The sequence below is a fragment of the Streptomyces sp. NPDC086787 genome, from assembly GCF_044745865.1.
Classification (GTDB): domain Bacteria; phylum Actinomycetota; class Actinomycetes; order Streptomycetales; family Streptomycetaceae; genus Streptomyces.
The window spans coordinates 125,285-172,743 of the sequence record NZ_JBIVBC010000014.1 but is presented as its reverse complement, the minus strand read 5'-3'; the positions used below and the strand labels follow the sequence as shown (position 1 = coordinate 172,743).

Annotated in this window: 46 protein-coding genes; 22 read left to right on the top strand and 24 right to left on the bottom strand. The window is 69.2% G+C overall.

Going from position 1 to position 47,459, the window contains the following annotated elements; genetic code table 11:
• Window positions 1-565: 565 nt before the first annotated feature.
• On the bottom strand, window positions 566-2,179 hold the full coding sequence (locus ACIPK3_RS27545) for a protein kinase (protein WP_402573889.1): 1,614 nt from the start codon (window positions 2,177-2,179) through the stop codon (window positions 566-568).
• A gap of 154 nt (window positions 2,180-2,333) precedes the next feature.
• Entirely contained in the window at window positions 2,334-2,924 is a 591-nt protein-coding gene (locus ACIPK3_RS27540) for a TetR/AcrR family transcriptional regulator (protein ID WP_402573887.1), read from the bottom strand.
• A gap of 89 nt (window positions 2,925-3,013) precedes the next feature.
• Between ACIPK3_RS27540 and ACIPK3_RS27535 the strand changes: the two genes are divergently transcribed.
• Window positions 3,014-3,958, top strand: a complete 945-nt coding sequence (locus ACIPK3_RS27535) for an alpha/beta fold hydrolase (RefSeq protein WP_402573885.1) — start codon at window positions 3,014-3,016, stop codon at window positions 3,956-3,958.
• On the opposite strand, the gene ACIPK3_RS27530 is transcribed toward ACIPK3_RS27535, so the two are convergent.
• Complete coding sequence (locus ACIPK3_RS27530; RefSeq protein ID WP_402573884.1) at window positions 3,940-4,269, bottom strand: transposase; 330 nt, start codon at window positions 4,267-4,269, stop codon at window positions 3,940-3,942. The genes ACIPK3_RS27535 and ACIPK3_RS27530 overlap by 19 nt on opposite strands.
• 279 nt (window positions 4,270-4,548) lie before the next feature.
• Window positions 4,549-4,926 carry a winged helix-turn-helix transcriptional regulator gene (locus tag ACIPK3_RS27525; protein ID WP_402573882.1) on the bottom strand — a complete coding sequence of 126 codons (378 nt, stop codon included), beginning with the start codon at window positions 4,924-4,926 and terminating at the stop codon, window positions 4,549-4,551.
• A 141-nt stretch (window positions 4,927-5,067) separates the two neighbouring features.
• Here ACIPK3_RS27525 and ACIPK3_RS27520 point away from each other — a divergent pair, with 141 nt between their 5' ends.
• The 3 genes from ACIPK3_RS27520 (at window position 5,068) to ACIPK3_RS27510 (ending at window position 6,897) form a co-directional block, all read left to right on the top strand.
• Window positions 5,068-6,036 carry an NADP-dependent oxidoreductase gene (locus tag ACIPK3_RS27520; protein ID WP_402573881.1) on the top strand — a complete coding sequence of 323 codons (969 nt, stop codon included), beginning with the start codon at window positions 5,068-5,070 and terminating at the stop codon, window positions 6,034-6,036.
• A gap of 29 nt (window positions 6,037-6,065) precedes the next feature.
• Complete coding sequence (locus ACIPK3_RS27515) at window positions 6,066-6,386, top strand: NIPSNAP family protein (RefSeq protein ID WP_402573880.1); 321 nt, start codon at window positions 6,066-6,068, stop codon at window positions 6,384-6,386.
• A gap of 64 nt (window positions 6,387-6,450) precedes the next feature.
• Window positions 6,451-6,897 carry a heme-binding protein gene (locus ACIPK3_RS27510; protein WP_402573879.1) on the top strand — a complete coding sequence of 149 codons (447 nt, stop codon included), beginning with the start codon at window positions 6,451-6,453 and terminating at the stop codon, window positions 6,895-6,897.
• A 294-nt stretch (window positions 6,898-7,191) separates the two neighbouring features.
• Here the strand turns inward: ACIPK3_RS27510 and ACIPK3_RS27505 are convergent, their stop codons facing one another.
• A complete protein-coding gene (locus tag ACIPK3_RS27505) occupies window positions 7,192-7,872 on the bottom strand; it encodes a DUF6338 family protein (RefSeq protein WP_402573877.1) in 681 nt (226 codons plus the stop codon).
• 234 nt (window positions 7,873-8,106) lie between these two features.
• On the opposite strand from ACIPK3_RS27505, the gene ACIPK3_RS27500 reads away from it, so the two are divergent.
• Window positions 8,107-9,099, top strand: coding sequence for a caspase domain-containing protein (locus ACIPK3_RS27500; protein WP_402573876.1), 993 nt, complete (start codon window positions 8,107-8,109; stop codon window positions 9,097-9,099).
• On the top strand, window positions 9,100-9,390 hold the full coding sequence (locus tag ACIPK3_RS27495) for a hypothetical protein (RefSeq protein ID WP_402573874.1): 291 nt from the start codon (window positions 9,100-9,102) through the stop codon (window positions 9,388-9,390).
• On the opposite strand, the gene ACIPK3_RS27490 is transcribed toward ACIPK3_RS27495, so the two are convergent.
• A complete protein-coding gene (locus tag ACIPK3_RS27490; protein WP_402573872.1) occupies window positions 9,362-11,158 on the bottom strand; it encodes a hypothetical protein in 1,797 nt (598 codons plus the stop codon). The genes ACIPK3_RS27495 and ACIPK3_RS27490 overlap by 29 nt on opposite strands.
• A 1,055-nt stretch (window positions 11,159-12,213) precedes the next feature.
• Here ACIPK3_RS27490 and ACIPK3_RS27485 point away from each other — a divergent pair.
• Complete coding sequence (locus ACIPK3_RS27485; protein ID WP_402573870.1) at window positions 12,214-13,188, top strand: hypothetical protein; 975 nt, start codon at window positions 12,214-12,216, stop codon at window positions 13,186-13,188.
• Window positions 13,189-13,231: 43 nt separating this feature from the next.
• Here the strand turns inward: ACIPK3_RS27485 and ACIPK3_RS27480 are convergent, their stop codons facing one another.
• Window positions 13,232-13,783 carry a TetR/AcrR family transcriptional regulator gene (locus tag ACIPK3_RS27480; RefSeq protein ID WP_402573869.1) on the bottom strand — a complete coding sequence of 184 codons (552 nt, stop codon included), beginning with the start codon at window positions 13,781-13,783 and terminating at the stop codon, window positions 13,232-13,234.
• A gap of 116 nt (window positions 13,784-13,899) precedes the next feature.
• Between ACIPK3_RS27480 and ACIPK3_RS27475 the strand changes: the two genes are divergently transcribed.
• Window positions 13,900-14,910 carry an NADP-dependent oxidoreductase gene (locus ACIPK3_RS27475; RefSeq protein WP_402573867.1) on the top strand — a complete coding sequence of 337 codons (1,011 nt, stop codon included), beginning with the start codon at window positions 13,900-13,902 and terminating at the stop codon, window positions 14,908-14,910.
• Window positions 14,911-15,162: 252 nt separating this feature from the next.
• On the opposite strand, the gene ACIPK3_RS27470 is transcribed toward ACIPK3_RS27475, so the two are convergent.
• Together ACIPK3_RS27470 and ACIPK3_RS27465 are read right to left on the bottom strand one after the other, a co-directional pair.
• A complete protein-coding gene (locus ACIPK3_RS27470) occupies window positions 15,163-16,194 on the bottom strand; it encodes a helix-turn-helix domain-containing protein (RefSeq protein WP_402573865.1) in 1,032 nt (343 codons plus the stop codon).
• A 278-nt stretch (window positions 16,195-16,472) separates the two neighbouring features.
• Window positions 16,473-17,018 carry a hypothetical protein gene (locus ACIPK3_RS27465; RefSeq protein ID WP_402573863.1) on the bottom strand — a complete coding sequence of 182 codons (546 nt, stop codon included), beginning with the start codon at window positions 17,016-17,018 and terminating at the stop codon, window positions 16,473-16,475.
• Between ACIPK3_RS27465 and ACIPK3_RS27460 the strand changes: the two genes are divergently transcribed.
• Entirely contained in the window at window positions 17,001-17,321 is a 321-nt protein-coding gene (locus tag ACIPK3_RS27460; RefSeq protein ID WP_402573862.1) for a hypothetical protein, read from the top strand. The two genes, ACIPK3_RS27465 and ACIPK3_RS27460, sit on opposite strands and share 18 nt — an antisense overlap.
• 135 nt (window positions 17,322-17,456) lie before the next feature.
• On the opposite strand, the gene ACIPK3_RS27455 is transcribed toward ACIPK3_RS27460, so the two are convergent.
• The 4 genes from ACIPK3_RS27455 to ACIPK3_RS27440 all read right to left on the bottom strand — a co-directional run bounded on the left by ACIPK3_RS27455 (window position 17,457) and on the right by ACIPK3_RS27440 (window position 20,965).
• On the bottom strand, window positions 17,457-18,053 hold the full coding sequence (locus tag ACIPK3_RS27455) for an NADPH-dependent F420 reductase (RefSeq protein WP_402573861.1): 597 nt from the start codon (window positions 18,051-18,053) through the stop codon (window positions 17,457-17,459).
• 41 nt (window positions 18,054-18,094) lie between these two features.
• The gene (locus ACIPK3_RS27450) at window positions 18,095-18,913 is read right to left on the bottom strand and encodes an inositol monophosphatase family protein (RefSeq protein WP_402573859.1); all 819 of its coding nucleotides are present in this window, start codon (window positions 18,911-18,913) and stop codon (window positions 18,095-18,097) included.
• 139 nt (window positions 18,914-19,052) lie between these two features.
• Window positions 19,053-20,570: a GMC family oxidoreductase gene (locus ACIPK3_RS27445; protein ID WP_402573894.1), complete on the bottom strand. Its 1,518-nt coding sequence runs from the start codon at window positions 20,568-20,570 to the stop codon at window positions 19,053-19,055.
• A 203-nt stretch (window positions 20,571-20,773) separates the two neighbouring features.
• Window positions 20,774-20,965, bottom strand: coding sequence for a hypothetical protein (locus ACIPK3_RS27440; protein WP_402573857.1), 192 nt, complete (start codon window positions 20,963-20,965; stop codon window positions 20,774-20,776).
• A 519-nt stretch (window positions 20,966-21,484) separates the two neighbouring features.
• Between ACIPK3_RS27440 and ACIPK3_RS27435 the strand changes: the two genes are divergently transcribed.
• Window positions 21,485-21,970 carry a DUF6328 family protein gene (locus ACIPK3_RS27435; protein WP_402573855.1) on the top strand — a complete coding sequence of 162 codons (486 nt, stop codon included), beginning with the start codon at window positions 21,485-21,487 and terminating at the stop codon, window positions 21,968-21,970.
• 149 nt (window positions 21,971-22,119) lie between these two features.
• On the opposite strand, the gene ACIPK3_RS27430 is transcribed toward ACIPK3_RS27435, so the two are convergent.
• Entirely contained in the window at window positions 22,120-23,154 is a 1,035-nt protein-coding gene (locus ACIPK3_RS27430) for an NAD-dependent epimerase/dehydratase family protein (protein ID WP_402573853.1), read from the bottom strand.
• A 197-nt stretch (window positions 23,155-23,351) separates the two neighbouring features.
• Between ACIPK3_RS27430 and ACIPK3_RS27425 the strand changes: the two genes are divergently transcribed.
• Window positions 23,352-24,542, top strand: coding sequence for a zinc-dependent alcohol dehydrogenase (locus ACIPK3_RS27425; RefSeq protein WP_402573851.1), 1,191 nt, complete (start codon window positions 23,352-23,354; stop codon window positions 24,540-24,542).
• Window positions 24,543-24,558: 16 nt separating this feature from the next.
• On the opposite strand, the gene ACIPK3_RS27420 is transcribed toward ACIPK3_RS27425, so the two are convergent.
• From ACIPK3_RS27420 to ACIPK3_RS27400, 5 genes are all read right to left on the bottom strand, one after another.
• On the bottom strand, window positions 24,559-25,275 hold the full coding sequence (locus tag ACIPK3_RS27420) for a hypothetical protein (protein ID WP_402573850.1): 717 nt from the start codon (window positions 25,273-25,275) through the stop codon (window positions 24,559-24,561).
• 313 nt (window positions 25,276-25,588) lie between these two features.
• Window positions 25,589-27,352, bottom strand: coding sequence for a thiamine pyrophosphate-dependent enzyme (locus ACIPK3_RS27415; RefSeq protein WP_402573848.1), 1,764 nt, complete (start codon window positions 27,350-27,352; stop codon window positions 25,589-25,591).
• A gap of 13 nt (window positions 27,353-27,365) precedes the next feature.
• On the bottom strand, window positions 27,366-28,949 hold the full coding sequence (locus tag ACIPK3_RS27410) for an FMN-binding glutamate synthase family protein (protein ID WP_402573846.1): 1,584 nt from the start codon (window positions 28,947-28,949) through the stop codon (window positions 27,366-27,368).
• A gap of 18 nt (window positions 28,950-28,967) precedes the next feature.
• Window positions 28,968-29,966, bottom strand: coding sequence for a DUF6397 family protein (locus tag ACIPK3_RS27405; protein ID WP_402573844.1), 999 nt, complete (start codon window positions 29,964-29,966; stop codon window positions 28,968-28,970).
• 125 nt (window positions 29,967-30,091) lie between these two features.
• Complete coding sequence (locus tag ACIPK3_RS27400; RefSeq protein ID WP_402573842.1) at window positions 30,092-30,505, bottom strand: roadblock/LC7 domain-containing protein; 414 nt, start codon at window positions 30,503-30,505, stop codon at window positions 30,092-30,094.
• Window positions 30,506-30,598: 93 nt separating this feature from the next.
• Between ACIPK3_RS27400 and ACIPK3_RS27395 the strand changes: the two genes are divergently transcribed.
• Window positions 30,599-31,027: a PPOX class F420-dependent oxidoreductase gene (locus ACIPK3_RS27395; protein WP_402573840.1), complete on the top strand. Its 429-nt coding sequence runs from the start codon at window positions 30,599-30,601 to the stop codon at window positions 31,025-31,027.
• Window positions 31,028-31,141: 114 nt separating this feature from the next.
• A complete protein-coding gene (locus tag ACIPK3_RS27390) occupies window positions 31,142-31,741 on the top strand; it encodes a class I SAM-dependent methyltransferase (protein WP_402573838.1) in 600 nt (199 codons plus the stop codon).
• A gap of 26 nt (window positions 31,742-31,767) precedes the next feature.
• Here ACIPK3_RS27390 and ACIPK3_RS27385 read toward each other — a convergent pair whose 3' ends face one another.
• Window positions 31,768-32,523, bottom strand: coding sequence for an alpha/beta fold hydrolase (locus tag ACIPK3_RS27385; protein ID WP_402573892.1), 756 nt, complete (start codon window positions 32,521-32,523; stop codon window positions 31,768-31,770).
• A 161-nt stretch (window positions 32,524-32,684) separates the two neighbouring features.
• Between ACIPK3_RS27385 and ACIPK3_RS27380 the strand changes: the two genes are divergently transcribed.
• Both ACIPK3_RS27380 and ACIPK3_RS27375 read left to right on the top strand, forming a co-directional pair.
• Window positions 32,685-32,981 (top strand): hypothetical protein, encoded by a 297-nt coding sequence (locus ACIPK3_RS27380; protein ID WP_402573837.1) that lies wholly within the window; start codon window positions 32,685-32,687, stop codon window positions 32,979-32,981.
• Window positions 32,982-33,109: 128 nt separating this feature from the next.
• Window positions 33,110-33,979 (top strand): hypothetical protein, encoded by an 870-nt coding sequence (locus ACIPK3_RS27375; protein ID WP_402573835.1) that lies wholly within the window; start codon window positions 33,110-33,112, stop codon window positions 33,977-33,979.
• A 128-nt stretch (window positions 33,980-34,107) separates the two neighbouring features.
• Here ACIPK3_RS27375 and ACIPK3_RS27370 read toward each other — a convergent pair whose 3' ends face one another.
• Window positions 34,108-34,290 (bottom strand): hypothetical protein, encoded by a 183-nt coding sequence (locus tag ACIPK3_RS27370; RefSeq protein ID WP_402573833.1) that lies wholly within the window; start codon window positions 34,288-34,290, stop codon window positions 34,108-34,110.
• Between the two features lie 377 nt (window positions 34,291-34,667).
• Here ACIPK3_RS27370 and ACIPK3_RS27365 point away from each other — a divergent pair, with 377 nt between their 5' ends.
• Window positions 34,668-36,011 carry an esterase-like activity of phytase family protein gene (locus ACIPK3_RS27365; RefSeq protein ID WP_402573831.1) on the top strand — a complete coding sequence of 448 codons (1,344 nt, stop codon included), beginning with the start codon at window positions 34,668-34,670 and terminating at the stop codon, window positions 36,009-36,011.
• A 98-nt stretch (window positions 36,012-36,109) separates the two neighbouring features.
• Here ACIPK3_RS27365 and xylA read toward each other — a convergent pair whose 3' ends face one another.
• Complete coding sequence (gene xylA, locus ACIPK3_RS27360) at window positions 36,110-37,276, bottom strand: xylose isomerase (protein ID WP_402573829.1); 1,167 nt, start codon at window positions 37,274-37,276, stop codon at window positions 36,110-36,112.
• Between the two features lie 188 nt (window positions 37,277-37,464).
• On the opposite strand from xylA, the gene xylB reads away from it, so the two are divergent.
• From xylB to ACIPK3_RS27330, 6 genes are all read left to right on the top strand, one after another.
• Window positions 37,465-38,910 (top strand): xylulokinase, encoded by a 1,446-nt coding sequence (xylB, locus tag ACIPK3_RS27355; RefSeq protein ID WP_402573828.1) that lies wholly within the window; start codon window positions 37,465-37,467, stop codon window positions 38,908-38,910.
• Between the two features lie 54 nt (window positions 38,911-38,964).
• Window positions 38,965-40,173, top strand: a complete 1,209-nt coding sequence (locus ACIPK3_RS27350; protein WP_402573827.1) for an ROK family protein — start codon at window positions 38,965-38,967, stop codon at window positions 40,171-40,173.
• A gap of 395 nt (window positions 40,174-40,568) precedes the next feature.
• Window positions 40,569-41,168, top strand: a complete 600-nt coding sequence (locus tag ACIPK3_RS27345; protein WP_402573826.1) for an N-acetylmuramoyl-L-alanine amidase — start codon at window positions 40,569-40,571, stop codon at window positions 41,166-41,168.
• A 134-nt stretch (window positions 41,169-41,302) separates the two neighbouring features.
• Window positions 41,303-42,571: a GAF domain-containing protein gene (locus ACIPK3_RS27340; protein ID WP_402573824.1), complete on the top strand. Its 1,269-nt coding sequence runs from the start codon at window positions 41,303-41,305 to the stop codon at window positions 42,569-42,571.
• Window positions 42,572-42,665: 94 nt separating this feature from the next.
• Window positions 42,666-44,189: an aldehyde dehydrogenase family protein gene (locus tag ACIPK3_RS27335; protein WP_402573822.1), complete on the top strand. Its 1,524-nt coding sequence runs from the start codon at window positions 42,666-42,668 to the stop codon at window positions 44,187-44,189.
• A 614-nt stretch (window positions 44,190-44,803) separates the two neighbouring features.
• On the top strand, window positions 44,804-45,346 hold the full coding sequence (locus ACIPK3_RS27330) for a GNAT family N-acetyltransferase (RefSeq protein ID WP_402573820.1): 543 nt from the start codon (window positions 44,804-44,806) through the stop codon (window positions 45,344-45,346).
• 126 nt (window positions 45,347-45,472) lie between these two features.
• On the opposite strand, the gene ACIPK3_RS27325 is transcribed toward ACIPK3_RS27330, so the two are convergent.
• On the bottom strand, window positions 45,473-46,324 hold the full coding sequence (locus ACIPK3_RS27325; RefSeq protein ID WP_402573819.1) for an arylamine N-acetyltransferase: 852 nt from the start codon (window positions 46,322-46,324) through the stop codon (window positions 45,473-45,475).
• A 361-nt stretch (window positions 46,325-46,685) separates the two neighbouring features.
• The gene (locus ACIPK3_RS27320) at window positions 46,686-47,159 is read right to left on the bottom strand and encodes a hypothetical protein (protein ID WP_402573817.1); all 474 of its coding nucleotides are present in this window, start codon (window positions 47,157-47,159) and stop codon (window positions 46,686-46,688) included.
• Window positions 47,160-47,459: the final 300 nt, after the last annotated feature.

Here is a 47,459-nt window from a genome sequence, read left to right as displayed (position 1 = left end):
GTGCGGTGTGTTCCTAGACAGCTCCACCACATCGGAGGTCTTCGCCATGTTCAAGACCCACCAGTGTCAACAACGCTCGTGATCAATACACCTAGTCCCTGCGTCCGCCGAAATACCGATGATCGGTTTCCCTGGACAGGCGTGGTCCGTCCGCCCCGCAACGATTCTGCCGTCGCCGACGGCTACGCATCGGCTAAGGCCTGCGTTTGGATCAGGCCGCAGACGCGGGGCCCGGCACGCAGCGAAGCCGACTCCGACGCCGTCCAGTGGACGATCGCTGCCTACGAGACACCCGTCGGGGCCCCGTCGGCCTCCAGTTCGACGCCTTCGCTGCGCAGGCCCGCCGCAGCTCCCTGCCCACGTGGCCTTCGAGATGACGAACGGCCTGGCGCACGACTCGATCAGGACCCGCAACCGGCACCCCCACGCCGCAAGCAGGGCCGCCACACACACGCCACTCGCACCACGCCCCAGCTCGGTAAGGCGTTGACTGTTCAGGGGCGGTCAACCGGGCGCCCCTGAACGTCGGGCCGCCCGTATGGCCGCATGGCGATCGTCACCGGTGTCAGGGGGGCACTCGGCGAGTGAAGGTCGTCGGTGCGCCGAGTCCCAGTGAGTTGGGGGCGAGTCGGAGTGTCCCGTCGATCATGCTCATCGCGTAGGAGTTGCTGGACGAGCAGACCACTGTGCTGGCCGGGTCTGTGGAGTGCGGGGACTTCGCGGCGAAGTCCACGCTCCCCGCGTTCACCGCCTTCAGCTCCAGTGACTCCGTGCAGCCGTCGTTCTTGCCGTCGTCCTGGTCATGGATGTCGCTCACCTGCTGTCCCACCAACTGACCGAGCCGCCCCGCGTGCAGCGTGAGGGTGACCTTGTAGCTGTCGGTGTGCAGCCCGAACGAGTAGTTGCCGTTCGGATTTCCCGGGCCGGTGCCGACCCAGGTGCCCACCCATGAGGCCGGCAGCGCATTCGGGTCGAGGCTCGATCCGCTGACCGGCGGCGGGGTGGTCGACGCCCTGCTGCCGCCGGTCGAACCTGTGTGGTCGGAGCCGGAGTCGAGCAGGGTGTGCACCGTCAGTCCGGCCAGCGCCAGAACGGCCAGGGTGCCCGCTGTGGCAACCAGCAGGGTCCGGCGCCGTGCGCCCGCAACCGTCGGCGGCTCCGGATCCGGTGCGGGCGTCGGGTTCGGTCCGTTGCGGTGGGCCGGGTGGTCGTGCGCGGTGCGTGTCGCGGTGTGTGGGGACGGGTCCGGCGCGATGCCGGTGGCGTCTGTGTGCGGGTCGGGCGGTGCGGTGGCGGCGTCGGTGGCAGTGCCGACGGCATGGGTCAGGGAACGTGTGGCGGCCGGGTCGCCCAGCGCCGCGCGCGTGTCCGACTCTCGTGCCGCCAGTTCCGCCGGGAGGGCCGGCGGCTGCCGTAGCGCCCAGGACCCGGCCGAGCGGTCTGGTTCCGGTAGCAACTCGGCGGCCGCCCGGGCCGTCGGGCGGTCTGCGGGCTGCTTCGCCAGGCAGGCCCGTACCAGCGGCAGCAGCGCCTCGGGCAACCCCTCCAGATCGGGTTCCTCGTGGACCACACGGTAAAGCAGCGCCTGCGCGTAGGGCTCCTGGCCGGGCCGGTCGAAGGGACCACGACCGGTGGCCGCGTACACCAGTACCGCGCCCAGGGCGAAGACGTCGCCGGGCTCTGCCGAGATGCCGACGGTGGCCTGTTCGGGCGCCATGTAGCCCGGTGAGCCGATGACCCCGCCAGTCCGGGTGTGCCGGGAGTCCTCGGCGGCGCGGGCGATACCGAAGTCGATCAGCAGCGGCCGGGCCCCCGCCAGCAGCACGTTGGACGGCTTGACGTCCCGATGGGCCAGGCCCGCCTGGTGCACCGCGTGCAGGGCCTCGCACAGCTCGGCGGCCAGCGCGGTCAGACTGCCCACCGGCAGCGGACCGTACCCAGCCACCCATTCGGCCAGCGACGGCGCGGCCACGTACTCGGTGGCGAGCCACTGCGGGCGGGATCCCTCCGGCGAGAAGTCGACCACCGTGACCGTCCACGGCGAGCGCACCCGGTCGGCATGCCGGATCTCACGGGCGAAGCGCTCCCCGAAAGCGGGATCGAGCCCGAACTCCGACCGCACGGTCTTCAGCGCGAGCGGCCGTCCGGCCGGGGTCCGCGCCAAGTACACCTGGCCCATGCCCCCCCGCGCCCAGCCGCGCGAACAGCGGATACCCCCCGACCGACACCGGGTCGGACTCCCCCAGACACTCCATGCCCGAAGCCTATGATCCCCATCCCCGACTGCTCCCAGTTGGGACCCTGCCCGAGGCGACGAGGGCGCGACGGCGAGGTCAGCTCCGGGCATGCAAGGCGTGCGAGAGTGCCCTCACGCTGATGTCGATGACCGTGCGGAGCTGCTTCTGGCTCGCCCCGGTCCTGCTCATCAAGGCCAGCGACTGGTTGACCGCCGTCAGGTGAACCGCGAAGTCGTCGGCATCGCCTTCGGCCAACTGCGCGGCGTTCAAGGCGGTCCGCAGCCGCGCATGCTGAAAGTCCAGGGCTTCGGTCGCGCGTGCGGCGATGGTGGGGCTGAGCGCCGATGCCGCCATCGCGGTCTGGGCGATCAGGCATCCATCAGGTACGTCAGGGTCGCTGATGCGCTGCAGGGTGACCTCGAAGAACGCCCGTACCGCCTGGAGCGGCTCCTCGGATGCACACGAAAGCGCCTGGTCGTACCTGCTTCCGTACCGCGTGGCGTAGCGGTCCAGGCAGCGCAGGTAGAGCGAGTCCTTGTCGCCGAACGAGGAGTAGATGGAACTGCGGTTCAGTCCGGTCGTCCTGGAGAGGTCGTCGAGAGACGTGTCGGCGTATCCGGCCCGCCAGAACTGGACCATCGCCGCGTCGAGCGCGATGCCCACGTCGAACTGCTTCTTCCCGGCCATCACGCATGCACCTCGTCCTTGTACCAGCCGTTGTGGCCCCACCCATCTTATCTTGAACTGATCAGTCCAAGATGCAGTAGGCTCACAGCATGACCGACGACGCCACAGCCCCGAACCGCGCCTGCGACCAGAACCCGGTCCCCGGACTGCCGCTGCACGACCTTGCGGGTTTCACCCATCGCTGGGTCGACGCGGAAGGAATCCGGCTTCACGCCGCGGAAGGCGGCCGGCCGGCCGGACCCACCGTCGTCCTGCTCGCCGGATTCCCGCAGACCTGGTGGGCTTGGCGAAAGGTGATGCCAGGTCTTGCCGAGCGATTCCACGTGATCGCGATCGACCTGCCGGGGCAGGGCCACTCCGACCGCCCTCAAGGGAGCTACGACACGCACACCGTCGCTTCGCGCGTCCATGCCGCGCTGATCGCGCTCAACGTGCCGAAGTACTGGCTCGCCGCCCACGACATCGGGGCCTGGGTCGCCTTCTCGCTGGCCCTGAAGTACGAGGAGCGCCTGCACGGTGTCGCTCTGCTTGACGCCGGCATCCCCGGAATCACCCTCCCGGACTCCATCCCGACGGACCCCGACCGCGCCTGGAAGACCTGGCACTTCGCCTTCCACTCGGTGCCCGAACTGCCCGAGACCCTGCTCACCGGCCGCGAGCGTGACTACGTCGGCTGGTTCCTGAAGGTCAAAGCTCTGTCCCCGAACACCTTCGACGGCGCCGAGATCGACCATTACGCCGCCGCCATCGCGGCCGAGGGAGGGCTTTCGGCGTCTCTCGCCTACTACCGCGACGCCGCGGAATCAGCGCGTAAGAACCATGACGCTCTCGAACAGGGACACTTGACCGTCCCGGCCCTGGGAATCTCCAGCTCCCATGGCTCGATCCCCGACATGGCCGCCTCCATCAGCCCGTGGGCGGAGAACGCGACCGGCGTCGTCATCCCACAAGCCGGACACTTCATTCCCGACGAGCAGCCCGACGCAACTGTCGACGTGTTGACCGCGTTCATCGATCACGAGCGTGTCGAGTAGTTCGGCCCTGGCGCCCTCAGGCAGACACGATGCTGCCGGGCGGTGCGTGCAACCGCGCGGGCAAGCGAGTGAAGCAAGTGCCAGCGAACTGCGACCTCGATCGCGTCGAGCGCTGCACGAGCAGCGGCCCGGCTGAACGCGCTGCACCGGACCCGGCAAATCACCTTGATCTCAACGTGGTCCGCGAGCCAGGCAACCACCGTGTCCGCGCTGCGGTCGGGAAGCAGGTCGATCGGCCGCCGTGCTTCGACGCCGATGAGTGCGGTGCCGTACGTGGCGCCCCGGCGGAACGCGAACTCGTCGATGCCCAATACCGCGACCTGGGCGGACGGAAGGTCCGGGAGTCACCGGAGTTCCCGAGGGATCACGTCCCGACTCGTTGGCACCGGCAGGTGGGCGGCGAACCGGGCACCGGGCCGGCCACCGACGGCGCTGTTCGTCCCCACGAACACCTTGCTGAGGAACGGACATCGGGGCCACACGGGATGTCTGGAACTGGCCGTCACGAACTATCCGCAACACCCCGTCGACGAGTCGGGGCCGCTCGACCTGTCACACGGGCAGCGCGAAGTACCGGACTGTTTGCCGCGCTACGACGCGACCGGTTCAGGCCGGAAGGCGTGGTCGATGTTTTCCTCCACCCACGACCGCAGCGCGTTGAGCGGGATCGCGGCGCTCTGCCCGAGGGAGGTGAGGGCGTACTCGACGTGCAGGGGGACGGCGGGGTAGACGGTGCGGTCGAGAATGCCGAAGTCCTCAAGGCGGCGCAGCGTCTGAGTGAGCACCTTGGGGCTGACGCCTTGGAGCCTGCGCTGGAGTTCTCCGAACCGCTGGGGCCCGTCCTCGAGGGCGCCGATGGCCAGCGCGGACCACTTGTTGGCGAGCAGGTCGAGCAGCGCGCGGCACGGGCACTGGGCGGCGTAGACGTCATGGTGCGCGTGCTGGCCGCTGGGGCACGTGGTCGTCACGATCACTCTCCTCACCAGGTTACTTCCCAATGGGAAGTACTAGACCTTGAAGGTAACCATACCCCCGGGGATAGCGTCGGCGACATCAACGGGAGGGCCCGCCAAGGGCCTTCCGCAGAGTGCCATTTCAGGAGATGACGCATGTCCACAGACACGATGCGCTCGGTGGTCCAGGACGGTTTCGGCGGCCCGGAGGTGCTGCGCGTCCAGCAGGTTCCACGCCCGGCCCCACTCCCCACCGAGGTCCTGGTGCGGGTGCACGCGGCCGGGATCAACCCGGTGGACTGGAAGACCCGCGGTGGCTCCGGCATGGCCGGGGTGCTGGGTGAGCCGCCGTTCACCCTCGGCTGGGACGTGTCCGGGGTGGTGGAGGAGGTCGGCTTCGGTGTGACCACGCTGAAGGCCGGCGACGAGGTGTACGGCATGCCGTGGTTCCCGCGTGCCGCGAACGCCTACGCCGAATATGTGACCGCCCCGGCTCGCCAGTTCGCCCTCAAGCCCGCCAACCTCGACCACGTGCACGCCGCCGCCGTACCGCTGGCCGCGCTGACCGCCTGGCAGGCCGTGGTCGACACCGCTCACGTGCAGGCCGGCCAGCGGGTCCTGGTCACCGCCGCGGCCGGCGGGGTCGGCCACTTCGCGGTCCAGTTCGCCCGGCACCTCGGCGCCCACGTGATCGCCACCGCCGGCAGTGCCCGCCACCCCTGGCTCAAGGAACTCGGCGCCGACGAGACCATCGACTACACCGCCACCCGCTTCGAGGACGCAGCCGCCGACGTCGATGTCGTCATCGACCTGGTGGGCGATGCCCACGACCGGACCAGCACCCGCTCGCTCAAGGTCCTGCGCTCCGGCGGCATGCTGGTCGCCATCCCGGCCGGAGTCTCCCCCGAGCTGGCCCAGGCCGCCGAGGCGGCCGGCGTGCGGGTCACCCCGTTCCTGGTCGAGCCGGACGGAGCCGCGCTGACGACGATCGCCGACCTGATCGACGCCGGCCATGTCGCCGTCGAGGTGGAGGACACCTTCCCGCTGGAGCGGGCCGGGGCGGCCCACGCCCGCGGCGAGGCCGGTCGCACCCGCGGAAAGCTCGTTCTCACCGTCGCCAACTGACAACCCCGACAAGAACTTTGGAGTCGCACATGTACTACGAGATCCGCCGCTACCAGGCGCAGCCCGGGCGCCGCGAGGAGTGGGTGCGCTACATGGAAGACGTCGTCATCCCGTTCCAGACCTCCCTGGGCATGGACGTGACCGCCTCCTTCGTCGACGACCGGGACGAGGACGGCTACGTGTGGATCCGCCGGTTCGAGGACGAGGCCCAGAGCGAGGCCCTGTACGCCGCCGTCTACGAAAACGACCGCTGGAAGAACGAGATCGGCCCGGTCGTCCACGGCCTGCTGATCCCCGAGAAGACCGTCGTCACCCGAGTGGTCCCCACCCCCGCCTCACCACTGCGGTGACCGGCCGCGCCACTCGCGCCCGGAACGGCGCCACCCGCACAGCACAGCCGCAAAAGGACCACTGATGAGCTCTGACACATCCGCGATGTCGTTCCCCGCCTCCTCGATCACCCAGGTCGCGGCAGGCGCGCTGATCGTGGCGGTGCACACGGCCGCCGCCAGGATCGGTTTCACGGCGGCTGTCGCCGTCACCGACCCGGGCGGGCACCTCAAGGCGTTCGACCGCGCCGATGACGCCCCCTTCCTCACCACCGAGGTCGCCGTCGACAAGGCATGGACCGCAGTCTCCTTCCGCACCCCCACCCACGCGTGGAACGACTACCTCGCCAATCCGAGCATCGCGCCGCTGGGCGGCCACCCGCGTCTGATGGCGGTCGGCGGCGGCTACCCGATCATCGACAAGGGCCAGTGCGTCGGGGGCCTCGGAATCTCCGGCGGCAGCTACGAGCAGGACCAGCAGGCCGCTGAAGAAGCCCTGGCCGCGCTCGGGTTCGAGGTGCCCGCCCGCTGACCGCCCGCCCGGCCCGTACGGTCAGCCATCGCAGCCACCGAGGGCGGACCGTACGGCCTTCCGCGCTCCGGGAACAGGTCATGACCACGCGTATGCCGGACACGGCTTCGGTAAACTGGCTGCACAACTCGGCACTTCACGATCAGTCATTGCGTGAACGACCGTCAAGGAGTCTGCTCATGGCCGAGAGGTTGAGTGCGTCTCAGGACGACAGCTCGGAGAAGCCTCGGGAAGATCCCCGGAAGGATCCGCAGAGGAAACCTTCCGAATCCGGCGGAAGCCGGGGACACAGGACTACGAAGCAGCCGAGCCGGACGCCGCCGTCGCCGCCTCCCCCGCCTCCTGCCCAGGGGCGAGAGGGTAGCTGACGAACATCGAGACGATCCGGCGCGCCGAGACACATACCGCGCCCCAGGGAACGTCCTGGGCCTCCGCCGCACCGGACGCCCGGTACTTCAGCGGATCGATCAGTACCAGGTCCCGGTCCGGCAGATCGTCCGAACTCACGTTGAACGACGCGAGTCGGCCCTCGACGTACGAACCGTCCTCCAGGACGCAGCCCACGAGCGGGCTCTCTCCCGGGAACCACTTCTCGAACATCACCCACCAGGACGACATCGCCGATGAATGCGGCACGCCCGACGTCAGTGCCACCACCGCCGCCAGGGCGCATGCCGCGGACAGCAGGCCGCCCGCCCACCAGACGAGTTCGGCGTAGTGCACCTGGGCGTAGGGGGCTCCCTCACGGACCAGCCGTCCGACGTCCGGCGTGAGTTCGGGCATCAGCCCGCGCAGCACCGCGAAGACCACCAGCACGGCAAGTTCGGTGAGAATGCTGCAGAAGACCACCGCTCCGGTCTCCCGAAAGGGTGTCGGGCGACGCTCGCTGCCTTTGCGCTCACGGACGATCACGAATGTGAGGCCCGGTAACAGCAGCACCACGAGAAGAATGAGACCCGTGATGGTTGTCGGCATGACAGATCCCTGTGGTGCGGCGGCGGACGGGAGGTCCACGGTACCGTGCCGGTCCGGCTCCGCACCGGCTTCGCCGAGGGACGCTCACCCTCAGCGGGCGTCCTGCCAACGCCCTTTGGGCCTGTTCGGTCGAATACGCCCCCGGACGTGCGGGACCGCCGGTACCGTGAACGGTCGGCGTCACATGGACCGACGCGAGCATCCGTCACTTCGTCGATTCGCTGAAGGAGTGCCATGCGAAAGGCGTTGATCGTCGGCATCGATTATTACGATCACCTGGAACTGCTCACCGGGTGTGTCAACGACGCCTTCGCTGTGCGGGCGGCCGTCGAACGGAACTCGGACGGCACGCTGAATTTCGCCCTCCCCGTGGTATTGGCGGGCACAAGTACCGAACAGCCCGTCCTCAAGCGGGACCTCAAGGAGGCGGTCAGAAAACTCTTCGCGGATGACTCCGACATCGCTCTGTTCTACTTCGCAGGGCATGGATACATCGAGGACACCGGTGGCTTCTTATGTGCCGGCGACTCCGAGACGGGCGACGACGGACTGGCCCTGTCCGAACTCATGCAGATGGCGAACAGGTCTCGCGCCAGAAACAAAGTGATCATTCTCGACAGTTGTCACAGTGGTGCAGCAGGGAACAGCACCATGACTACGGGCCTCGCCGAAATCTCGGAGGGAGTCACGATTCTGACTGCCTCGACCGCCGACCAGGAGTCCTACGAGACGCCTGACGGCAGTGCAGGGATCTTCACGAGTCTGTTCGTCGATGCGTTGAACGGCGCGGCAGCCAACCTCGTGGGCGACATCACGCCCGGTAGTGTCTACGCGCACATTGATCAGTCGCTCGGCCCGTGGGCGCAGCGGCCGGTCTTCAAGACGAACGTCAAGACCTTCGTCTCGCTGAGGAAGACCGAGCCCCCGATCGCGCTGGCGGATCTGCAAGCGCTGATCACGCACTTCCCCTCACCGGACAGCAAGTTTCAACTGGACCCGTCGTTCGAGCCCGAACGGTCCTCCGGTGAGCAGGACGACACCCCGATTCCGCCACCCGACCCCGCACATACGGCCGTCTTCGCCGTGCTGCAACGATACGTGAAGGTCAACTTGGTCCGGCCAGTGGACGCTCCTCATATGTGGCATGCCGCGATGCAGAGCAAGTCGTGCGAGTTGACCGTGCTGGGGCAGCACTACTGGGCGCTTGTGGAGAAGGGGTTGATCTAGATGCCGATACATTCCGAAGGGTCGCCGGTGGCACACGGGCTGGAAGAAGCGATGGAGGCGCTGGCCGACGTAGAACATGAGAGATGGGCTCACTGGCAGCGCTACCTGCACTCCCAGTGCTCGCGTCAGAGCGACGGGTCACTCACCATCCCGGCGGAACTCGTCAGGCGCTGGGAATCGCAGATGGACACTCCGTATGCCGAACTGTCGGAATCGGAGAAGGAAAGCGACCGTGAGCAGGTCCGCCGCTACTTGCCCGTCATCACCAGGATTCTCGGACCTCTGGCCTGATCGCGGCGAGAGCGTCGCGGGCCTCACCCCAGGCCAACGCGAAGGTGAACTCCGTGCGTCGGCGCGCTCCCCAGCACAGCCACTTCGTTCCCCCGGTGTTGAGCAGGACCAGCGCACCCGTCACGTCGTTCCTGTGCGCACGCAGTTCCGCGAAGCGCGAGTGCCGCCGGGTCCCGGAGCCGCCGACCGTGGTGGTGGCGTCGATGAATGAGTGCCACCGTCTGCGCAACTCGTGCTTGGCCAGCGGCGCGAGAACGAGAGCGACAGGAACCGACGGATGTCTGTCCAGGATCTCCAACTCCCGCAACAGGCCCTCGCTGATTGCCTCCGGGGTGGCACCCACCACCACGAGGCGGGACTCGAGCACCTTGGCCTCGATCTCCGACTGCCAGTTCCGGCCCAGCCTCATACGCGCCGCGCCGATGTCGGATCTGCTCCTGGTGTCCGCGGGATGAGAAGCGGCGATCACCGGGCCCAGTGCCCAGACGTGCCGGACCGTGATCTCCTCGAAGGGCTGTCGCCAGGCGAAGCTGGCACGTTCGAGCACACTCGTCCGCGCGATGGCGCTCGACGGCATCGTCGCCGAGTCGTCGGTGAAGCTGCGGAGATAGAGCACGGGCGGCTCGGCACTGTCCTGTTGAGCGGCTTCGGCGTCCTTCAGCGCGTACGAGCGTCCCAGCCTGCGGATCAGCACCCCGCCGACCATGAGCAGCCCCGACAGCACGATCACCGCGCTGCCGGCCCCCAGGCCGACGACAGCCAGCACGACGAAGACCATCAGCGTTCCGAAGGAGTCGACTTGAAGGTACCGCCCCGTGGGCAGACCGCCGTCGATCAGGGGAGAATCGCCGAGTCCGGACAGCTGGGCGATGTAGAAGAGGAAGAAGAGGGCGAGGCCGGCCGCGTAGATCAGGAGGCTCGCCAGACCACAGCCGCGCACCACCCACGCGTGCTCGCCCCGTACGTCCCAGCGTCCGCGTACCGGACGCGGCTGCCACGCCCGCTTCAACAGGCGGCTGCGGCCGGGCAGCAGCCAGCCTCCCACGAAGGCGATGGTCAGCATGACGACCGGCTCCATGGTCAGATTGCGAGTGGCGATCAGGAGGAACAGCACGAAGAAGCCGAAGACGCGGAACATCGCCCTGACGCGGACCAGGGCGCCGAGCTTGAGGGCTGCCCGGGACACGTCCCGCCACGCGGGGTCCGCACGCCTGACGCGGTAAAAACGCCAGACGTGCCGGGTACGGATCACCCGCCAGGGCAGAATGTAGACGAAGTATCCAGCGACGGGCATCGTCAGAAGTGCCACCATGCCCTGGGAGTACTCGGGTCGCCTCAGCCTGGCTCTCTCGCCGGGCACGAGCTCGGTCTGTCGCGCGGCCATCGCGGTGACTCGCTCGGCGAGCGCTGCGAGGCGTCCCTCGGCGGGCGTACGCAACGAGACCCGTACCGCCCGGTTTCCCTGGGCGAACAACGCCTTTCTGCTCCGTGCGCCGCTGACGTAGCGCACTTCGGGAGTGAGCCAGACACCCGGCAGCGCGCGTGAGTTCGTGGGGTGCTCGAAGAAGTCGGGGTCGAACGTGTCGAACCATACGAGGGTGGCCGCGTCCCTGCTGCTCGGGCAGCGCCACACCACTGCTTGCGCCTCCTCACCTGTTCGGGACCGCCAGGTGCGCTGCCAGCCTTCGCACACGTCCATCAGCCACTTCGTCTCCGTCTTTCCCTCCCACGGCCCCTCGGACACCAGCCGCAGGGAAGAACCCGGCATCGGGTCCGTGATCACCAGCGAGGAGAGAGACGGAGGGCCATCACTCCTCGCGGGGGCCGGGGCCGCTGCACGAGCAACGCTCTGTCCGGTGACGTCGGTCAGGAGAAACAGCGACAGGAGCAGGAACAGGAGAAGCAACCCTGGTGAGAGCAGGGCACGTGTTCCCGGAGAGCGCGCCGGTTCGGAGTGCACCGTTCGAGTTCACGCCTTCCACTCGACGACCCTGGACGTGGGCGTGAGCCGAGGCTCACTCCCCCTTGCGGGGCGACGCTAGACCTGCGTGCGGGCCGCCGCGGGGCTTCGGCCTGGATCTGCTCCTCTGCCCGGGGAGAAGTACGCCGATCCGACGACCCGAGGGCGGACACCAGGCTGAGCCCAGCCAAAGAACTCCGTTGCGACGCCCCGGACCCGGGCAGCGACGTTCCCCGGACCGGCGCTCCTCCCTGACTGGCATTTCCTGCAACCACATCCTCCGTGGGCCCCGGAGCCAGCGTTGACCCACCGCCGCGGGGGCGCGGGCCGTGACCGGCGGGGGGAGGCGGAGCCCTGGTGGACGCCAAGGGACTCGGCACTCTCGCCCGAGGTGCCTGGGGCGTGTTGGGAACGTCGGCTCGGTTCTCGGGAGAGGGCGATGGGCCCGGAATCGAGACGTCCTTGACCGCGGACGGCCCGCATGTGCTGATCCGGCCGCTGATCGGCGAGAGCGGGTGGGAGAGTCCGGTGTACATCTGGACACCGACCCGCGTAGTTGGCACCGGGCCTCTTGCGCCCTGGCGGCCCGCACCCTCACCGACGCGGAGTGGAAGAAGTACGTCCGGCTGGACCAGGACGCTCCACACGCATGCGCGAAGGACTCGGTCCGCTGAAGAGGGATTCCATCCTGAATCAGCATTCCTCGGCATTCCACTGCGCGAGCGAGAACGCGGTGGGTAGTCTCAAGACGGGGCAACGCCGGGCGAGATGCCGGTGCGTCATCGTGTCCCCCTCGGGGGAGGGACAGCAAAATGCCCGGAACGGAACGACCCGCTTTTCGCGGCGACGCCGGAACGAGAGCTGTGGCCCTGCGGCTGTGGCGCAACATCGGCTGCTACGGGCTGTTCAATGTCGCGCTCCTGCTGTTCGTCGGTCTGTTGGTCACCGAGGGCGGCCCCGTGGTACTCGCGTCCTGCGTGTTCGCCCTTTTCGCGGTCGGTGTGCTCAGAATGGCGTGGCTGCTGCGGTTCACACTCCGCGTCCGTGTCAAGGAGACCGGCGACGTCGTACCGGATCTGGTCAGTTCCGGCGCGCGGTACTGTCTGATTCTGCGCCCCTTCGGGTCCGCCGGGCACATCATCGTGCGCAGCGGCAGAGGACAGCGGTCACTGACCATTTCCGGGATGAAGGTCACCTCCACGATGGAGCAGGTGGTCTCCAGAGCCTGGTCCGACACCTACGCGTCCGAGGCGTACGCGGTCGTCGACCCCAATCTCGCTCTGGCACCCGGAAGCCTCGTCTACATGCGGGCCGAGCACACCACCTGGAAGGAACCGGTCGCGCGCCTCATCGGCGAAGCGCACTCGATCGTCCTGATCCTGCCGCCGCACCAGGAGATCCGCACGTCCACGTGGTGGGAGATACGCAAGATCGTGGAGCTCCAGCGCCTTGAGCGTCTCACCGTGGTCCTGCCTCCGTACGACGTGAAAGGAAGCGGGTACGCACAGGCCAGAGACGAGCTGTGCAAGCTCCTGGCGGTGATCGAGGATCCCTTGTGTCTCGTCAATCTCCCTGAAGGCAGGGATCCAGTCATCAGCGACGAGCGGGTCGAGTACTACTCGAGGAAGGTGCTGCCCACCAACACACTGGGCGGGCATTTCTTCAAGAACGAGGGCAGCATTTTCGAGCCCCGGGACGAAGGGCCCGTCATGTTCAATTTCGGCATGGGAGTCGACCACAAATCGTCGATTCTACGAAGGAAAAGCAAGGTCAGCGAGTTCACCTATCGCGGGCTTCTGCTCGCAGCCTTCCAGTCCGATGCGGACGAGCTGTCCTGACTCAGACTTGAGAGACAAAGAAGCAAAGAGGCGTCGACGACCCTTAACCCTTACTTCTCAGAACGGCACTCGCGACAACCTCGAAGAGGCGGTCCGCGCGTGATGCGAGTGCAGGCTGATCCCCCAGCCAGGCAAGCATGGCCACCAGCGCGAACAGGTCGTCGCCGTTGATGTCGCCGCGTGCCGTTCCGGCGGACTGGGCGCGGGTGAGGAGCCGGGCACCTGCGGCGCGCAGGGTGACGCACGCCGCGTGCAGGGCCGAGTCGGTGTCCTCGATGGCGGCCGCCATCATTTCGGTCACCCCTCGGTACTCGGTCGTCCACGCGACGCAGTCACGCAGCCAGGAGACGAGAGCATCTTCGGGCGAACTCGACACCTCGTACTCGCCCGCCGTCGCTGTCAGCTGCTCGAAGCTGGTGCGCAGCAAGGCCTCGAGCAGTGCTTCGCGGGTGGGGAAGTGCCGCAGCAGCGTCGCAAGCCCGACATCCGCCCTGCGGGCCAGGTCGCGCATGGGGACGTCGATCCCGTGCTGGGCGATGGCGGTGCCTGCTACTTCGAGCAGGTGGTCGCGGTTCTTCCTGGCGTCGGCGCGCACGGGCAGACCGCCTCCTTGACTATCCGGATCAGTGGTCCATATATTCGGATCAGTGGTCCACTTAACCGGACCGCTGATCCGGATAAGCGTATCTCGCGTGGTCCCAGGAGGAAACGATGCCCGTACACACGATGAAGGCGGTCCGCCTGCACGAGCACGGCGGCCCCGAGGTCCTGCGCTATGAAGACGCACCCGTCCCCGCACCGCGTCGGGGCGAGGTGCTTGTTCGCGTACATGCGGTCGGCGTCAATCCCCCGGACTGGTACCTGCGCGGCGGGATGACCACGATGCCGGGCAGGACCGAAACGACCCTGGACCTGCCGGTGATTCCAGGCACCGACATATCAGGCGTCGTCGCGGCCGTCGCGGCGGACGTGGACGGTTTCGCGGTGGGTGACGAAGTCTTCGGTCTGTTGCGTTTCCCCAGTTTTGAAGGCAGTGCGTACGCGCAGTACGTGGCCGCGCCGGCCTCGGACCTCGCACGCAAGCCAGGCGGCGTCGACCACGTGCACGCTGCCGGAACACCCATGGCCGGGCTCACGGCGTGGCAGTTCCTGATCGAGGCAGGGCACGACCACCCCTCCCCCTTCCAGCAGGCCCCGCACCGTCCGACGGCACTCGGCCCTGGCATGACCGTGCTCGTCAACGGCGCAGCGGGCGGCGTGGGCCATCTCGCCCTCCAGCTGGCCAAGTGGAGGGGCGCACAGGTCATCGCGGTGGCGTCGGGCACGCACGAGGCGTTCCTGCGCGAACTCGGTGCCGATCGCTTCATCGACTACACCGCAAGCCACGCCGAGGAACTGGTGAGTGACGTCGACCTCGTTCTGGACACGGTGGGCGGCCTCGACAGCAGCCGGTTCCTGCGCACCCTCAAGCATGGAGGCGCTCACTTCCCGGTGTTCCCTGGCAGCTTTGACCCGGAACAGACGGCACGGCTCGGGATCACGGTCTCCACGGCCCAGGTCCGGTCGAACGGCGCTCAGCTCGCCGAACTGGGGCGCCTGCTCGAAGCGGGCACGGTGCAGGTGGCGATCGACAGCACGTTTGCGCTCGCTGACGCCCGAGCGGCACACGAACGCGCTGCCCGCGGGCACATCCGGGGCAAGATCGTGCTCACGGTCGCCTGACTGCGACCCGCTTCACCGGCGTCGGCAGCCAGAGCGCAGCCCCGCGCCGGCGAGCGCGGCCTGGAGCTTTTCCCCCCCGATGAGCCGGGCCCGCTCGGGCGATCACCTCTCGGAGCGCCGCTTGCGCGGAGATCGTTCTGATCGATGGCGGCCACTTCCTCCTGGAGAGCCACCTCGACGCGGTTGCCGCCGCCGTCCTCCAATTCCGCCCGCGCGTACTCGACACCCCGGTCAGCGAATGACGGCATGCCATCAGGTCGAAGCCAAGCCGGATGCCGGGCTGCTCTGCTCCGGCGAGAGCGAGGCTGCTCGTGTCGCACGGGCGTACTCGGTGGGCGTCTGACCGTAGTGCTTCTTGAAGGCTCGGGTGAAGTGACTGCCGTCCGCGAACTGCCAGTGTGCGGCGAGTTCCGAGATGCTCAGGCGACCTGACGGTGCGGCAAGGGCGAGCCGGGCCTCGTGCAGCCGCCGGTGGCGTATGTAGGTGGTCACCTGCTCACCCACCGCGGCGAACGCCCGGTGCAGCGTACGGACGGAGACGCTGAGTTCACGCGCAAGCATCGCCGGAGAGAGTTCGGGATCCGCGAGCCGACGGTCCGCGAGGTCCTTGGCTGCCTGGGTGAGCGCGGGAGCCAGCCGGGGTTCCACGTCGTCGAACCGGCCCTTCGCCACCGCCTTGGCCAGCTCGATCAGGGTGCCGTGGGCGGCTGCCACACCGGCCGGGCCGAGGTCGGCCACGGTTGTGTGGATCATGTCCGTGAGGGCCGTCAGCAGGCGTATCTCGGCCGAGTCCGCCGACCCGGTGATGGCTCGACTCCCGACCAGGGGTTTGAGCTCGCCGGGCGGCAGGACGAGGAACTTCGCCGTGAGGTGCGCCGTCGTCTCGAAGGCCGTCAGGCGCCCGAGGTGCCGGACGAGGAACTGCCCGGCCGACACGGTCTGGTCGCCGTGACCGGGCGGGCCGCCCAGAGTCCATGCGCCGCGCCGCACCACGTACATGGCAACCAGATCCTGATCGCCGCCCGGGACATCTGCGGTCCGGGTTGCCGACGCGGCGTGAAGGTCGGCGATCGCCGCGCCGTGCACCTTGGTCACATTGCCCTTGACCCGGAAGTCACCGATCGTGTCCGGGCTGAAGGCCGGAAGTCGGAAGACGTCGTCGCCGATCTGCGTCTCCCATCCGCGCCGGAAGACGTCGAGTCCCCGCGGTGCGGCGCCCGGGGCGGTCGAGTCCACTGCGAACACCCCGCGCGCGCCGTCGACCTCCGCACCAGTACTGTGCATCCCTCTCTGATCCCCCCATTACTCATCGCTTCAACTGCTTCACGCCAATCCTATGGACGGCCCACATTGCAGCGATCGAGGGGCGGAGCTGATACTTCTGATTCGGCGAGATCGAGCTGATCGCCTGAGTACGCGTGGCAGGTACGGCACCCAGCCAGGCCCGCCTCACGGTCACGGAGGCCGGCCGTCGGCTGGTGTTCGTCGGGCCCGGGACCGCCGCTACGGCCTGGGATTCCCGCTCGCGCCGTGCACGGTCGCGGTCGAGATGGCGGCCGCGGTCAGAGCTTCCGCCGGAGGTGGCGGGATGTGACTGGCGGGCAGTTCGGGCCGATGGCGTCGGCCACGCCCAGGCAGGTGCTGCCTCGGAAGACACCGAGTTCGTAGTGCACGGCCCCGGTGTCGACGGAACGGACCGTGAGCCCGATCTCGTAGTCGCCCGGGTAGGTCACCTCACCGAGATAGTGGATCTGGTACGACCAGGGCGGCAGATCCGGCACCGAGCCCCCACCACTCGTCCCGATCGAGTCCAAGGTGTATGCGGCGACGGCCTCGTCGTACCAAGTGGCCAGTGCGATGAAGTTGACATGCTGGTTGGAGTCGACGTCACCGATCCGGGAACGCAGCGGGGCCCAGCACGAGTAGTGGGCACGGTGCAGGCGCTCCGGGCGCGGACGGGGTGCTGCCGACGTTCCTGCCTTCCCTGTCTCCGGCAGCTGCATCTCGGCGAGATCGACGACCAGCTCGTCCGGAAGCTGGAGCGGGCCCGAGCTGTCGGCCAGTACGACAGTTGCGTCGCCACTGCCCACATGTTTGCCGGCGACCATGACCTCCTGTTCGAAGGTGAAGGAAGAGCGCCCGACCCGGCGAACGCCAGTGTGCACCTGCACTCGGGTACCGGCCGGTCCAACTGGAGCGAGCCAGCTGACCCGTTGACCGACGAGCAGTATCTGGAACGGGCCGAACCCCCCTTCAGCGATGTGGCGTTCGAAGCGGTGCAGCCGCAGCCGAATCCGGGCGTCTTCCAGCCAGCGGGCCATGCCGACCGTGCTTGCCGAGCCGCCTCGGCCGAGATCGGCCTGCCGCACGCGGACGTCGACCTGGACGCCAACACTCTGTTTGTCAGATGAGTCCATGGATGACGACCTCATGTCAACGTCAACTCCGCGAGCAGGCCGGACAATGTCTGCCGCGATCGTGTCCCATCGGGAATCCGTCCATGCCGACGCCGGCTCCGGTCACCTGCAGCCGGTGCGGCTCGACGGTCAGCGGGCGATCGAGATCGCGAAGGGGGTGAACCCGGTGGACCGGATGACGTGCGGGACGAACAGTATCGCGGCCTCCGTGGCGCGGGCGGTCTGGATCCCACCGAGGTCGGTGATCCACTCCTTGTGCCAGCCGAGGTCGGTGAGCAGCTCACGGACGGTCTGCTTGGCCTGCGGGTCCTCGCCGGAGAGGAACGCGGTCGGCGTCTGGGTGAGCGTGGCAGGCGCGGTCATCACCGGGAAGAGCATGGTGTTGAGTGTCTTGACGACGCTCGTTTCGGGGAGTGCTTCCTGGAGTTGCTCGGCGAGGCTCGAACCGGGGTAGATGAGGTCGGCGGGCAGGCCGTCCGGTCCGTCGGTGGTGGCGTTCGAGACGTCGATGAGGATCTTGCCGTGCAGCTCCTCGCGCAGGGCGGCGAGACGTTCCAGGGAGCCGGCGCCCGGGGTGGCGTTGATGACGATCCGGGCTGTCCGAGCAGCGTCGGCGGCGGCACCCGGCGCGCGGTCCACTGCGGTCACCTCGTGCCCTGCCCGAGTGAGGGCTGTGGCCAGGTTGCCGCCGACGCGGCCGTTTCCGAGAACAGCGATCGTGGTCATGATGATCTGGTCCTTCCGTGTGTGCGGGTTGTGGTGCGTGGTCAGCGGGAGAGGGTGGCGACGGCCTCTGCGTGGATGCCGGGCGCGGCGGCCAGGAAGCTCTCGCTCTGCGGGGTCCAGGGGCGGCCCTCGGCGTCGGAGAGCTGTCCGCCGGCCTCGGTGACCAGCAGCGCTCCGGGAAGCAGGTCCGCGCGGGCGCCGGCGAACTGCCAGAAGGCGTCGATCCGCCCGGCGGCCACGTTCACCAGGTGCAGGGTCGCGGGCACGGCGGTGCGGACGACGAGCGCGTCGAAGAGCATCGCGGTGATCGAGGAGCCGACGCGTCGCACGACCTTCTCGTCCTCGTCCGGCCGGGCCTGGCTGGTGGCCACGAGGCTCAGGCCGAGGTCCGCGGTCCGGGAAACCTGCAACGGCCGGCCGTCGAGGTGTGCGCCCGCGCCGGTGAGCGCGGTGTAGGTCTCACCGGTCAACGGCAGGTGGACAGCGGTGAGCACCGGCTCGTTGTCGCGCACGAGAGTGGCTGTCACCGCCCACTCGGGCAGGGCGTGCAGATGGTTGACGTTTCCTTCGGCGGGATCCACGACCCACCATTCGCCGGGTGGCAGCGCCCCGCCGTCCAGCTCGTCCTCCACCCAACTGGCGTCAGGGCGCAGGCTCGTGAGACGGGGACGCAGGATGTCGAGGGCCGTGTTGTCGTTGACGGCGAGCGCCTGCATCAGCTCTTCGCGGGTCTGGTAGCGGACCACTTCGCCGAAGCGCCCGCGCAGCGCCGCACCGGCTGCTCGCACGGCGGTCGCGGTCTGGTCGAGCAGGTCGGCGTCGGAGGTGGCGACGTCAGTGGTCTGAAGCGTTTCGGACATGGTGGTGCTCCTGTCTGAGGGGGGTGATGAGGCCGGCCGGGGCCGAACTGCGCTTTCCTTCTTGCGCTTTCTTGCGCTTTCGACTCGAAGGTATAGAGCCCCATCATTAACTTCAAATGCATGTCAAGCACGGATAGGATTACTCAGACGCAACGCTGAGCAGTTCGGCGGCCCGTTCGGCGATGGCGTAGACGGTCGCGTTGGTGTTGGCCGAGGGGATGGACGGCATCACCGAGGCATCGGCGACCCGTAGTCCGGCCATCCCATGTACGCGAAGGTTCGCAGGGTCGACGACGGCATCGGCATCGGTTCCCATGCGGCAGGTGCCGGTGAAGTGGAAGTAGGGGCCGGTGGCCTTGCGGATGAACTCGTCCACGGATTCGCCGCTCGTCCCGGAGCCCGGCACCGCTTCCTGCTTGCGCCAGTCGGCGAACGCGTCGGCCTCCCCGATGCGGCGTGCCACGGCCAGGCCCTTGCGCATGACCTCCAGGTCACGGTCGTCGCTGAGGTAGCCGGGGTCGACGACGGGAACACCGGCGGGATTGGCGTCCGCCAGGCGCACGGTGCCGCTGCTGTACGGAGCCATCGCGGAGAAAGCGATGGAGTAGCCGTTGGCCGGCGGCCGGCCCCATGCCGACGGGAGCGGTGCGGCGACGACGTAGATCTGAAGGTCCGGCCGGGCCGCGGCGGGGTCGCTGTACAGCAGGCCCATCATTTCGGCCGGCGGGTTGGCGGGAAGGAACGGCACGGGCCGGATCGCCTCGTACACCACGCCCACCATCGGATGGTCCTGCAGATGGGAGCCCACTCCCGGCAGATCCGCGACGACATCGATGCCGTGCTCTTCAAGGTGTCGTGCCGGGCCGATCCCCGACAGCATCAGGAGGTGTGCGGAACCGATGGCCCCCGCGGTCAGTATCACCTCGGCGCTCTCGACGGAGAGGTGCTCGCCACCCGTGGTGCAGTCGACGCCGGTGCAGCGGCCCGCGGTGGTGCGCAGCCGCCGCACGGTCGCGTCGGTGACGACGTCCAGGTTCGGCCGGTCGAGGAACGGACGGATGTAGGCGTCGGCCGCGCTCTGGCGGGCGCCGCCGGGCAGATTCATGTCACTCCACCCGAACCCGGTCTCCAGCCCGCCGCCGATGTCATCGGCGCGTGCGAACCCAGCCTGCACCGCGGCGTCGACACCCGCCGCGGCCAGGGGATGGGGTTCCGGGACCGGGGCGACCACGACCGGCCCGTCCGTGCCCCGCACGGAGGCGTCACGCCCGCGGGTGCTCTCGCTGCGGCGGAAATAGGGCAGCAGATCGTCGAAACCCCAGCCCGGAGCACCGAGTCCGGGCCATTCGTCGTAACCGGAGCGGTGCCCCCGCAGGTGGTACAAGCCGTTGATGCTCGACGATCCGCCGAGCGCCTTACCGCGCAGCACGTCAGCAGCTCTGCCTGTACCGGCCTGCACGGTCGAGGCGCCCAGCCAGAGGGACGACGGGTCGAATCCCAGGAATCCCCATGGAGATGTCATGGCCTCGGTCGCGTCCCGGGCTCCCGCCTCGAGCAACAGCACCCGCACGCCGGGGCGTTCCGAAAGCCGGGAGGCAATCACGCACCCCGCTGTCCCCGCTCCCACCACGACATAGTCATACGGGCTCTTGCCCATCATGTCTCCGCTTCCCACGGCAGCACTGCCCGACCACCGGATCTCAGAAAAGCAGCTCCTCGACGACGAAAGAGCTGATTGCGTTCATGTACTAGTTCATGTACTAAAGAGGCCGAAAAGTCAGGACGGTTGTCTTCACGTCGGCCCTGTGCCTAGCTCGGCCGCGTCCGGGTTCGGCACGCAGAAGGCGCGGAACAGGCTGATCAGCGGCGAGCGGGCTCCATTGGAGCAGGGTTCACCTTGATCCGGCGGGCCTGGGCACGCCCGGTCCGACCATTGCCGATCACCCCGTTGGGGATGTCCATGTCGGCGCCGGTACCTGCGATGACGGCCACGCGGCTGAACTTCTCTTGGTTCACGTGCTTGTTGTCCTTGGTGTCTACCCGTCCAGGCACAGCCCGGGTTTTCCCTCTGCCGTCGAATCTTAGGAAGACCGACACGGCACGCACTTGAACCTTGGCGACGTTCGTTCGGAACCTCAGCGCCGTACGGCAACGTTGGAGCCTCGTCGAAGGGTGAGGCGAGCTTGTTTCCGCCGGCGGCCCTGCCGGTGCCACGACAGGTCGCTCCATAATGTGCCTTGCGGGTGTTGGGCTGGTAGGCGGCCATGCTCGCCACGTCGACCAGTAAGTGGACTGGGCGTCCACACCCTCGTAACGGCGGATACGATTAGCCCTTACAAGTCAGCCCCCGTAAGCGGCTCTCGGAAGAGATCTTCCTTCTCCAGCACAAGATCTGCCAGTTCGTCCCACACCGCGCTCGTCCTGGGCTTGGACCGCTTTCCTTCGCACTCACCTGCCCTTGCACCGGTGATACGCCAGCGAAGTTGATCGACGTCGCCCGCTCTCCGAGAGCCGCGGCAGACCGGGATAGCCGCCCGGTTTGAATGATCACCGGGCGGCTATCCGGCTTGTATGACGAACGAGGAAAGACGGACCGGGCGTGACGAGACCGAGGAAGAGCGCGCCGACCGGAGGTGGGGCGAACTCATCCAGGAGGTCCGCGTCGCCCAGACCGGGGTGCAGATCTTGTTCGGCTTCCTGCTCACTGTCGCCTTCACACCCAAGTACGCCGAGTTGGCTCACACCGAGCAGGTCATCTACATCGTCACCGTGGTCCTCGGCGCCGGTGCCACCGGCGCGTTGATAGGACCGGTGTCGCTGCATCGCCTGGTGTCCGGGCAGAGGGTAAAGCCCCACGCTGTACGCCTCGCGTCACGCCTTACCTTCATCGGCCTGCTCCTGCTGCTGGCCACCATGGCCTGCGCCCTGCTGCTCGTCCTCAGGGTCGCCACCCATGACGCCTTCGTGCCCTGGCTCGTCGGGGCGATCGTCGTCTGGTATCTGACGTGCTGGTACGTGCTGCCCCTGTGGGCACGCACCCGGCACACCGATCGCTGACCTCGGCGCCGCACCGCATCCGGCAGAGCGTATGGCTGGCTAGGCCTGTCGTTCGGAGCAGGCCGCAGCCGTGTGTGTGGGCCCCGCTCACCCCACAGACAAGCACCGTCAGCATCTTGCGACCTGATCCAAACGGCAGACGGCAGACCCTAGGCGACCTTGTGTCCGGCCAGTGGAGGCGTGTCCGCGCCCGACCCGTCCTGAACCCCGTGCAGCATCTCCTGGAACGCATCGATCGCTGTGACTTCCGGCTCCCAACCAAGTACCGAGCGGGCGCGGCTGACGTCCAGCAGCGGGACCCTGAGCAACGCGTCGAACAATTGCGGCGGCACGGCAGCCAGCCGCAATCCCCAGGCGGCGGACAGACCGGAGCGTGCCACGGCAGCGGGCATCTTGATCACCCTCGCGCCGAACAGCTCGGCCAACACATGCGCGTCGAGCGGTGGTTGTGCTGCCAGGTTGAACGCCCCGTGCGCGTCACCGGCCAGCGCGAGAAGGAAGGCACGTGCGGCGTCATCGGTGTGCAGGACCTGGAACCTGAGTCCCGGCAGATCCGGCACGAAGGGCAGCAGCCGGGGTCGCAGGACCGGTCCGGGCAGGTAGCGCCCGCCGAAGATGCGGCGTTGCTCGCTGGCCGCCTCCCGCTTGAACATGAAGGCGGGCCTCATCCGGATCACCCGCACACCCGGGTTGTCGTGCTCGAAGGCGTCGAGCAGGCGTTCCAGGTATGCCTTTTCCCGGCAGTAGGCCGACGTCGGCCAGCCGTGTGTGGGCCAGGACTCGTCCACCGCTGCGTCCTTGGGGCCGGGAGCGTAGGCGGCGACGGACGACGCGTAGGCGAGAGCGGGGACCTTCGCCTCGGCCACCGCCCGGAAGACGGACACGCTGCCCAGGACGTTGGCCCGCCACGTGACGACCGGATCCCGCGTCGGCTGAATGCGCCAGGCCAGATGCACGACGGCATCGGCGCCGCGGAACAACTCCACGAGACGCCCGCCGACGTCCTCGTGCGACACGTCGACGGACGCCCACTCCGTCCTCGGAGGCGACCAGGCCGGCGGCCTCCGGGCGAGCCCCAGCACGGAGGAGACCTCGTCGCCCTCGGTCAGCGCCCGGACCACACTGGTCCCGACGTTCCCGGTGGCGCCTGTCACCACGACCCGTTTGCCCGCTCCGGCACCCATGACCCGCTCCTCTCGACGCGTCCCTGCGGTTCGTCTCCGAGTACCCATCGGGCGACGCCAGCAGTGTGCTGGGAGGTGCCGCTGGAGCCGAACCGGCGATTCGGGCTGGAACGGCCCGGGTACCCGGGAGCGAAGCGAAGCGGCATACCGAAGCGCAGCCACGACCGGGCGCACGGGCGGCGGAGGGAGTGCGAGCCATGAAGGCAGTGACCTGGCAGGGCCGGCGGGACGTCCGGGTGGAGGATGTTCCTGATCCGCGGATCGAGGAACCTACAGACGCCGTCATCCGCATCACGTCGACCGGCCTGTGCGGCTCTGACCTGCACCTGTACGAGGTGCTCACGCCGTTCATGACACCGGGTGACATCCTCGGCCATGAGCCGATGGGCGTGGTCGAGGAGACCGGCGCCGACGTGACGAACCTCGAGAAGGGCGACCGCGTCGTGGTCCCCTTCCAGATTTCCTGCGGCAGTTGCTTCATGTGTTCGGCGGGACTGATGACCCAGTGTGAGACCACTCAGCTCACCGGCGAAGGAATGGGCGCCGCCCTGTTCGGATACACCCGCCTGTACGGCGCGGTGCCCGGCGCACAGGCAGAGTACCTGCGTGTTCCCCAGGCTCATTTCGGTCCGATCAAGGTGCCCGACGGGCCGCCCGACGACCGTTTCGTCTACCTCTCCGACGTCCTCCCCACCGCCTGGCAGGCTGTCGAGTACGCCGCAGTGCCCGCGGGCGGCACCCTGGCGGTGCTGGGGCTCGGTCCCATCGGAGACATGTGCTGCCGCATTGCCAGAGCCCGCGGTGTGGAGCGGGTCTTCGGCGTGGACCTGGTGCCCGAACGGCTCGCCCGGGCCGGGCGCAGGGGCACCCAGACGTACGACCTGCGGGCCTTTGACAATGAGAAAGCCCTGGTCCAGGCGATCCACGACGAGACCGCCGGCCGGGGCCCGGATGCGGTCATCGACGCCGTGGGCACCGAAGCACACGGCAGCGCCGCCGCGAAACTCGCTCAGGCCGCCACCGGCATGCTGCCCCGCGCACTCAGCGGTCCGCTGGCCGAACGCTTCGCCGTGGACCGCTTGGCGGCCCTGCACACGGCCATCCATCTGGTACGGCGTGGCGGCACGATCTCCTTGAGCGGCGTGTACGGCGGGATGGCCGACCCGATGCCGATGCTCACCCTGTTCGACAAGCAGATCCAGCTCCGCATGGGGCAGGCCAACGTCCGCCGATGGACCGACGCGATCATGCCGTACCTGACGGACGAGGACCCCCTCGACGTCGAGGACTTCGCCACGCACCGCCTTCCCCTGTCCGACGCCCCTCAGGCTTACGACATGTTCCAGCACAAGCAGGACGGTGCGGTCAAGATCCTCATGCGGCCCTGACCTCCGCTGTGGCAGGTCAGTGCAGGACGCTGACGGCGCGGGCGATCACGAGCACCGAGGTGATCAGCGCGGAGACGCTCTGGATGCTCATCAGGGCCTTGGCGCGGGTGGACAGCGGCATGGTGTCGGTCGGGCTGAAGGCTGTGGAGTTGGTGACGGACACATACAGGTAGTCCATCAGCGTGGGGACCCAGTCGGAGTTGCCGCTGGCGCCGTCGGCGACTTCCTGCACGGCGTCGTCGTTCTCGTCCTGGGAGAAACGGAAGTCCGCGAGCGGCAGTTGGGCGCGGGGTGCCTGGGTGCGGGTCACGGGGCCGCCCCGGTCCAGCTCCCAGTACGCCAGCCCGAACACGATGATGTTCGTCAGCCACACCTGCAACGCGGCCACCAGCAGCGATCGGCCGTCCTTCACCCCGGCGTACACCAACTCATGGACCAGAATCGCGAGAGCCACGAGATTGCTGGTAGCGATCACTGCCACGAGGGTCAGCGACAGGAAGCGAAAGGTCCTGGTCTGCCGCGTGAGGCGCTTCGGGTTGATCGCGATGAGCGGTACCAGCAGAAGGCATTCCAGGGCGGGCAGCACATACCGGGGAGCGATCAGCAGTCGCTGGGGCAGAACAAGATACAGCGTGATCGCCGCGAGTGTCGCGACCACAGCCGGCAGCCGCGCCTCACCCCGCCGCTCATGACGAGGATGCCTGGTCCGGGCTTCCTCCCGCGGAAGCGCCATGTCCCCACCTCCACACGTCTCGATCGAACGGCCCGCCATCCACGCCAGCTTCCCACCAGAGCCGGTACGACACCCCGAAGAACCGCCGCTCGCATGTCAAGGCACGCCCACGCGAGGGTTCTCCTTCCGCGCAAGCAGCCCCATGGTCACGGGAACGCCTGCTTCTGTCGTCATCAGCGCCTGCACGGCAGACTCCCGGACGCCGCTTGCCTCAAACGATCGCCACCGCGATACGGCCCGCCGCTCGCTCATGTCCGGCCTGGTTCCGCCCCCGTCTCCGTGCCTGAGTCGCTCTCCACTCCTGCCCGGTGCTTCAGTCGCCGCCCTTGTCTCCGTGGCTGCGTACGACCTCCTTCACCTTGGCTACCGCGAAACCCCAGCCCTGCTCGACGGTCGGTTTGGCCGGGACGGCGATCTCCTCGGGATTGGTGAGGACGTCGAGCAGGACCGGGCCCGGGGTGCGGAAGGCCCGGCGCACGGCGCTCTCCACCTCCGCGGGGTCGCTCACGCGAATCCCGGTGATGCCCATGGCTTCGGCCACGGCGGCGAAGTCCGGGTTGTCGAGCTCGGTGCCGAACTCGGGGAGGCCCGCCTGCTCCTGTTCGAGTTTCACCATGCCCAGGCGGCGGTTGTCGAAGACGACGAGTTTGACGGGAAGGCGGTACGTCTTGAGGGTCATGAGGTCGCCAAGGAGCATGCTGATTCCGCCGTCGCCGCAGAAGGCCACGACCTGACGCTCACGGTCCAGGATCTGGGCGCCCAGGGCCTGAGGCATGGCATTGGCCATCGAGCCGAGGTTGTACGACCCGATCAGGCGGCGCTCGCCGCGCATCTCGACGAAACGCGAGAGCCACACCGTCGCCATGCCCGTGTCGGAGGTGAAGACGGCGTCGTCGGCGGCGATCCGGTCGACAGCGGCGGCCAGCGCCTCCGGGCGGATGTCGTGGGCGCGGTTGTCCAGTACGGAGCGGATACGGCCCCTGATCCCCTTGTCGTGCGACGGGTCGGCGAGCCGGGCCTGGCCGGTGCGCCAGTCGTCGAACCGTTCGCGCGCCTTCTCCAGATGCGAGCGGTCGCGGGCGCCTTTCGCCCCTTCGGTCGTGGCGGCGAGATGGTGCAGCAGGTCGCGTACGGTGGCGCCGGTGTCGCCCACGAGCCCGATGTCGACCGGTACCCGGCGACCGATGTGGGTGGCCTCGGTGTCCACCTGGATCACGGTTCGGCCCTCGGGATACCACTCCCGGTAGGGGAAGTCGGTGCCGAGCAGCAGGAGCGTGTCCGCGTCGTCGAGGGCCGACGCGGCGGCCGGATTGCCGATCAGCCCCGTCTGGCCGACCTGGAAGGGGTTGGTGTCTCCCTCGAAGCCCGCCTTGGCCTTGAGCGTGAGCACCATCGGCGCGGCCAGACGGTCGGCGAGGGCGAGGACGTCCTCGCGGGCGGCGCGTGCTCCTTGGCCGACGAGGAGGGTGACCCGCTCGGCGCGTTGGAGGAGTTCCGCGGCGGAGCGGACGGCCGTCTCGTCCGGCCGGCTCACCGGGGCGCGCAGGGAGAACCGTGCCGGGCGGTCGTCGGGCAGTTCCCTTTCGCCCAGGTCGCCCGGCACGGTGAGCACGGCCACGCCCTTGCGGCCCAGTGCCGTGCGCACCGCCGTCTCCAGCATCTGCGGCAGTTGGTCCGGGGAGGTGATGGTCGCGCGGAAGACGGCCACGTCGGCGAAGAGGGCGTCGTTGTCGACCTCCTGGAAGTAGTCGCTGCCGAATTCGGCAAGCGGCACCTGGCCGGCGATCGCGAGGACGGGGGTGTGGCTCTTGGCCGCGTCGTACAGGCCGTTGAGGAGGTGGACGGAGCCGGGTCCCACGGTTCCCATGCACACGCCGAGGGTCCCGCTGAGCTGCGACTGGGCGCTCGCGGCGAACGCCGCCGCCTCCTCGTGCCGGCAACCCACCCACTCCAGGTCCTCGGTGGTGCGGATGGCGTCCGTCAGGGGGTTGAGCGCGTCTCCCACGACGCCGAACACCTGGCGGACACCAAGGTCGCTCAGCGCGTCCACGATGAGGCGGGCAACGGTACGGGCCACGGAGATCTCCAGTTCACACGGTGAAACGGTCGGGGTCGGCGGTCTTCCAGTCAGCCGCCCAGGACGCGGGCGGCTCCACCAGCAACTGCCCTGGCTCCAGCCACTCGTACAGCTCGGCGTAGGAGCGCTCGGTGAAGGGGTCGATGCGCCGGCGAAGCATGCGCGGGCGCAGTTGTGCGGGGTCGGTGACGCCCATGGAGGCCATGAGCTGAAGCGCTCCGGCCACCGTCGCATCCTGGAAGCGCTGGACGCGGAGCGTCTTGTCGTCGACGTCGAGGGCCCGCGCCCGGTGCGGGTCCTGGGTCGTCACACCGGTGGGACAGGTGTTCGTGTGACACTTCTGGGCCTGGATGCAGCCGACTGCGAACATCATGGCCCGGGCGGCGTTGCCGTAGTCGGCGCCCTGCACCATGCGCTTGACCAGGTCGGCGCCGGTGGCGATCTTGCCGCTGGCCCCGATCTTGACCCGGTCGCGCAGTCCCGCGCCGACGAGGGCGTTGTGCACGGTGAGCAGACCCTCGGTGAGCGGGGTGCCCATGTGGTCCGCGAACTCGAGCGGCGCCGCGCCGGTCCCGCCCTCGGCCCCGTCCACCACGATGAAGTCGGGTGCCGTGCCCTCCTCCAGCATGGCCTTGCACACCGCCAGGAACTGCGCACGCGAGCCCACGCAGAGCTTGAACCCGGCGGGCTTGCCTCCGGACAGCTCCCGCATCCGGGCTATGAAGCGCACGAGTTCACGCGGAGTGGAGAACACCTGGTGATATGGCGGAGAGATGACCGTCCGCCCTGGCGGCACGTCCCGGACCCGGGCTATCTCGGCGTTCACCTTCGCGCCGGGGAGAACGCCGCCGATTCCGGGCTTGGCACCCTGCGAGAGTTTGAGGGAGACGCACTTGACGTGATCGTGAGCGGATTTGTCGGCGAACTCCGCCGCGTCGAAGCCGCCTTCGTCGGTGCGGCAGCCGAAGTACCCGGTGCCGATCTCCCATATGAGGTCACCGCCTGGCCGGAGGTGGTACTCGGACAGACCGCCTTCACCTGTGTCCTGGGCGAAACCCCCTGCCGCCGCTCCCCCGTTGAGCGCGAGCACTGCGTTGGACGACAGCGAGCCGAAGCTCATCGCCGAGACGTTCAGCAACGCCATGTCGTACGGACGGGCGCAGTCCGGGCCGCCGATCCGCACCCGCGGCGGTGTCCGGGGCACCGGGCACGGCGCCATCGACGGGACCAGGAACTCGTGGCCCGTGCGGTACACGTCTCGTTCGGTGCCGAACGGCTCCTCCGCGTCGGTGCCCTTCGCCCGCTCGTAGACGATGCTGCGCACATCCCGGTCGAAGGGGCGCCCGTCGTAGTTCCGCTCGATGAAGTACTGCTGAAGTTCCGGGCGTATCCGCTCCAGAAGGAAGCGGGCATGGCCCAGGAAGGGATAGTTGCGCAGTACCGAATGCCGACGCTGGAGCAGATCCCGGGCCGCCGTCGCGCCGACGAGCGCGAGCGGAACAGCAGCGAACCACCAGAAGGGCGAGACCGCGACCGCTGCCACGACGGCCCCGAGGGCGATCACCAGAGTGAGAAGGACGATTCCAACACGAGTCACATCTCGCGCATTGCCTGGTTACTGCGAACCATGCCAGGTAGCGGGCTCGGTCACGTGGTGGCGGAGGCCGCGGCGCAGGCGGCCGAGCAGTCCGCGCTTGCCGGCGAGTGGCCTGGAGGCGGGTGCGTCGCACCGGGGCGCGGATGCCTCTGTGTGGGGCGGGGATGCTCCGTTTCGGGCGGCGAACGTGTCGGCTCGGGGGGGCTGCGGTGTGTGCCGGGCAGCCCGCGGGACGGGCCGGGGTGCCGGGCGGTATGCGCAGGCTTCCGTGACCCGCCGGGCCAGGTCGCTCCTGAGCAGGCAGATCTCGTCCGGGTCACCCGCTGTCATGACCTTCTCGGCGATGCGCGCCGAAGACGATCCCGGCGCTCCGTGGACCGGCGGGGCCTGGCGGAAGCGGTTCAGATGAGAGCGCTCGTAGGGGTCCTTGACGACTTCCCCGATGTGGAGCGGGTCCAGGAAGGCGGCGACCGCCCCTGCGCGCTCCCAGGGGTCGTCCGTCTGTCGCAGCAGGAAGCCGAGCTGTCGTCCGCGCCAGTTGCGGGCCCGCAGGTCCAGGCCCGTTCCGAGCTGGGAGCGCAGCGGTTCGGGCATGCGGCCGGCCAGCAACCGCACGTTCTTCGCGTCGGCCGCGAACTGCCTGACCTCCTGGGCCAGGTAGAGCCAGACGACGACCTGGTAGCGATTCGGATAGAAGGCGACCGGCACCACAAGTCCCAGGCGGGCAAGGCGGGTGAACCTGCCCGCCGCCACGTCCATGGTCTCCGCGCCCTCCGTGGTACCCACGACCCTGACGCTGTCGCGGATCGCTTCGGGGAAGCCCTCTTGCGCGCTCAGGCGGGCGATCTCGGCCCGCTCGACCCGACGACCCCCGCCCCCTCCCTCGTCGGGGACGGCCCGGATGTGGCCGAGGTGTACGGCCAGGTCGAATTCCCGCCGGTTGAGGCCGAGTTCTCGGGCGGCGCGGCTCGGCGCGCATGCGAGCTGACGGTGTTGGGTGATGGTGGTACCAGGCATGGTCGTACTCCCCCGTGGAGTTGCCGGCTCACGCCGAGTGCGTTCGCCTGTACACACGGTAGCCGTTCTCGCGAATCGCGTGACGAGCCTGTGGACAACTCCAAAATGAGCGAAGAATGCGCAGGTCAGAGGTCTGCCGCGGAAGTTCGCTCGGGGTGCCGGGCGTCGACGCCGAGGTGTTCGCCGACGCGGTTTACGAGCAGGGTCATCTCGTAGGCGATCTGGCCGATGTCGGCCTCGGCGCCGCTGAGCACGCACAGACTGCTGCCAGTGCCGGCGGCGGTGACGAACAGGACGGCGTCGTCGTACTCGATCATCGTCTGACGTACCCTGCCCGCGCCGAAGTGCCGTCCTGATCCCTTGGCCAGGCTGTGCAGTCCGGAGGCGACAGCGGCGAGGTGCTCCGCGTCCTCACGGCGCAGGCCCGTGCTCGCTCCCGTCACCAGCCCGTCGTTCGAGAGCACCAGCGCGTGATGTACGTGCTCCACGCGCTGCGTCAGGTCGTCGAGCAGCCAGCCGAGTCCCTGGTTCTGCGTCATACTCCGTCTCCCGGTGGGATGTCTCCCCCTGGCCGGAGGATCTCTCCGCCAGCCTTCACCACCACCGCCGTCCGGGCAAGGAGGATGGGACGTATGGCACAGAAGATGACCGACGAGGAATGGCGGGCGTTCGTCTCGGACGGCACCCGCACCGGAAAGCTGTCGACCGTGCGATCCGACGGGAGCCCGCACGTGGCACCGGTCTGGTTTCTGCTGGACGGGGACGACGTGGTCTTCAACACCGGCAAGGAGACGGTGAAGGGACGGAATCTGGCGCGGGACGGGCGGGTTGCCCTGTGCGTGGACGACGAGCGGGCGCCCTACGGTTTCGTCGTCCTGAATGGTCGCGCACGGCTGTCGGAGGACCTGGACGAGGTCCGGCGCTGGGCGACCCGGATCGCGGCGCGCTATGTGGGCGAGGAGCGCGCCGAGGAGTTCGGCGCCCGCAACGGCGTTCCCGGCGAACTCCTCGTCCGTGTCACCGTCGACCGGGCGATGGCTCTGAAGGACATGACGGGCTGAGGCACGGGCGGCTCACCGGATCGAGAGGCCGGGCGGTGCGCGTCCGCCCGGCCTGCCCGGTGAGGACCGCGGGGCATGGGCACACTGTCGGCCCCGTAGGGAATCATGCCGACCATGAGTGACGACCACACGCACGTTCAGGAGTTCTTCGGCGCCCGCGCGGCCGACTGGGACAGCCGCTTTCCCGACGACGGGCCGGCCTACGCTGCCGCCGTGGCCGAACTCGGACTGCGCGCGGGTGACCGGGTTCTTGACGCGGGCTCCGGCACCGGGCGGGCGCTGCCACCGCTGCGGGCGGCGGTGGGGTCCTCCGGTGTGGTGGTGGGGGTGGATCTGACCCCGGAGATGCTCCGGGCGGCCGTACGCGCGGGGCGGGACCGCGACGGCCGGCTGCTGCTCGCGGACGTGGCGGCGCTGCCACTCCGGTCGTCGTCCCTCGACGCGGTGTTCGCCGCGGGCCTCGTCGCGCATCTGCCCCGCCCGGCCGAGAATCTGCGGGAGTTGGCGCGCGTGGTGCGACCCGGCGGGACGCTGGCCCTGTTCCATCCGATCGGACGGGCCGCCCTGGCCGCGCGCCAGGGACGGCAGATCACCCCGGACGACCTGCGCGCGGAGGCCAGTCTCGGCCCCCTGCTGGCCGCTTCCGAATGGCGGATGACGTCCTATGTCGACGAGGACACCAGGTTCCTCGCCCTGGCGGTCCGGGAGGGCTGATCACGGGTACGCGTCGGAGCGCGCGCTCACTTCCGTCCCGCGACCGCCGCCACGAAGGCGTCCGGGTTGTCGAACATGACGTTGTGTCCGGCACCGGGCACGGTGACCACCCGCACACCGGCGGCTTCCAAGCCCTCGGCGCCTGGGAGTTGTCCGCTCAGCTCGCCCTGGAGGTACAGACGGTCGATCGTCAGCCTTTCCAGAATCGTGCGCATGACGGGGTCCGAACCGCGACGGAGCCCCACAGCGGTGCGGTGCAGCGCGCGCGGGTCGGCCAGCCGCATGGTCGCCGCCCACAGGGGGCCGACCTTTTCCAATGTGGCCGCGTACCCGTGGTCCACGAACTCGTCCTCGTCGTGTGCGGCGATCCCGCTGCTTCCCGCGGTCGGCGGCGGAAAGGCGTCGAGGTTGGCTTCCGTGAGGACCAGCCGCGAGACGAGTTCGGGGCGCCGGTGAGCGACGACGACGGCGACCGCTCCGCCCATGCTGTGCGCGACTAGTTCGGCGCCGGCCAGTCCCGCCGTGTCCAGCACCGCCGCCAGGGCGTCGGCGTGGTCCTCCAGCGTGTAACCGAATTCCCGGGGCCGGTCGCTGATGCCGTGTCCGGGCAGATCGACGAAGAGACTGCGCCGGCCTGCGAGTTCGGGACGGGCGGCGATATGGGCGTGATACACGGCCGAGACCGATCCCAGGCCGTGCACGTATACCCGTGCCGGATCGGCGCCGGGCGTCTCCGTCCAGCGGATACAGCTGCCTTTGCCGTCGAACTCGGCCTGCTTCACGACGTCCCCCATGTGATCTCGATACCTCGGCCGGCGCGTCCGGGAGTGTCACCGGGGCGGTGGCTTCACCGTTCCGTCCCTCTTCTGCCGCCGGAGCTCTGACCTTACGTTGAATGCAAACATATGAACGACGGTTCGTAGTCGGCGGAAAGGCAGTTTGCATGTTCGACAGGATCCGTAGGTACGCCGCTCGCCCGCGCCCCTCCGCGCCGGTGCGGAAGACCGACGGGCGCGAGAAGCGCGCACACAACTTGTTCGAGGCCGCGGCCGCCCATGTGTCGGCCAGCGCGGAGGGCGATCAGGACCGGGTCGACGAGGCCGCGTCCTGGGTGTCACCGGAGGCTCTGTCCTTCGGGGTGAGCGAGCTGGCGTGCCGGGCTGTGATCGCGCTGGCCCGGGAGCGCGGCCAGTCGCCGGATGCGGTGGCTCGCGATCTCCTCGGACTTCCCCCGTCCTGACCGCCGGTCCGGGCGTTTCGCCCCCGTCCAGCCGGAAAACTGCAGCTCCGGTGTGCTGGGGAGTCGTGACAAGCGGCTTCCGGTAGCACTAAGGTGCGCGCCGTTGGACGAACATTGGGGAGACTGGAATGGCCGGGACGGACGAGGAGGTCGTCGCCGCCGCGGACGACGCGCTGTACGTGCTCACAGCAGTGCTGCTGACGCCGGCGAAGTTCCCGAGCGTGCTGGGCGACGACTATCCGGAGGCCTGTACGGCGCTGGGCCTCGCCCCGCGCGCCGACGGGTACGGCCTGGTGCTGGGCCAGGACGGCGGCGGAGCCCGCTGGACGGTCGTCATCGACGACGTCTCGCTGGTCGCGGTCGCGATTGCCTCCTGGGACTGCGGCATGGAGTACGACCTGTCGCCGTCCGAGCGCACGGTGGTGACGGCCTTGCCCGGGTGGCCCTTGGCGGTCGCCGTCGCGGCCCCGGGGGTACCGGCGCCGCACGACCCGGGCCCCGACATTTCGGACCAGCCCCCGCTGTCTCCCCCGGACACCGGCATCTGGGGGCCGGCGCAGCGGCGGCTGGGTGCCGACGAGATCGCGCTGCAGTGGGCCGTGTGGCGGGAACAGATCGACGACGCCGACTCCCCGGCACCGCGGAGCGAGCCGGAGGAGGACGCGGAGGCCGGTTCGCCGGAGGAGGACCCGGAGGTCGGTTCGGACGGCGAGGAGCAGGCATCACAGGGGCACAGCGGGATCCAGCGGGTCCTGGCCGAGGCGCGGGCGTACGTGGACAGCCCGCCGCCGCTCGGCCGCATCCGCTCGTCCTTCGCCCCCGGCGAGGCCCGGACCCTGCGCGCCGACGGCCCCGGCTGGTCCATGGTCGCCCGTACCGACGACATCGCCTTCGTGCTCCTTGACGACGAGCCCGGCGAAGTCCTGCCGATCGGCCGGGGGCCGGAGCTGCCCGGCCTCCTGGAGGCGCTCGAGAGGCTGGCGGTACGGCCCAGCTAGCGGGGTCAGCGGTGGTGAGCCGGCCGCTGAGGCACCAGGTGCCCGCCGTTCCCGGCCCCTCCCACCGCTTTCAGCCGTGCCATGGCACCCGCCAGGTCACCGCGCCGGCACGCCGGAGCGACCGCATGTCAGCGGCCGATCTCCTTGCGCGCGACGCGGCGCAGCCTGCGTCGCTGCGAGGGGTCCAGGGTGAGATACGCGACTGCCGGAACGCCGACCACGATCAGGAACGATATCCACCAGGGCAGCCAGACCAGCAGGACGAGTCCGACCGCCACGCCCCCTGCGGCGATCTTCGCGTTCTTCGACATCTGAGTCGCCTCCTTCGCGGCCACTGCCGCTCTCTGCTGTGAAAACGGTCCGGCGCTCCCGGCGGTTCCGGACCACGACCCTGAGTCGTCCCTGAGACGGAACCCTAAGGTCTGTTCGCGAAGGCTTCGAGTGGCCTGGGCATCACACGTCCGCTTCCCGGACACGTGCGCTCCCTGGCGCGTCCGCCCCGGACCGAACCCGACATATCGCCGACACCGGGCACTGAGGGACAATGACCCCACCGGGCTGTTCCTCCTGAGAGTCCGGCGCACTAATGACGAGGGCATGACACCGCAGGTTCACCGAACAGTCACGGCAATTTCCATCCGAGGCCCAACCCTGACTGCTGTCAACGAAGTTGCCCCCAGGAGGCTCGATGTCCCCGTACGCCGCCGGCCGGCGCCGCGTCCCCCGTTCCGTCGCGACAGGACTGCCGCTGGCGCTCGCGGCCGCTCTCGTGGCCACCGGCACGGCCACGGCGTCGCCGTCCGGGGGCGCCGCGCACGTCACCCGCACGGCGACGCTCCCGAACATCCCGCTCGGGGCTTTCAGCAACCGACTGCTGCCCGGCAGCGTGAACGACGACCGGGGGGTGGATCTCGGCGGCATCGGCAGCGACATCTACCCGGCGGGCCGCAAGGGCGAGTTCTGGACGGTGACCGACCGCGGCCCCAACGGCCAGATCAAGGTGAACGGCAAGAAGCGCCGCACCTTCCCGGTCCCGGGCTTCGACCCGGCGATCGTGAAGATCCGCGTATCGGGGAACCGGGTCGAGGTGATCGACGCGATCCCCATCACCACCTCGTCCGGCAAGGGCGTCACCGGGCTCTCCAACCAGCCGGGACGCGACGAGCCCCCGTACGGCTACGACGCCGCATCGGCCCTGTCGTACAACCCGAACGGCCTGGACACCGAGGGCGTCGTACGGGCCGACGACAAGAGCTTCTGGCTGGTCGACGAGTACGGGCCGTCCCTGGTCCACGTCTCCGCGCGCGGAAGGGTGCTCGGGCGTTACGTGCCCAAGGGACTCCACCTGACGGGAGCGGACTACCCGGTGGTGGAGGCACTGCCCGCCGTCCTGCTGCACCGGAAGATCAACCGAGGGTTCGAGGGACTGGCACAACTGCCCTGCGGGGACCTGGTGATGGCCCTCCAGAGTCCGCTCTCCTTGCCGGACGGCGACGCCGGGGACGCCTCGCGCACCACGCGCCTGCTTCGGTTCTCGCCGCGGAAAAGGGCTGTCACGGCCGAGTATGCCTACCAGTTCGACCCGGTCGACGTGATCGACCCGAGCGAGGACGACACCTCGGAACTGAAGATCTCCTCCGTGGTCGCGGTGGGCGGCGACCGGCTGCTGGTCGAGGAGCGCACCGACAAGGCGGCACGGCTGCACCTGGTGAAACTGGGGCGCAAGGCGAACATCCTCGGTGGCCCCTGGGACGACGACACGACGTCCCCGTCGCTGGAACAGCTTGCGGATCCCGCGGACGCCGGTGTGCCGGTGCTCGGCAAGCGGCTCGTCGTGGACCTGGGCAAGGTCCCCGGGGTCCCGGGGAAGATCGAGGGCGTCACGCGCGTGGATCACGACACGCTCGCCCTCATCAACGACAACGACTTCGGGATGACCGACGGCGACGGCGCCTTCGACGCCCAGGGCCGCCTCGTCGACAGCGGCATCGAGACGACCGTCACGTACATACGGCTGCCCAGGGACATCTGAGACCCCCTGGGCCGCAACCCCCCGTGCGGGGTGTCGTCCGGTGCATCACATGATTCCGGAGCACTCCGTGCGTGGGGCGATCAGTGGCACGCGCGTGCTCAGTCACGTGCTCCCAGCAGGTGGTCCATCGCGAGCTGGTCGAGCTGCTCGAAGGCCATCCCGCGGGCGGCGGCGGTCTCCGCGTCGAACTCCTCGAAGGCCGCGCGGTCGGCAAGCAGCGACTGGAGGCCGTCGGCCGCGGTGGGCTGCGCGAGCTGGTCGAGGCGGGAGGCCCGCAGCGCCTCCCTGACCGCCGGGTCGGCGCGGAACGCGGCCGCGCGCTCCTTCAGGACGAGATAGTTGCGCATGCAACCAGCAGCCGACGCCCATACGCCGTCGAAGTCCTCCGTACGCGGCGGCTTGAAGTCGAAGTGCCGGGGACCGTCGTAACCGGCGCTCTCCAGGAGGTCGACCAGCCAGAAGGCGGACCGCAGGTCCCCCGCGCCGAAGCGGAGATCCTGGTCGTACTTGATGCCGGACTGGCCATTGAGGTCGATGTGGAAGAGCTTGCCCGCCCACAGCGCCTGAGCGATGCCATGGGGGAAGTTCAGCCCGGCCATCTGCTCGTGGCCGACCTCCGGATTGACGCCGTACAGCTCGGGCCGCTCCAGGCGCTCGATGAAGGCCAGCGCGTGACCGACGGTGGGCAGCAGAATGTCCCCGCGCGGCTCGTTCGGCTTGGGCTCGATGGCGAAGCGCAGGTCGTAGCCCTGCGAGGTGACGTACTCGCCGAGAAGGTCGAACGCCTCCTTCATTCGGTCGAGTGCCACCCGCACGTCCTTGGCCGCGCCCGATTCGGCGCCCTCGCGGCCGCCCCACGCGACATAGGTCTTCGCGCCGAGCTCGACGGCCAGGTCGATGTTGCGGATCGTCTTGCGCAGCGCGTACCGGCGCACGTCACGGTCGTTGGCGGTGAACGCACCGTCCTTGAAGACCGGATGGGTGAAGAGATTGGTCGTGGCCATCGGCACGGTCAGACCGGTCGCGTCCAGGGCCTGGCGGAAGCGCTTGACGTGCGACTCGCGCTCGGTGTCGGACGACCCGAACGGGATCAAGTCGTCGTCGTGGAAGGTCACACCGTAAGCGCCGAGTTCCGCCAGGCGGCGCACCGTCTCGACCGGGTCGAGGGCACGCCTGGTGGCGTCGCCGAACGGGTCCCTCCCCTGCCAGCCGACGGTCCACAGACCGAAGGTGAACCTGTCCTCGGGGGTGGGCTGGTAGCTCATGCCACGGCTCCTCGCTCGCTTCGACTCTTTCGTCATGGCCGTTTACAAATTAGTATGCGCTCGCGTCCCTGGGAAGAGACAAGATGTCCTCATCGGGCGTGACAAACCCGTCACCGATGCCGGGACACGCCGGAACACACCAGGTCAGCCCCGCATGGCGGGAGACGGACGGGAGTAGGGAGAGCCCGATGTCAGCAGCCGAGGGTCCACTCGTCGTTGGCGTGGACTCGTCCACGCAGTCCACAAAGGCGCTGGTCGTGGATGCGTCGACAGGACGGGTCGTGGCGAGCGGCCAGGCCCCGCACACCGTCTCCGCCGGAGCCGGCCGGGAGAGCGACCCACGCCAGTGGTGGGAGGCACTGTGCGAGGCGCTGCGCCAGTGCGGGGACTCGGCGCACGAAGCCGCCGCGGTCTCGATCGGCGGCCAGCAGCACGGCCTGGTCACCCTGGACGCCCAGGGCGAACCGGTCCGCCCGGCCCTGCTCTGGAACGACGTACGGTCGGCACCACAGGCCCGGCGTCTCGTCGAGGAACTGGGCGGCCCCAAAGTCTGGGCGGAGCGCACGGGAAGTGTGCCCACCGTCTCCTTCACGGTCACCAAGTGGGCCTGGCTCGCCGACCACGAACCGGACGCGGTGCAGGCCACCAAGGCGGTGCGGCTTCCCCACGACTACCTCACCGAGCGCCTGACCGGCCAGGGCACCACCGATCGCGGAGACGCCTCCGGAACCGGCTGGTGGGCGTCCGGAACCGAGTCGTACGACGACGAGATCCTCCGGCACGTCGGCCTCGACCCGGTGCTCCTCCCCCGGGTCGTGCGGCCGGGCGAGGTGGCGGGCACGATCCGCGACAGCCACGACCTGCCCTTCTCCAAGGGCACCCTGGTCGCGCCCGGCACCGGAGACAACGCGGCGGCGGCGCTGGGCCTCGGTCTGCGCCCCGGCGCGCCCGTGCTGAGCCTCGGCACCTCCGGCGCGGTGTACGCCGTCTCCCAGCACCGGCCCGCCGACCCGAGCGGTACCGTGGCGGGCTTCGCGGACGCGCACGGGGCCTGGCTGCCGCTCGCGTGCACCCTGAACTGCACCCTCGCCGTCGACCGGGTGGCGGCGCTGCTGCGCCTGGACCGCGAAGCCGTCGAGCCCGGTACCTCGGTCGCCTTCCTGCCGTTCCTGGACGGCGAGCGCACCCCGAACCTGCCGAACGCGAGCGGCCTGCTGAGCGGGCTGCGCCACGACACGACGGCGGGGCAGGTACTGCAGGCCGCCTACGACGGCGCGGTCCATTCACTGCTCAGTGCCCTGGACCTGGTCCTCGACCAGGACGCGGACCGGAGCACACCGCTGCTGCTGATCGGCGGCGGCGCCCGCGGCACGGCCTGGCAGCAGACCGTACGACGGCTGTCGGGACGCCCGGTGCAGGTGCCCGAGGCCCGGGAACTGGTCGCGCTCGGTGCGGCGGCGCAGGCGGCCGGCCTGCTGACCGGCGAGGATCCGGCCGCGATCGCCCGCCGTTGGAACACGGCCGCCGGGCCGGTACTGGAGGCCGTGGAACGCGACGAGGACACGCTGGCCCGGATCTCCGGGGTACTCTCCGACGCGGCCCCGCTGCTGGAACGGGGTACTGACTCCCGCTGACGGACTCCGGCCGGCACGCCCGGCCGGGGCCACGGACCGAGGAACGACGGAGGCATGACCGCACCTCTGCATGAGAGCCGTTCGGCCGGTTCCGGCCGCGCCCTGCCCGACACCCAGCAGGGCATGCGCCGCCGCAACCTGGCACGGGTGATGCACGCCGTCAGCGCCGAGGGCTCGCTGTCGCGTGCCGCGATCGCCTCGCGCATCGGCCTGACGCGGGCCTCGGTGTCGACCCTGGTGGAGGAGCTGATCCGCACCGGGCTGCTGGAGGAACTGGGTCCCGAGCGTCCCGGCCGGGTGGGCCGTCCGGGGTCGGCGCTCGCGGTCAGTGGCCATGGTCCCGCCGGAATCGGCGCGGAGGTCGGTGTCGGCCATCTCGCGGTGTGTGCGGTCGATCTGCGCGGCGAGATCCGCGCGCGTGCGGTGCGCCGCCGCTCGAACCGGGGCCGTCCCGCCGGACCGGTGATGCGGGAACTGGCCACACTGGTCCGTCGGGTCGTCACCGAGGCGGAACGAGAGGGTCTGTGGCCGGCCGGCCTGGCGGTGGCCGTGCCCGGTCTCGTGGGGCGCGACGCCCGTACGGTCATGCGCGCCCCGAACCTCGACTGGACCGACACGGACCTCGGCCCGCTGCTGCCCACCGACATCCCGCTGACCGTGGACAACGAGGCCAACTTCGGCGCCCTCGCGGAACTCTGGCTCGGCGACGACACACCCGGCGACTTCCTGCACGTGTCGGCGGAGATCGGCATCGGTGCCGCGATCATCGTGGGCGGGCAGCTGCTGCGCGGAACACGTGGCTTCGCCGGCGAGCTGGGCCATGTCCCGGTACGGCCCGACGGGCCGCCGTGCGGGTGCGGCGGGCGCGGCTGCCTGGAGCAGTTCGCGGGCGAGGAGGCAGTGTGCCGCGCGGCGGGTCTGGAGCCGGGCGAGGGCCTCGTGGGTCTGCTGGCCCAGCATGCGGAAAAGGGCGACGCGCGGGTACGGCGTGCACTGCGGGACGCCGGGACGGCGCTCGGGATCGCACTCACCGGGGCGGTCAACCTGCTCGACCCCGAGTCCGTGGTGCTGGGGGGCGCGCTGGCCGCGCTGTCGCCCTGGCTGCTGCCGTCGCTGGAGGCGGAGCTCACCGACCGTACGGCCGGACCCGCCTGTCCGGTGTCCGTCTCACGGCTGGGATCCGAGGGGCCGCTGCTCGGCGCAGCGCACTCGGTGGTGCGGGCCGTGCTCGACGATCCGGCGGTCGTGGCCGGGCGCGTCTGAGCCGCCGCTCGTAACCGACCCGAACGCAGAGGGGGCCGGTCAGGGGCCCTGCGAGGAGGCCCGCAGCGCCGGGGGGACGGGCTTTGCCGGCATCTCCCTCTCGACCCGTCAGGGCATCAGAGGCCCTTTCGGGTGACCAGGTTGTCCACAGGGTCGGGCTCGTCCACCGTTCCGCACTCCTTCCCTTCGGCCAACGGGCAGCCGTCGTACCGTGATTCACGCGAGACGCATCGACGACACGGGCACGGCCAGGATCCGCACGAACCGATGGCCGGACCGCCAGACTTGCCGCAGGCCACGCGCCGGACTCCGCGCCGCCCGCCCGCGCCGCGCTCCTCGCGGGCAGCACCGACCTCGATGCCCGCCGCGCACCCCCTCCTGAAAGGCACGGAACCATGGAACGGGCAAAACCGCTCCCCAGCAGGCGACGCCTCCTCACGGGCGCGGCCCTGGCCGCCGTCCCCTATGCGTTGCTCCCCGGCGTACGGGCCGGTGCGCGGCCACCGGCCGTCGGCTATCCGCCCGTCGACTGGCAGCCGGCGAGCAGCTCCAACTTCACCGAGTCCGACCGCCCGCGCGCCCACGCCGTCGACCGCGTGATCATCCACGTGGCGCAGGAGAGATACAGCAGCACACTGGCCACGTTCCAGGACCCGAGGCAGAAGGTGTCCGCGCACTACCTCGTACGCTCCGCCGACGGTCACGTGGCTCAGTGCGTGCGCGAGGCCGACATCGCCTGGCACGCGGGGAACTGGGACTACAACACCCGCAGCGTCGGCATCGAGCACGAGGGCTGGGTGGACCGGCCCTTCTACTTCACCGACGCCCTCTACAAGCAGTCGGCGCGACTGACTGCCGCACTGTGCGCCAGATACGGCATTCCCAGGGACCGTGAGCACATCATCGGGCACCGCCAGGTGCCTGGAGCCGACCACACCGATCCGGGACCGGTCTGGGACTGGACCCGCTACATCAGACTGGTCAATTTCGCCTGAAGCGTGTTCGAAAGTGACGCCGCAGACCAGACGGGACTTTCGAAACGCGCCCTGGTCCGCTGTCACAACGGTTGTCCGCGCCGCGACCCCGAGTGACGATGTCCTGAGCCGCACAGCCGTCCGGGGAGGCCCAGTTGTCCGATCCATGGGTGGCCCTGGAGCCGGGGACCGACCCCACCGAGCGCGTCCGCGTGCTGCGCCGGGCGCACGAGACGTTCACCACGGTCGGCACCGTGCCACGGCCGGTGCGGTCGGTAGTGGCGGACTCGTGGCGGCGTTCCGCGCGGGCGGGTGTGGGTCCGGACGGCACAGCCTGCGTCGAGCTCACGGGCGGCGACCTGGGCACGTATCGCGCAGCACACCCGCTGGCCCGGGTGATGCCGTTGTTCCGTGAGTTGATGGGCACGTTCGCGGCCGACGGCGCGCATCTGCTCGCCGTGTGCGACACGCACGGCAGACTGCTGTGGGTCGAGGGTCATCCGAGCACCCGACGCCGAGCCGATGGGATGAATTTCGTACCGGGTGCATGCTGGGCGGAGTCCGCGGTCGGAACCAACGCCCCGGGCACGGCAGTCGCCGTCGGCCGACCGGTGCAGGTCTTCGCGGCGGAGCACTTCATCCGCCAGGTGCAGCCGTGGACCTGTGCGGCCGCGCCGGTACGCGACCCGCGCACCGGGCGGATGCTCGGCGCCGTGGACATCACCGGCGGCGACGACCTGGCTCATCCGCACAGTCTGGGATTCGTGCAGGCGGTGGCACGGGCCGCCGAGTCACAGCTCGCGCTTCTCGCCCCACCGCGTCTTGCGGACCGCCTCCCGGCTCTGGCGGCACTGGGCCGGGACGAGGCCGAACTCGTAATGGACGGCAGCCGGATCAGACTCAGCCGACGGCACAGCGAGTTGCTGGTGCTGCTGGCCCGCCACCCCGAGGGGCTGACGGGGGACGAGTTGCTGTGCGCGTTGTACGAGGACGAGTCGGTGACACCGGTGACGCTGCGAGCCGAAGTGGCCCGGCTGCGCAGGCTGCTCGGGCCTGGGCTGCTCGCATCCCGGCCGTACCGGCTGACCACTGCGATCGAGTCCGATGTCACCATGGTGGAGCGGAGCCTGGAGGCGGGGGCGGTCACCACGGCCGCGGCTGCCTATTCCGGTCCGCTGCTGCCCGGTTCGCAAGCCCCGGCCGTGGTACGGCTCAGACGGCGCCTTGCCGACGGTCTGCGCACCGCGCTGATCGCCCGCGGGGATCCCGACCTGCTGGTGGACTGGGCGCACGCGCGCTGGGGCGAGGACGATCTCCAGGTGTGGCGGGCACTCGCCGCGGTCCGGCCGACGCCGATCGTTCGGGCACGCGTCGTGGCCCTGGAGTCCGAACTGGCATCGCCCGGCGGGCCCGGACGGTACTGACAGACCGCGCAACGTGGTCGCAACGTCCGCCTCTCTACGCTCCCGGCGGGAGCCGCCCAACGGCGGGCGGCACTGCTGAGGGAGGCAGACCAGCATGACCCGTTACGCGGCGCCGGGCACCGAGGGCGCGATCGTCTCCTACCGGGCGCGCTACGACCACTTCATCGGCGGCGAGTACGTGCCGCCGGCCCGCGGGCAGTACTTCGAGAACCCGTCCCCGGTGAACGGGCGGCCGTTCACCGAGATCGCGCGTGGTACCGCCGAGGACGTGGAGCGGGCGCTGGACGCGGCTCACGCGGCGGCCCCCTCCTGGGGGCGTACATCGGTGACGGAGCGGTCCGACATCCTGCTGAAGATCGCCGACCGTATGGCGGCTCATCTCGAACCCCTGGCGGTCGCCGAGAGCTGGGAGAACGGCAAGCCGGTGCGCGAGACACTGGCGGCCGACATCCCTCTCGCCATCGACCACTTCCGGTACTTCGCGGGCGCGATCCGGGCTCAGGAGGGCTCGCTCGGCGAAGTCGACGACGACACGGTGGCGTACCACTTCCACGAGCCGCTCGGAGTCGTGGCGCAGATCATCCCGTGGAACTTCCCGATTCTCATGGCGACCTGGAAGCTGGCGCCCGCGCTCGCCGCGGGCAACGCGGTCGTCATCAAGCCGGCCGAGCAGACACCGGCTTCCATCCACTACTGGATGAGTCTGATCGCGGACCTGCTGCCGCCCGGTGTGGTGAACATCGTCAATGGCTTCGGTGTGGAGGCGGGCAAACCTCTCGCGTCCAGCCCACGGGTGGCGAAGGTCGCGTTCACCGGTGAGACCACGACCGGGCGGCTGATCATGCAGTACGCCTCGGAGAACATCAAGCCCGTCACGCTGGAGCTGGGCGGCAAGTCGCCGAACATCTTCTTCGACGACGTCTGGGCACAGGACGACGACTTCCGGGACAAGGCGCTCGAAGGCTTCACCATGTTCGCGCTCAACCAGGGCGAGGTCTGCACCTGTCCGTCGCGGGCCCTCGTACAACGCGGGCAGTACGCCGAGTTCATGGAAGCGGCGGTCGCCAGGACCCGACTGATCAAGCCGGGGCACCCCCTGGACACCGAGACCATGATCGGCGCCCAGGCCTCCAACGACCAGCTGGAGAAGATCCTCTCCTACCTGGACATCGGCCGCCAGGAGGGCGCCAGGATCCTGACCGGCGGCGAACGCATCGAACACGACGGCGAGTTGAAGGGCGGGTACTACGTCCAGCCGACCATCTTCGAAGGCGACAACCGGATGCGGATCTTCCAGGAGGAGATCTTCGGTCCGGTGGTCTCGGTGACGTCCTTCGACGACTTCGACGACGCCATCAAGACCGCCAACGACACCCTCTACGGCCTCGGTGCCGGCGTATGGACCCGTGACATCAACACCGCGTACCGGGCCGGCCGAGCGATCCAGGCGGGCCGCGTGTGGACGAACTGCTACCACGCGTACCCGGCGCACGCGGCGTTCGGCGGCTACAAGCAGTCGGGGATCGGCCGGGAGACGCACAAGATGATGCTGGAGCACTACCAGCAGACGAAAAACCTCCTGGTCTCGTACTCACCGAAGAGGCTCGGGTTCTTCTAGGGACACAAAAAAGGCGCCTGACCTGAGCTTTCCCCAGTCAGGCGCCTACTCCCCGGTGCACTTGTCGCAAGGCCCGGCCTGCGTGGCAACTCCCAGTTGCTCCCGCTGCCGTCCCGCCTGTGACCAGCGTTTCCGGACCAGTCACGGACCAAGGCCCGACTCAGCTGACGGATTCCGGGCCCTGCCGGACACGGTTCCACTCCTCCATCGACTGCTCGATCAGGCGCGGTGGTGGCGATGACCGCCACGTCGGGGCGCTCCGGGGTGGATGCCGTCGCAAGCCAGTACGGCTCAGGTACGACTCCCACCTCGCCCTCGCTGCCGCAGCGTCCATGGTGCCCGGCCCTTGCACCGTGCCCGAGACCCGGAATCGCGAACCGGCGGCGGAGAGTGCGGTCGGGTCGGCATTCTGAAGTCCCAATCTGCCCCCGGCGTCGCTTCCCGGGCGGCTGGATCGTCACCGGGATGAGGTGCCGGGTCCGGGGAAGGACTGGCCAAACGCGAGGAGATGTTGTGCGCGTTCGTCAGGTGTGTGCTGACGCCGGCACCGCGTCAACTCGGACTGTCCATAAATTCGTTTGTCGAAGGCGAGTCAAGTCGGATAAGAAGCCTGCATGCTAAAGGGCAGCAAGATCGGGCTGAGGGCCCGGCACGAGGACGACATCCCCACCCTGCGAACCGAGCTTTATGACGACGTGGTCAACTCCGCGCGGGCCGAGGCCGGGCCGTGGCGGCCGATCTCACCCGGTTCGAAGGACCCGCGGCTCATGGTGGACGACACTGCGCAAGGCAGCGTCGCGTTCTCCGTGGTGGAGCTGGAAGGAGGCGCCCTGGCCGGCACCGCAACGTTGTGGGGCATCGACAACCACCAGCGGTCCGCCCACATCGGCCTCGGTCTGCTGCCGGCGGCACGCGGCAAGGGCTACGGCACAGACGTTGTGGCGACGCTCTGCTACTACGGTTTCGTGGTCCGCGGCCTGCAGCGGCTGCAGATCGAGACACTGGCGGACAACTACGCCATGCTGCGCTCCGCCGAACACAACGGCTTTGTCCGCGAGGGCCTACTGCGCTCCTCGGCATGGGTGCTGGGCGAGTTCCTGGACGAGGTAATCCTCGGGCTCCTCGTACAGGACTGGAAACCGAATTCACAGGGCTGAAGCCCAAGCGGTCCCGAAAAGGCTGTGCGAGCTGCTGGCTCCCAGCCCGGACGTCTGATGCTCCGTCGGGACGGCGAGTTCGTCCCGCTCGTCCCCCGTCTGCCGTCTGCCGTCTGCCGTCTGCCGTCAGAGCGTGGTTACACGTTGCCTCGAAGCCTCCCACTCCCGGTGTTCGGTGCGGACCCGGTGCCACAGCCGGGCCCGCGCGGAGGCGTCGACATCGCCCAGGTTCAGATGGAACACATCCGTCAGTACGGCGTACCACTCGGCGGCAGCGTCGATGATCCGCTCGTGCGTGCCCTCGGCGTCGATCCGGCGCAGCACGCAGCCACGCAGCATGTCCACGCCCTTGGCGTCGCGGAGCTGGACCTGGAGCACCCTGACGAATCCGGACTCGGGGGAAGAAGACAGTCGGTGGTGCTCCGCGGCGAAGGAGGACAGCTCCACGGGCTCGGGCGCGAAGACCATCGCCGCGAAGGCGCCACGGGGGTCATGGATGAACCGCCAGCCACCGGGAACAACCGCCGACTGGGTCATGACATAGGTGAACGGCCCCTGAGTGTAGGTGCCTTCACGTAGCGGCAACGGCTCGTACATGCCACCAGCGAGCCCTGTGTCGACCAGCCAGCGCTCGCCGTCGAGCCTCACGGTGAGCGCGAGGTGATCACCGCCTGGGCCCGCGGGGTCCTCGACCTCGTCCTGCACTCCGGCCCGGTGCAGGGCCACGTCGTACCCGAGGGCCGCCAGCAACGCGGCGAAGGCCCCGTTGAGGTGGAAGCAGTAGCCGCCGCGCCCACGCAGGATCCGGCCCACGGATTCCTCGGCGCCGATTCCCGTCGGGCGTTCGAGCTGGTTGTCGAGGGTCTCGTAGGCGACTCGCTCCACGTGCGCCCGGTGCAGCGCCCACAGCGCCTCGGCGGTCGGAGCCGCCGGACGGTCGACCCCCAGCACGGCCAGATACCTGTCGACGTCGATCATGCTCCCCCTCACTGTTCGAATGCATGATCACTTTAGACCGGGCCCCTATGCGCGGCCAGGAATTCGGTCGGCCGCCGACGCCGTCGAACAGCACACCTGTCCGAAGTGTCACGCGCAGCCCGGGTCCGCGTGCGGCCCAACGCGAGGCGTGCCCCGAAGCGTTCGGGCAGGCCCACGCCGACTTCGCCGCCCTCACTGGCAGCGAAGTCCCTGAACCCCGCACAGAAGCCAAGGCCCTAACGACACACTGAGTTACTTGTCATTTCGTGGCAGCTTCGGGAGAACAGGGCCGTATCGGCGGTGCCAGGCCCCGAACGCGTCGACCAGGCCCTCGGACGCCTGAACCGCTGTCATCATCGCCTCAGTCCTGCTCTGGATCTGATCCTCGAAGAGGACCTCCACGGCGTCGTGCGCGGACACGGCGTGCGTGCTCCACCGTCACCGCCGCCGGGAGACCTGCCAGGAGGAGGGACAGCCCCACCGGGAGCACCCCCGTCCATACCGTTGGTGAGACGTACGCAGGGCCGGACGCACCATCCACCAGCCACGCACGGACCGGTTGCGAGCCGATGTCGCCCTCGACGGGCACATCGAACGACGAGCCGCCGTCGTCCGGAGTGAAGGTGCCCGAGCAGGAGGTCGACGTTCCCGCGTTGGCCACGGTGTTGTCGTACGTCCGGCAGTCGGCTTCGGTCACGGTCCCGGGCTTGCCCCAGAGCGCAGCCCGCAGCTCTCCGGTGAAGTTGGTCAGCACGACGTAGGCCAGAAGCAGCCCGACCAGGCAGGCCAGCGCCAGCCATGGCGCGGGTCCGACCTGCTCCGGTTGCCCGTCCAAGACGTCCCCACCGTCGCTCATCCCCACCCTCGGATCGCCGACAGACCTACATGGTGACCGATCCGAAGCGCCCTCGGAAGCCCTCCATGGGGTGCTGGTGCGCCCACTGACCCGCACGGCTGATCGTCTGCTCGGCGACGAAAGCCAATGCACGGTGAGCGCCTGGTGACAGCGCTCTGCCGGGGGGCGCCCCCCCCCCCCCCCCCCCGCGGGGGGGGGGGGGGGGGGGGCCGGGGGGGGGGCGGCGCGCGCCGCGCCCCCGCCGGGGCCGCGGGGGCCGCCCGGCCCGGGGGGCCGCCG

What these genes read in the sequence shown, in the direction of transcription:
- ACIPK3_RS27545 (WP_402573889.1), bottom strand. Translation starts at nt 2,179, where the DNA reads ATGGGCCAGGTGTACTTGGCGCGGACCCCGGCCGGACGGCCGCTCGCG.
- ACIPK3_RS27540 (WP_402573887.1), bottom strand. Translation starts at nt 2,924, where the DNA reads ATGGCCGGGAAGAAGCAGTTCGACGTGGGCATCGCGCTCGACGCGGCG.
- ACIPK3_RS27535 (WP_402573885.1), top strand. Translation starts at nt 3,014, where the DNA reads ATGACCGACGACGCCACAGCCCCGAACCGCGCCTGCGACCAGAACCCG.
- ACIPK3_RS27520 (WP_402573881.1), top strand. Translation starts at nt 5,068, where the DNA reads ATGTCCACAGACACGATGCGCTCGGTGGTCCAGGACGGTTTCGGCGGC.
- ACIPK3_RS27515 (WP_402573880.1), top strand. Translation starts at nt 6,066, where the DNA reads ATGTACTACGAGATCCGCCGCTACCAGGCGCAGCCCGGGCGCCGCGAG.
- ACIPK3_RS27510 (WP_402573879.1), top strand. Translation starts at nt 6,451, where the DNA reads ATGAGCTCTGACACATCCGCGATGTCGTTCCCCGCCTCCTCGATCACC.
- ACIPK3_RS27505 (WP_402573877.1), bottom strand. Translation starts at nt 7,872, where the DNA reads ATGCCGACAACCATCACGGGTCTCATTCTTCTCGTGGTGCTGCTGTTA.
- ACIPK3_RS27500 (WP_402573876.1), top strand. Translation starts at nt 8,107, where the DNA reads ATGCGAAAGGCGTTGATCGTCGGCATCGATTATTACGATCACCTGGAA.
- ACIPK3_RS27495 (WP_402573874.1), top strand. Translation starts at nt 9,100, where the DNA reads ATGCCGATACATTCCGAAGGGTCGCCGGTGGCACACGGGCTGGAAGAA.
- ACIPK3_RS27490 (WP_402573872.1), bottom strand. Translation starts at nt 11,158, where the DNA reads ATGCCGGGTTCTTCCCTGCGGCTGGTGTCCGAGGGGCCGTGGGAGGGA.
- ACIPK3_RS27475 (WP_402573867.1), top strand. Translation starts at nt 13,900, where the DNA reads ATGCCCGTACACACGATGAAGGCGGTCCGCCTGCACGAGCACGGCGGC.
- ACIPK3_RS27470 (WP_402573865.1), bottom strand. Translation starts at nt 16,194, where the DNA reads ATGCACAGTACTGGTGCGGAGGTCGACGGCGCGCGCGGGGTGTTCGCA.
- ACIPK3_RS27460 (WP_402573862.1), top strand. Translation starts at nt 17,001, where the DNA reads ATGTTTGCCGGCGACCATGACCTCCTGTTCGAAGGTGAAGGAAGAGCG.
- ACIPK3_RS27465 (WP_402573863.1), bottom strand. Translation starts at nt 17,018, where the DNA reads ATGGTCGCCGGCAAACATGTGGGCAGTGGCGACGCAACTGTCGTACTG.
- ACIPK3_RS27455 (WP_402573861.1), bottom strand. Translation starts at nt 18,053, where the DNA reads ATGACCACGATCGCTGTTCTCGGAAACGGCCGCGTCGGCGGCAACCTG.
- ACIPK3_RS27450 (WP_402573859.1), bottom strand. Translation starts at nt 18,913, where the DNA reads ATGTCCGAAACGCTTCAGACCACTGACGTCGCCACCTCCGACGCCGAC.
- ACIPK3_RS27445 (WP_402573894.1), bottom strand. Translation starts at nt 20,570, where the DNA reads ATGGGCAAGAGCCCGTATGACTATGTCGTGGTGGGAGCGGGGACAGCG.
- ACIPK3_RS27435 (WP_402573855.1), top strand. Translation starts at nt 21,485, where the DNA reads ATGACGAACGAGGAAAGACGGACCGGGCGTGACGAGACCGAGGAAGAG.
- ACIPK3_RS27430 (WP_402573853.1), bottom strand. Translation starts at nt 23,154, where the DNA reads ATGGGTGCCGGAGCGGGCAAACGGGTCGTGGTGACAGGCGCCACCGGG.
- ACIPK3_RS27425 (WP_402573851.1), top strand. Translation starts at nt 23,352, where the DNA reads ATGAAGGCAGTGACCTGGCAGGGCCGGCGGGACGTCCGGGTGGAGGAT.
- ACIPK3_RS27420 (WP_402573850.1), bottom strand. Translation starts at nt 25,275, where the DNA reads ATGGCGCTTCCGCGGGAGGAAGCCCGGACCAGGCATCCTCGTCATGAG.
- ACIPK3_RS27405 (WP_402573844.1), bottom strand. Translation starts at nt 29,966, where the DNA reads ATGCCTGGTACCACCATCACCCAACACCGTCAGCTCGCATGCGCGCCG.
- ACIPK3_RS27400 (WP_402573842.1), bottom strand. Translation starts at nt 30,505, where the DNA reads ATGACGCAGAACCAGGGACTCGGCTGGCTGCTCGACGACCTGACGCAG.
- ACIPK3_RS27395 (WP_402573840.1), top strand. Translation starts at nt 30,599, where the DNA reads ATGGCACAGAAGATGACCGACGAGGAATGGCGGGCGTTCGTCTCGGAC.
- ACIPK3_RS27390 (WP_402573838.1), top strand. Translation starts at nt 31,142, where the DNA reads ATGAGTGACGACCACACGCACGTTCAGGAGTTCTTCGGCGCCCGCGCG.
- ACIPK3_RS27380 (WP_402573837.1), top strand. Translation starts at nt 32,685, where the DNA reads ATGTTCGACAGGATCCGTAGGTACGCCGCTCGCCCGCGCCCCTCCGCG.
- ACIPK3_RS27375 (WP_402573835.1), top strand. Translation starts at nt 33,110, where the DNA reads ATGGCCGGGACGGACGAGGAGGTCGTCGCCGCCGCGGACGACGCGCTG.
- ACIPK3_RS27370 (WP_402573833.1), bottom strand. Translation starts at nt 34,290, where the DNA reads ATGTCGAAGAACGCGAAGATCGCCGCAGGGGGCGTGGCGGTCGGACTC.
- ACIPK3_RS27365 (WP_402573831.1), top strand. Translation starts at nt 34,668, where the DNA reads ATGTCCCCGTACGCCGCCGGCCGGCGCCGCGTCCCCCGTTCCGTCGCG.
- xylA (WP_402573829.1), bottom strand. Translation starts at nt 37,276, where the DNA reads ATGAGCTACCAGCCCACCCCCGAGGACAGGTTCACCTTCGGTCTGTGG.
- xylB (WP_402573828.1), top strand. Translation starts at nt 37,465, where the DNA reads ATGTCAGCAGCCGAGGGTCCACTCGTCGTTGGCGTGGACTCGTCCACG.
- ACIPK3_RS27350 (WP_402573827.1), top strand. Translation starts at nt 38,965, where the DNA reads ATGACCGCACCTCTGCATGAGAGCCGTTCGGCCGGTTCCGGCCGCGCC.
- ACIPK3_RS27345 (WP_402573826.1), top strand. Translation starts at nt 40,569, where the DNA reads ATGGAACGGGCAAAACCGCTCCCCAGCAGGCGACGCCTCCTCACGGGC.
- ACIPK3_RS27335 (WP_402573822.1), top strand. Translation starts at nt 42,666, where the DNA reads ATGACCCGTTACGCGGCGCCGGGCACCGAGGGCGCGATCGTCTCCTAC.
- ACIPK3_RS27330 (WP_402573820.1), top strand. Translation starts at nt 44,804, where the DNA reads ATGCTAAAGGGCAGCAAGATCGGGCTGAGGGCCCGGCACGAGGACGAC.
- ACIPK3_RS27325 (WP_402573819.1), bottom strand. Translation starts at nt 46,324, where the DNA reads ATGATCGACGTCGACAGGTATCTGGCCGTGCTGGGGGTCGACCGTCCG.